This is a genomic window from Actinospica acidithermotolerans (assembly GCF_018139625.1).
GTDB classification, from domain to species: domain Bacteria; phylum Actinomycetota; class Actinomycetes; order Streptomycetales; family Catenulisporaceae; genus Actinospica; species Actinospica acidithermotolerans.
This window is the reverse complement of sequence record NZ_JAGSOH010000037.1, coordinates 1-57,668: the sequence shown is the minus strand read 5'-3', so window position 1 is coordinate 57,668 and position 57,668 is coordinate 1. Positions and strand designations below refer to the sequence as shown.

The window sequence follows — 57,668 nt, the reverse complement described above, 5'->3', positions numbered from 1 at the left end:
GAGCCCCAATCCTCCTCCGGCCTGCTAGCCGGCACCGGCACCGGCGCCACCGGCTGGCTCCGCTCCGTCGCCAAGGAGCGCCGCACCGACCTAGCGCTCCCCACCCCCGAGGCCCGCGACCTAGCCTGGTTCGTCCGCGAAGCCTGGCCGTCCCCGACCACCGGCGCCGACCTCACCGAAGGCGTGATCAAGGGCGACCAGGCCCTGACGGTGCTGGTCCGCAGCGATTCGCTGGTCATCTTCGGCGACGGCATGGAAGCCGACCGCATCCAGCTCGCCTGGGGCCAGACCGTCACCATCACCCCGGCGACCCGCACCCTCCGCCTGGTCGTCTAACGCCGCGGGGCGGCGGGTTGCGCTTGCGCTTGCGCTCCGGCGGCCAGTGGGTCTCGCTCCGGCGTTCCCGCGCGTCGTGCTGCCGTCCTGCTCGTCGTCCTGCCGTACCACGCCTCGTGCTGCCGTCCCGCGCGTCGTGCTGTCGTCCTGCGCGTCGTCCTGTCGTCCAGCGCCTCGTCCTGTCGTCCTGCGCGTCGTCCTGTTGTACCGCGCGTCGTCCTGTCGTCCCGCGCCTCGCGCTGCCGTCCCGGTGCGTCGTCCTGTCGTCCAGTGGGCCGCCTGCCAGCTTGAGGGTGCGCGTCGCCGTCGCCCGGCCGGTCATGGGTCCGCCCGCAGCCGAGCGTGCGCGTCGCCGTCGCCGTCGCCCAGCCCCGGCCGGCCGCTTCCGCTCGACGAGCGCGCGTGTCGTACCCGCCATCCGAGCTCGCCGCGGCCGCTTCTGCTCGACGAGGGCACCTGTCGTCCCCGCCACCCGCGCTCGCCCCACCGAGAGCCCATCGCACCCGGATCCGCGCTAGCTGACCGAGCGCGCGCCGCGCCCGAATCCGCGCACCCACGGATCTCCTCCGACGAGTCCCTGCTAGCCCTTAGCCCTCCACCGGGTCCAGGACGACCACCGGAATCTCCCGATCCGTCTTCGTCTGGTACTGGTTGTAATCCGGCCAGATCTCCGCCATCAAATCCCAGAGCCGAGCCCGCTCGTCCCCCTCGGCCACCCGAGCCCGCGCCGCGAACTCCTCGCCCTTGACCTGCACGTGCACCATAGGCTCCGCCACCAGGTTCGTAAACCAGGCCGGGTGCGCCGGCGCCCCGCCCTTGGACGCCACCACCACGTACGCATCCCCCGACCGCCCATAGATCAACGCGCTCCGCCGCCACACCCCCGACTTGCGCCCCAGCACGCTCAGCAGCAAGATCGGCGCCCCGTTCCGGAACTCGTGCCCCTCGGCGCCGTCCGAGGCCACGTACTGCTGAATGTGCGAGTTGACCCACTCCGTCGGGCTGTCGACGACCGCGCCCTCGTCATACGCCGTGCCACTCATCTCATACCTCCGCGCTAGCTACGGGTGCCCCGCCGTGATCCAACACGATCTACCGAGGTGAGATTCCCGCCACGGATGCGGTATGGTTCTTCCTGGTTACAGCGGCGCAAGCCGCGACCACAGTAGTTCCGGGCTGTAGCGCAGTTTGGTAGCGCACCTGACTGGGGGTCAGGGGGTCGCAGGTTCAAATCCTGTCAGCCCGACCAGAGAAAAAGGCCGCTGGGCCGGGAGAAATCCCAGGCCAGCGGCCTTTGCTTATGGCAATGCCTTTCTAAGGATGGGAGCCTCCCAGAGGGTCTTTGGGACCAGTTTGGGACCAGGGGCCCACAAGGTAGGTCTGGAGGGCGTGGCCCGCGCTGTGGATCTTGTCGTGACTCGCGTGAAGGTAGCGCTGGGTCGTCGCGAGATCTCCGTGCCCGGCGATCTCCCGAAGCACGTGCAGCGGCACTCCGGCATCGGCCATCCACGTCAAGCCCGTGTGCCGGAGATCGTGCCGCCGAAGGTATTCGTATCCGAGCTGGGTCACCACGTTGTCCCAGTCGGTGGCGTCACGCAGGACAGCGGTCGTGATGCGGCCACCGCGCGGGCCGGCGAAGACCCGCGCCATCTTGCCGCCGTTCGCCATCGCGAGTTCGACACGGCGCCGCACCATGGGACGGATCTCGGGCATGATCGGCACGTGCCTGGCTCGCTTGCTCTTCGGGCGCTTGTCCTGAAGTCCGCCAGGGCTCGGTGTCGTCTGCCGCGTGAGCGTCCAGATCCAGGTCTCCAGGTCGATGTCAGCCGCGCGCACGCCGGAGACCTCGCCGATGCGGCTGGCCGTACACGCCATGAACTCGACGACGTCGCCCCACCCGTCATACCCGCGACGGTCCTTGTAGCGCTTGTCCGCCGAGGCCGCGACGAGAGCGTTCGAGAGCTTCTTGAGCGCCGCGTAGTCGGCCAGGGCGAGAGCGCGGGGGTCTTCGAGCTCTGCCACGGCCTTCGCGTACGCGCTTTGCCACCCGGTGATGCGGAACGGGTTGGTGCTGATCAGGCCATCGCGGATTGCCTGGTCTCCCACGCGGCCCACGGCGGCGAGCGCGTTCTTCACCATCGACTTGCCAATCCCTTCCGCGATCCATGCGTGGACAGCGCGGTCGGTGATCCCGATGGACTGCTTGCGGACATCGATGTGACCGATCGACGGCACGACGAGCTTTCGCCATCCCAAGCCATACGGGTCAAGCGTTTTCGGCTCGAGCCCGCGAAACGCCAGGGTCCACACGGATTCTCCGTACTCCTTGAGCGTCATGTTCGCCTTGTCGGGATCGACTCCGACGGACGCCTGCTGGACGAGTCCGTCGAGCCAAGCCTTGGCCTCGTCCTCGGTGCTGAACGAGTCGGAGGCGGACCGACGGCGCTTCTCCGCCGGATCCCACCAGCGAGCGCGGGCGCGGTACGGGCTGGGGTAGGGGCCGCGATACTCGATGTCTGTTGAAACCTTGACGCCGAGCGGGATTTCAATCTTGTCGACCATCAGTGGCCCGCCTTCTTGGTCGCCGGGGCCGCGGTGACGACGCGCATCCGGCTGAGCCAGCCGAGAACGTCGCTCCTCCAGTACTTCGTGACTCGCTCGGAGATCGGCACGAAAGTCGGCCCCTCGGGCGGCTTCGCGTTCCGCCAGCGGCGAAGCGTCGAGGGGTCAACGCCGAGCAGGGCAGCGACCTCCTCGGTGCTCAGCAGGCCGTCGGCGTCACCAGCCCACGCGGCGTTCGCGACGTTGGTGGGATGGAGCGCGGACTCACTGTCCACGCCAGATGCGCCGACCGCGAACGGGCCGACGAACGCTCCAGTGTCGGGAGCGGGAGTACGACTGGGGGGTTGGGGCATCATGGGATCGCCTCCTTGCAGGGGGTGCGGCCCCGGCGGACTGTTTGGCGACTGAGCGCCGGGGCCGCTTTCTATGTCCACTGTTCGCTCCAGCTGAACGATCGCGTCCGACTGGGCTTACTGTTCATGCTGGATTACGGTTATCGTTCGCGCAAGCTAACGGGCATTGGCTGCTTATGCGGGAATGAACACCCGGAAGCCCTTTTACCTGCCGCTCAAGCGCCTGCCCGGTCGCTGGGCACTACTCCATTCGGCTGAGCACTGCGCGGACTTCGGCAGCGGTCAGTGCGTGGACGGCGAGTTGGTGGCACCACGCTTCACGCTCGGCAGCGCTGATGGGCGACTCGACGAACGCCGTGGCAACCGCGCGGGTGCAGCCGTTCCAGCCACGACGCCGCTGCAATGCGGAACGGATCGCGTCAGCCAACTCGCTGTCATTGGGTGAAGCGCCGGTCCTGAGGTCGGAGCAGAACAGCGCGTCGGCGATCAGCGCTTTCGCAACGTAGCTCTCGTTGAGGTCGGACATGGCAATCACCGACCGGTCGGAGGCGAGTTGCGGTCGGCCAACTGGCCGAAGACGGTGACTTGGCCGGCGGTCCGCGAGAGCCAGCCGAGCGCGACGAGTTGACGCGACTCGCTCCGCACGCCAGGCGGGGGAGCGGCGGCGGTGGTCATGATGACTGGTACTCCGGCGAACTTGCGCCGGGACATGGTGAGCTGAGGCATTGAAGCCCTCCTATACAGGGACGTCGTGGCCTGGCTCGGCGCTCGAACGCCGAGCCAGGTGGGTGAGACGTGAGGCTGGGTGGCAACCCAGCCCCACGGATTCGGGCGCGCTCCGCTAGCCCGCGGAGGGCTCGTCGCCAACTTCCAGTCCGAGGCGCTCGAACGCCTCGACGACTTGCGTGGATCCCAGCCCTAACGGCCCTTCAGGCGAGCCGCCGGTGATCAGCACGGGTCCGCAGATGATCTGCAACGGTGTGCCGACCGTGCTGGCGAGGATGTGGCTGACCACCACGTTCGCGTCCCGCATGCGGCGTCGGCCGTACCCGTCGACCCAGGCAACCAATTCGATGGTTTCCCGGGATCTTGGCGCCTTGCGGATAAGCCGCGTCGAGGAGGCTGCGGACGTGCCAGAGCCGTCCTCCCGGGTGATCGGGTTCTGCGATTCCGGCGAACGGCGGGGTGGTGATCGCACCGTCGCTTTCGATGAGGATCGCCGTTTGCCCGCTCACCAGGCCCACCTCTCATCCGACCCGAAGCCGATGATCGCCGCGAGGACCACGGCGATCAGGTGCGGGCTGGCGTCCATCAGCAGCATACTGAGGCGCCCCAGCGGGTCGAGGGGGGCGTCGGCGCCGTCGCTGAGGAGGCGGAAGAGCTCGTCCTCCGCGGGCGAGGGAGAGTCGCCGGGGGTGGCAAAATGGAACATTGGATTCCCTCCTATACAGGGTGTCCTGGCCCGACCGGTGCTCGAACACCGAGGCGGGCATCTGTTGAGGGGGTCGGGCGGCAACCCGGCCCCCTCTTGTGCTTCCATAAACATCGTACTTCCGAAGTTCGAAAGTTCAGAGACTCCAAAAGGGTGAAAGTTCTGGGAAACCGAACTCCGACGGGCTAGAAATGGACTGAGCACTCGCTACGTGCCACGTGCGACCCAGCCCGAGAAAGGTCACCATGACCCCCTCCGAAGACGTCGAACTCAGCGAGTCGACAGCGATGGCGTCCACACGTCCAAAGACGGCGCGGATCAGGCCGGATCAGTGGACCAGCCTGGATGACTTCGCTCGCAACCTTCACGACGCGCGGAGCACCAAAGTCGAGCGCATCACGTCCAACACGCTGATCCGCGTCGCTGTCGACGGCATGCTTCGGCACCGCGGCCGACTGCACGGCGACACCGAGGAGCAACTCCTGGCTTCGTGGCTGCTGTTTCTCGAAGAGCGGGAGATGACTCAAAACCGCTGAGCTCGATGTAAGGCAGCCCCGGTGGAGATCTTGGCCGATGGCCACCGGGGCCTGATCAGAGGAGCGAACCCCTGATGTACGACCAGACTATGGCTTTACACGCACGCACGGCCACATCCGCCCGCCGACACGAGCAGTCCTCCGATGCTGCGGAGCTGCCCACGTGGGTGGTCAACGGCCTGCTGATTCTGGCGAGCGTCGTATTGCTCGTGCTCGCCGGCGCTTCCGCGTGGCTTTCGTACCACGCTCAGGTCGACTACGTCCTGGCCCACAACGGCAACAAGGCGCCCGAAGCCAGGGTCTGGGCTCTGCTGCTGGATGCGGGCACGGCTGGCGTCTCGATGCTGCGCCTGTACGAGGCGCTGCGCCGACGGCGCGGAGCCTCAACGTGCCTCACGCTCGCCAGCTGCATCGGCGCGAGCGTGGCGATGAACGTGCTTCATACGCCGTCTCATAACCCTGGCGGCTACCTCGTCGCTGCCATTCCGCCGTTGATGTACGCCGTCTTTCTGGAGCACCTTCTGGCCAACCTGCGCAATCTGTTGACCAAGGAAGAGATGCGGCGCGGTACATGGCGCACCTTCGTGCTCTGGCTCAACTTCCCTTCGATGATGTGGCGCACATGGCGTGCGGTGCTGCGCCACGCAGCAGAACCGCCGCGCCCTGAGCGAGTGGAAGAGGAGCAGGAGGATACCAATGGCGCATTGTGCGCCGCTCCGGCCCAGGCGGCGGATGAGGAACCGGCGCAGACAGACGCGCCGCGCAAGAACCTTGGCAAGCGTGCAGACGGATTTCCGTGCCAGGGGCGCGGCCGTGGCCCTGGGCCGAAGCGCGTCGCGTTCGAATCCGCACTGGCGCAGCAGGTGGCTCTCGGCGATCTGCGCCTCTTCTCGGTAGATGAGCGAGAACGCAATGCCGCTGCATACGACGCCGCTGCGTCACTTCCTGCGCCGCTCTCCCGCGGCACGGCGCGACGTTATGTGGTGCAGGCGCTTCCGCGCCTCGGAGCCAATCGCGCAGCGAACAGGCGCGCGGATGCTGACGCTCTCCTCGCGCATCCGCCGGAGTGCCGGGCCGAAAGCTCTCTCATCGAATAGCGCGCTGCTGCGCTGACAGCGGGCGTCGGCGCAGCAGTAGTAGACGGTCCGACGCGGCACGGTTGAGCGCGCCGGCTCAGCGTCGGACGCTCAGTCACGCCACTGTGGCAGCTGCTGAAGCGCCCACTTGTTGCCGTCCGGGTCGGCGAAGAAGACGAACCGGCCCCAGTCGAGGTCCTGGATGTCGCTGACCGCCACGCCGCGCTTGGCAAGCTCCGCGTGTGCGGCCTCGATGTCGGTGACCACCATTTGCAGGCCGCGCACGCTCCCCGGCTCGCCCTCGACGATGCCTTTGCCGATCGCGATCGAGCACGCCGACCCGGGCGGAGTCAGTTGCACGAAACGGATCTCATCGCTGACCGTGTGGTCGTGGTCGGCGTTGAAGCCAACCTTGTCGGTGTAGAACGCCTTGGCAAGGTCCACGTCAGAAACCGGGACGGCCACCAGTTCAAGCTTCATGTCCACCATTGACTTGCCTCCTTGTGTCCTCGCTGTCTACCTCTTCACGCTAGGCGGCCATTAGGAAGATTACGTTCCTCATAGTGCCGCAGACGATGCGCGTGGCGACCGGACAGGCGCACCTCACGGCGTTGCCGGCTGGCGCAAGCAGTTGAGCTCGCGGTGGACATGGGTCACGTGCCGCGTTGCGCCGGGATTATCACGGTGGCCCCACCGCTTCTCCTCAAGCCGCGCGCTCGCCAGAGTCCGAGTGACTCGCCGGTGCACTGCGCGGTTACTGTGAGCCTTGTGCGGCGTGCTCGGCGAGTTGCTCGCGAACACGGCATAGCGGCAAGCCCGTGAGGCTCGCTATACCTCTCCGGGTTTCGCCGAGGGCTTCGAGGCCGTGTATGGCGGCGCACATTGCCGCGTCGAACGGCGCGGCGGCCTCGTCGGCGGCGGCCCGGATGCGGTCCGCTTCGCCCTGGGCGTGGAAGTACTCCGCCAAGGTGGCTGCGAGGCGTTTCTCCCGTTCGATGCGCTCCGCGTCGCGGCGGGCCACTGCTTCGGTCGCTTTGGTCAGCGCTAGTGCTTTCGCTGACGCTCCGGTTCGTCGAGCCATGTTCACCACCGTAAGCAGATGGCTGTAAATCTGCCACTGCTGCCGCCCTGAGCTTACGTTCGGGCGTCCCCCAATCGAGTGAAAGTTCCTGTTTCTTCGGAGCGATCACGCATTGAACAAATTTAAGAGCGGTATATTAGAGATGTTGCAGCGGAGTGGAAGCCGCAGCAACGACACCAACGCAACGGCAATGCATGAAGGAGCTTGAGATGAAGATGTGGGACAACAGCGCCAACCTCGACAGGGAGCAGAAGGTCGAGCTGGTTTCGAAGCTCAGCCAGGAGGACCGCACCCTGGTGGACCGCGTGGTCCTCGGTGTCACGGTCGCCCACAAGATCGCGGGTGACCCGTGGGCGGCGACGTTGCTGCGCCGGATCGCCGAGGACGTCGTGGTCCGTGACTACCTCTGCACGTTCGCGCACACCGGGGAGGGCGCGCGCCGCGTACTCGGCGTGGCTCTCGGTCTCTCGCGGATGGCGGGCAAGGCGGACCTCACCGGAGCCGCCCCGCTGGCGGTCGCCGGGTGGTGCGCCCTCTCGCTCGGCCGATGGGAGTCCGCGGACCTGCTCGGCATCTGGAGCCTCAAGGCGTGCGACACGTACTCGCTGGGTCACCTGATCCGTCAGCTCATTGCCGAGCGATGGTCGTCAGACCTTCTCGGCATCGAGTCCAACGTCACTCAGGCGCAGGTTCGCTGGTGCTCCGCCAAGGTGCTGCGGAGGCTCACCGAGCCGCGAGCGCACCTCCACGTGAACTAGCGGGCATGGCTTGACTGTGGGCCGGGGCGACTGCCCCGGCCCACAGCTTTTGCCCGGGACGCGACGCGAACGTCGCCATGCATGCCCACCGCGGTTGAGCGGAGTGGTCGGCGCATTCGCCCCTGTCGGCGACGTCGTCGTGGAGTTGCGCGCGTGAAGGCGCGGCGCGGGCCGACGAGGTGGCCGCTCAAGCGGGTGGAAGCCTCGCCGGCCCATCACCAACGCAGGCTACGAAGGTGCCTGCAACCTCAGAGTCTAAGCCGTAGGCTCGGGTCGTTCGGGCATGCCGGAACGACCCGTTTCGGTCACGTGAGGTGGAGGATGACGGTGATTCCTGCGGATGCCGACCCTGTCGATGCCCCCGAAGTCGCCCGGATCCTCGGGGTGAGCCTGAGCAAGCTCCGACTCCAGAAGATCGTTGACCGGCCCGGATTCCCGCCTCCGCTCAATCCGCATCGAGCACGAGACCGAGTGTGGAATCGGGCCGAGGTAGCGGCGTACGCGTCTGGACAGCCTCGCGCGCCCCGCCAGGAACCTTCCGACGACGACCTACTCGACGATTCTGAGGCCGCGGAGGTCGTTGGAGTTTCGGTGGAGACATTCGTCCAGCAGGTTCAGCAGTTGCCCGCGCGACCGCGGTCCATCGAGACCCACAGCTTACGGTATTGGCGTCGTGGTGATCTTGTACGTCGCCACGAGGCGGCGCCAGGTAGAGTCGGCAAGCCGGCTGGAGCGAAGGACCTGGCACCGAGACGACGACGGGGAACGCCACCGCGAATCGCCGCCGATGCGGAAGCGCGGATCGACGTCCTCGCTTCCTACCTGGACCAGCTTGCCGATGAGGGGCAGCCGCGGCCTCGGACCAGTGATCTCGCTGTTCGGTACAACGTCACCACGCAGACAATTCGAAGGTGGCTGGCTCGTATTGACCGCAGTTCGGCGAGCTGAGACCGTGAGTCGATCACCACATGTACGCGGCTAGAGTCTCAACTTGTCTTTGAACTTCGCGGGCCAGGTCAGCGCGTTGATCGTAGGGTGCCGGAGTCCCGAACGTTCGTCGGTGCGTCACCATGATGGTGTTTCGATCGCAGGCGCCGCTCGCGCCCAACCGTGGTGGTTGTTGTTCGGATGAAGGCGTCCGGTCGGGTCCGCGACCTCGTTAGAACGGCGGTTCGTCGGCCCAGGCGATCATGGTGTTGTCGGCTGTGCCGGGTTCGGTTCGTCGGAGCATCGTGGTGTCGTGTCCCCATGCGTCGAGGCTGTCGAGTGCCCTGGCACGGTGGTAACGGTTTGAGCTGGTTGCCAGGATCTCCTCGACGAGTTGGGCGTACGCGGTTTCGTGGCGTCGGCGCTCCTCGATGGTGTCGAGCAGCAGCAGCGTCGTGGTTACGGCGGCGTGCCGGACATCGGAGTCTTGGGAGTCGGCGAATGCCGTTGCGGCGTTCAGGAGCGTCGGGCGTAGTGCGCGCAGCGCTGTTTCCTCGGCGGTGGTTGCATAGCCGAAGCGCTGGGCGATTGCGGCGGACTGTTCGCCCACGTCATCGGCTAGTTCTCCGAGCCAGTCGAGCAGCGCAGCCCGCAGCGTTCGAGGGACGTCGTTCCGACCGTAAACACCGACGCCATCCGTTCGTGGGTCGAAGAGCAAAGCGGCGATATACAGTGCCACGGGCGTGGTGGAGGGGTAGATCGTGTTTTGGTGGTGTACGGCCGACTGGAGATCGTGGAGCGCGTTGGCTCGCGTCGCGGCGTCGTCGTGCAGGAGCAGTGTGAGCGTGCTGGCCAGGTCGAAGTCGAACGGGTTCGCGTGGCCCAGCGAAGCCCAGTCCGTGTGCGTGTAGAGCTGGGCGGCCGGCGGCAGCGGGCTCGGGGTACCGGGTGAACCGACTGTCTCCGGTGTCGTCATGCGCTTTAGGGTATGCCGCCGGGTACTGCCGGTGTGGTGGGAGGATGGCGCGGTGGTCACGGCGGGGCAGTGGATGAGGATTCGTGCCGGGCTGCGTTTCGGGCAACGGCTCCCTGGGCGGGTTGTTCATGTGCCGCGGCCCGGTGGCATCGGAGTGTTCGTCGAGGTCGCACTTCCAGTCGGAGGGTTCGTCGACGCGCTTCTGCTGCCTGCTGAAGCGGGGCGGTGGCCGGTGGACGGGACCGAGACGGATTTCGAGGTCTGGTGGGCCGATGAGCGGGTGCAGATCCGGCTGTTGCCAGTAGATCCTCAGTACGTGCGTGAAGACTTCGCCGCGTATCTGGCACGATGGCGACCGAGCTGGCCTCAAGAGCGCGGTCGACCGGTCCTTTCAAGGCCGTGATCCTGGCGGCCGCGCGTCACATCCCTGTAGAGCACGGATGCGGGTGGGTAGAAGAGGACCTCGACGAACATGATGCGGCCGTGGACGACGTCGAGCAAGATCATGCCGCCGTGACCGTTGCTGAGCAGCGACGTGTTGCGGTGACCGGGCCCGTATGCGCCGTCTGGCTTCGGTGCAGTGTAGAAGCTTTGGCAGAAGTCGTCTGACTCTTCCGCCAGAGGATTTTGAGCAGGCGCGCTGTCGTTGGAGAGGGCAGGCTGGAGCGTGCCACTTCAAATGACAAGACTCCGCGGTCCAGGCCGTCCTCGTACGCAAGAGGCCAGCTCATAGCCTGCCGACGGGAGCACGCTGCTCGCCCTCCTGAACAAAACAGCTCAAATGGCATGAACACACCTTTTGCAGTTAATCTGATCATGGGCGCCGCGACGGGCGCGGCGGTGCAGTTCGCCCAGCCGAGGTGGTGATCAGGCTCGTGATGACGGTCCACAAGATCACCGCAGGTGACGGTTATACGTACCTGACCAGGCAGGTCGCTGCGGGAGACACTAGCCCGGAGCGCGGCAGGTCTGCTGCGGAGTACTACACCCAGAGTGGCAATCCGCCGGGCCGGTGGATCGGGCACGGGTTGAGCGCCCTTGGCATCTCGGGCGCGGTGTCCGAGGAGCAGATGACGGCGCTGTTCGGCCTCGGGCTGCACCCAGATGCCGGGGCGATCATGTCCGCCTACCGGCGCGAGCACGTCGAGGCCGGGATGACCGAGAAGCAACTGGCGACCGTCAACGCGGAGGCGCGCAAGGCGGCGTCATTGGGCCGCCCGTACGCCGAATACAAGGACCTGGGGCCGTTCGATGACCGGGTATCGGCGCGCTTGGAGGCGATCCAGCGGGAGACGGGACGAGCCCCGACAGCGACGGAGGAGAAGAAGGTCAAGCGCGAGGAGGCGCGGCGGCAGCGGAGGGCGGTGGCCGGGTTCGACCTAGTCTTTACCCCGGTCGCGTCCGTCTCTCGACTGTGGGGCTTGGACCCGCGAGCTTGGGTACAGGAAGCAATCGAGCAGGCGCACCAGGCAGCCCGTGATGCAGCGCTGGCGGTGCTCGAGGAGCACGCGGCGCACACGCGCACCGGTTCGTCCGGCCAGGCTCAGATTGAGACTCACGGCTTGATCGCGGCGGTGTTCGAGCACGCGGACAACAGGCTAGGAGAGCCGAATCTCCACTCCCATCTCGCGGTTTCCAGCAAGGTCCTGGGTGTTGACGGGAAGTGGCGGGCGCTGGATGCGCGTGGCCTGTACCGCATGACGGTGGCCGCCTCCGAGCTCTACAACACGCGGATGGAGGCCGAGCTGCATGCGCGGCTCGGCCTTGAGTTCGAAGCGCGCCCTGATACTGCGGGCAAGCGCGAACCGGTGCGCGAGATCAAGGGCTTCCCTGCCCCGGTGCTGGCGCACTTCACTCGGCGGAGGGCGGAAATCGAAGCTGAATACCAACGGCTGGTCGCTGATTTTCGGACCGCCCACGGGCGCGATCCGTCGCTCGCCGCGGCCCACGAGTTGGCCCAGCGAGCGACGCTGGCGACGCGAAAGGGGAAGAAGCCGCCGCGGGCTTGGTCGACGCTGCGGACCGAGTGGGGCGCGGGGCTGGCCGAAGCGTTCGGACCGGATGCGCTCAACAGCGTGATGGCGGTCGTGCCGGGGCGGCGGGCCAGCAGTGATGCGCTTATCGCTAGCGCGCAGGTGGAGGTGTCGGATGTCGCGGCCAGGGTGGTGGCTGCAGTGCAGGAGCGTCACGCAACGTGGACCCGCTGGAGCGTGCTCGCTCAGGCTGAACGGGAGCTTCGAGCAGTACGGTTCGCGAGCGTCGAAGAGCAGGGTCGAGCAGTCGAACTGGTGGTGGAGGAGGCGCTGGCACGGTGGTCTCTGTCGACCGAGCCGCCAGAGCTTGTGGCCGAGCCGGCGGCCCTACGCCGGTCAGATGGTTCGTCGGTCTTCGCTCAGCATGGAGCTGAAAGGTATACGAGTCAGGCCATTCTCGATGCCGAGGCCAGACTGGTGGATGCGGCGCGATACGCGACGACGGTGGGCGTGAGCGGCGAGACCGCAGCCATCGCCCTGGCCGACCACGAGCTGCGAACCGGGCGCCCGCTCGACGCTGGACAGCACGCACTCGCGAAGGCCTTCGCGTGCGACGGCCGCCTCCTGATGGCCGGGATAGGACCGGCTGGCGCAGGCAAGACCACGGCGATGAAGGCGCTCGCGGACGTGATCGATGCTGGAGGGTCAGGCCGACTCGTGCCGCTGGCCACGTCAGCGTCAGCGGCTGGTGTGCTCGTAGACGAACTCGGCACCGGAGCCGAGAACCTGCACAAGTTTTTGTGGGAGTGGTCGAACGGCAAACACGCCGACGCCCTCAACGCGGGCCACGACGTGCCGGCGGAGTTGGGATTCTTCACGCTCAACGCCGGAGACGTCGTCCTCGTCGACGAGGCCGGCATGGCCGGCACGCTCAATCTAGACCGCCTCGTTCAGATCGCGGCCAAGCGCGGTGCCGTCGTGCGGCTGCTCGGCGACTACCGGCAGCTCGGCGCGGTGGAATCGGGCGGCGCTCTACGGCTGATTGCGAACGAGTCCGGTGCCGTCGAGCTGACGACCCTCTATCGGTTCGCCGACCCTGCCGAGGCGGAAGCGACCCTCAAGATCCGGGTCGGAGACACCACGGGACTCGACTTCTATCAGGATGCCGACCGGATCAGGCATGGCTCCAGGCAGGCCATGACCGAGCGGGCGTACGACGGCTGGAAGGCCGACGTGCTTGCAGGGCGAACCGCCCTGATGGCTGCGGCAACGAACGCTGACGTCGTGCGGCTCTGCGGCCGAGCGCGCGCTGATCGTGTCGTGGCAAAGCAGGTTGAGGAAGACGGGGTACAACTCCACGACGGAAACACGGCGGGTATCGGGGACTGGATCGTCACCCGCGACAACAACCGGCTCCTGCGCTCCGGTGCTCGGGACTTCGTTAAGAACGGCGACGCCTGGACCGTCGTCGAGCGCCACGAAAGCGGCGCACTGGTGGTGGAGCACCTGGAGCATCACGGTCGGGTTCTGCTCCCGTCGGAGTACGTCGCGGCGAACGTCGAACTGCTCTACGCGACGACTGCCCACCGCGCGCAGGGCACCACCGTTGATGCCTGCCACGCTCTCGTGACCGACGAAATGGGACGTGAGAACTTCTACGTTCTCGCCTCCCGCGGCAGGTCCGGCACCATCTTGTACGTCGCCACGCACGAACTCGCCAGCGTAGATACCGACGAGCACGTAGATGCGACACGCTTCGATGAGGGCGCGTACGTCGCGCGCGAGATACTCGAGCAAGTCGTGGCCCGCGAGACTGCCGAGCTGTCTGCGACCGAGCAGATCCGCACGGCGTACGCCGAAGCTGAATCGCTCGCCACTCTCGTTCCGCGCTACTCCCACGCTCTCGACGTTGCCATGGACGGTCACTATCGAAAGCTGGTCGAGGTCGTGTTGCCCGACCTGGGTGAAGAGATCGTCATCGACCCCGCGTGGCACGCTGTCGTTCGCGCTCTGCGCGAGGCGGAGGCCCGCGGTTGGGATGTACTATCGCTCCTGGCGAATACGACTCGGCGACGTGAACTTGGCAGTGCCGAGTCCGTGGCGCAGGTCATCTCGTGGCGCCTGCAGCGGGTCATCGAGAGTGAAGAGCCGGTAGCGGTGCCATCTGGGCTTGCTCCAGTGCGGACGCGGGCGGCCTCCGATCGAGATCTGGCACGCGAATGGCTGGGTGCGCTGCATCGGGCCCTGGGTACCGCGCGGGTGAACCGTGCTCGCCTCGAACCCGCGTGGCCGGCATTGGTGCTTGCGATGCGTCGCGCGGACGACCTTGGCTACGATCCGGCTTCACTGGTGAACGCTGCGATCGATCGCCGTGCGTTACGAGAGGCGTCGTCGCTTAGCGAGAGCCTCGCTCTTGATGTCCACCGCCATCTCGACTCTCACGCTCATGCGGTGCCATTCGAGCCGCGCCTCCCCGCATGGCTTCGCAGCGCTCCACCGACCGTCGACGCGGAATGGCAGTCGTACCTTGATGCTCGTGCAGGTCTGATCCGCCGCCGCATCGACGGTCTTGTCGAAGCCGCAGTCTCTCGTCGTTCGGCGTGGGCTGCCTGCCTTGGCGAAGAACCGGAGGACTTGGACGAGCGTGGGCAGTGGCTGCATCACGTCTCGACGATCGCTGCCTACCGCGATCAATACCGCGTGTCTGAGGATGACCCCGCTCACCCGCTTGGACCGTATCCAGAGCGCGGTCGAACCGGTCACCGCGCCTACTGGATCGCCGCCGAGTCCCTTCTTGCACTGCGCGGTTCGCAGACAGTGAACGACGGGAGCCGCGCACGGTTGGCAGCGGATCGGTACCGCACTCTTGAGCGCGCTGATCAGGAGCGCATTGCCGCCGAGCTCGTTGCGCAGCTTGATGATGACTGGTTCGGCGACGTCCGTGAGCCCGCCGCGGACGCCGATCAGCCGGTCTACGGTGAAGCGCTCGAAGCTGCTCTTGTCGCACACGGTCACCTCGACGCTTCCGGTGCCTGGCCAGCCGTCGACCAGCAGGCCGGTAGCCGGAACGGCCCCATGCGTGGACGGCAGCAGCAAGGCCGTCACCGTCGTACGCAGCAGCCCCGCGCAGGGATGCCGCGCACATCTACTCGCACCGAGGCGCCGCAGCGGCAAGTCGCTGAGCCGATCCAGCGTCCCCCGCAAGCGCCATCGACGCAGCCACGCGGTCCGCGGCCGCACCAGTGAAGTCTCATGCTGGTGATGGCAGAGCGTCCTCGATAGAGAGGCCGCGCAACGCTGCTCGTGCCAACGCGGCACCGCGTGACCGGGCCCGGGCGAACTCGCCGTCGGGTCGGGCACAGCTTGGCTCGATACCCCTGCAACCCGCGCAAAGACCCGGAGAGCTGACCGGCACTCCGCATTCGTCGCATTCCAGTTGGGGCCGAATTGCGCTGCGTTCCACAGGCATTTTTGAGCGCAGTCGCGTCTCGAGGAAACGGAGCGGGTGGTGAACGCCATTACGCGGCAGACCTGCCGTCAACGAGCTGATGATATGCAAATCGGAAGCTCCGCGCCGTCGCCATTCGGCCACCAGCGGAGCCAATTGCAGCGCTTCAGACCATCCCAGAGACAGCTTCGGCTCTGATCGGGCGATGCGCGTCAGCACGTCCACGCTTGCCTGGGTGTCTACGGAGCCGCGTTCCGCCCGGCCGCCCTCGGTGTCGGCGGCCGGTGGAGCGGGGAGTTTGGGTTCTTCGTCCCGTTCCTTCACGGGGTGATCGCCGTCTGGATCGGACTCCGCTGCGCCGGAGCCCGGGAACCCGGCCTTCGGCACCACCTGGGACGACGAGCTGCCTGGCGTGTCGAAAACGTCGACTTCGGTGTAGAGGTGGCCCTCCGGCGAGCGCATGGTCGCCCGCCTGAGGTAGCCGAATCGCTCCAGTTCGCGGAGCGCGGATGCCACGCGCTCGCGCCCCTCCGGCGTGCGTTCGGTGAGCGTCCGGATGTCGGCGCGCTGGCCGTCGGGGAGGGAGAGCAGGTGGCCGAGAACCCCGCGAGCGCAGTAGCTCAAGCGGCTGTCGCGAAGAACCTCGTTGCCCAAGGTCGTGAAATAGCGCGTGCGCGCGGTACGATGGATGCGCATTCGGGAGCCTTATTCTCCTAGTGCCACGCCCCGGCGGTGTTCCAGCACCGGCCGGGGTCTTTTGCTATTTAGCTGTGTGGCTGATCATACGCCAGCAGTGTGCGATAAGTGGGTGAATCGCCGTACCGGCGCGATTTTCGCGGATACTGCCGCGAGTTGAAACGCACCAGTGCAGGTGAGTGGAAATCGGCGCGAGCGCCCCGGCCCGGCGGATACGCCCACGCGCATGCCTTCACGCTCGTCCTAGTTAAGCGGCTATTTGATTGTGCTTCGTGGACCGCCCTCGACCTGACCAGCCAGGTCCGCAGACCGCGGAACGATTGCCAGCTGTGGCAACAGTTCCCTGATCGCGGGGCTGTGGGCCTCGGGCAGAATGAGGGGTACGAGTTCGTGGAGTAGGTCTGCCGCGATGCTGACGGCCAGCGTGCGGGTGAGCGCGGCGGCTGCGCTGCCGTATTCCAGGCATAGCTTGAGCTCGCCGGTGTAGCCGGCTGTGAAGGCAGCCTCGGCGAGCACGATCGCGCGGGCTTTGACTTTGGCTGTGCCCAGCACGTCGACCGCCTGCGTCGCGTAGTCGGTGGCTCTCGGATCACCCAGCAAAGCTGCGGTGTGTGCGGTGGTGGCGAGCAGCATGGCTGGGTCGAATGAGCGGGTCCAGGGCATGCTGCCGTCTCCGGGCGTCGGGCTTGCCAGGCCGTGGCCGAGTTCCAGCGCTTGCTGCATCGCCGTTTCGGCTGCGTCGTAGTCGTGGACGTGTGCGGCGTGGCGGGCGACGCGGGTGGTGGCCCAGGCTGTTGCGCGAGGGTCGTCGGGTGTGAGCTCGCTGGCGGTGTGCGCAAGCCGCCACGCGGTCTCCGGATCGTTGCGTCGTGCCGCCGCGTAGGACTGGTAGATGAGGCAGGCGGCGAACAGTCCGTCGTCCTTAGTGCCTTCGGCTGCGCTGATTGCCTCGTCCCATAGGCGGTGTGCGGCGTGTTCGTCGCCGCGGTCGAAGGCGAGCCACCCGGCCAGAAGCGCGCCGCGGCCAATCGATGTGGTCAGCTTGTGTCGCACGGCTGCGTGCTGGGCGGCGGTGAGTTGGCCGGCGACGGTCGCAAGGCGCCGGTTGAGGGTCGGCTCCATAAGCCGGGCCGGGCTGTGGTGTTCCAGGTCGAAGAGTCGGTCGATGGCTGTCCCGACCAGGTCGGCGGTGCGCATGTCGACGGTGGCGGGGTGGTTCAGCGCGTGCCGCAGTTGGCGCATGGAGCTGTCGATCAGCGTATCCAGCGAGTCGGCGACAGCGGGCAACGCGGTTGACGGATCGCGGGCTGTCACGCCCGACGCGCGCCCATCGGTGGCGGGGACATTTCCCGCCGTGTTGAGCGTCGAGTTGAAGCCGAGTTCGTGGGCGGGGAGGCCGGTGACGACCTGCAGGGCCTTGAAGTATTCAGGGATGCAGGACGCGTGCTCGCCGCTCTCCCACTTCTGGACCAGGCGCTTGGTGCAGTGGTTCGGCTCTCCGACCGCCGTTCCGGCTGCGCGAACGGCGTCTGCGAAAGCGGACTGACTGAGTTTCATCGAGTGTCGGGCGCGGCGAAGTGACTGATTTGGGACACGTTGGCGCAGAGCCGAAGTCACGGCGATCTCTCTCTAACGGCGTCGTCCGGCTCACCAGCGAGCCGGGTTACGTGGATTTTGTGGCGGGCGTCGGCCGGGTGGGGCTCGTTCATCGGCGTACTCGTCGGTGAGGTTGGGCGCAGCGTGGCTCTGCCTCGTGCGTCGTGTGCGCGAGGTGTCTTCGCGTGTGCCTAACCGGAGCCGGTCGTGATTGTCAGGCCGTGGTGCCGCGGTGGTCGGCCCAGATAATTGCGGCGTCCACGATGGGTTGCCGGGCCTTCCTGTCCGCATGGCGCTCGGCGAGCTGACCCCACAGTCGCGAGATGGCGGCTGCGAACGCGGTGATGGCCGCGGGGTTCGCGTCCTGCCATACGGTGTGCTTCGCTGCCCAGGCCTCGGCCTGATCCGGGCTGTGGCCGGCGGCGATCAGGCGTGGGAGGAGGAGGGCGAGGTCGATGAACGCGGCCCCTCGGGTAGCCCAGGCCCAGTCGACCAGCCATGCGCGTTCGTTGGTGATGAGCACGTTGCCGCCGTGGTAGTCGGTGTGGAGGAGGCTTGACCCTTCGAGTAGCGCGACGCCTTCGGTGTTGTCGAGGTAGGCGCCCCAGCGCCGCCCGGCGGTCATCATCGGCACGCTCGGGCACGGCGTCTCGGCGAGCTGCTTCATGACGGTGGCGAGCTTCGGCAGGTCGGGTGAGCCGGGCGTGTAGTCGGCGTGCCGGGCGTCCTCGACGGCGTCGAACGCGATCAGATCCCATCCGGCGATCGACCAACTGCCGAGCAGGCGCGGGCCGATTTCCTCGATGTACGGGTTCACGCGCGCCTCGCGCTGCTGGTCTCGGACCGAGTCGTGGTCCTCGGGCAGGCCCTTGAGGAACACGCGTCCGGCCGAGTCGGTCTCCAACACTGCGGCGATGTCACAGTTCGTGCCCGCCTCGACGGTACGGGCTGTGCGGATCACGCCGAAGCGTGATTTCATGTCCATCCGCACCGGCTCGGGCAGATCGTCGTAGTCGATACGCAAAAGTGGCCTCGATCGATCGGGACCAGGTGCCCCTGCCTATCCTCCGTGGTGAGGCAGGGGCACTCGGTCAGTTCACTGTAGTGGGCGCTAGTTCGCGTTCTTGGGGTCCGGTGGCGGGTCGTCGTGGCAGCCGTCCTTGCACTGCGAGCAGTTGGCGGCACCCTCCCAGAGCGGGGCGTCCACGACGTACCCGGCGGCGACGATGGCGGCGGTGGTCTTGCACGGAGCGGTCCGCTCGGCGGCCTCGTTCTCGTCGTCGGTGGGGATGTGGTGGATGAACCGGCCCGCGACGCGGTTGCAGAAGGCCGCGTAGTCCAGGGTGTGCAGGACGAACGTGTGCCAGCCGATGTCCACGGCCTTGGACGGAGCGAGCGAGACGGGATGCACGGCGCAGGTGCCGAGGAACGCCAACGCCTGGTCCATGACCCGCTCAGCGGTCGGCCGGTCCATGCCGCGCTCGAACGAAATGCATGCGGACAGGCGGTCGAACAGGACGGGATCGACCAGGCTCCGCCCGGTCCTCGCCTTGACGGTCTCGATGTCAACGATGGTCATGATCTCCTCAGATCGGCAGGGAATGCACTGGGCATTCGTTCGAGTATTGACAACCCGTGTGGCCTGGCTGGCCGCGCGGAAATCTGTCGGTTTCGGTCACCGTGGCGAGTGCTGGACTCGACATTCAGGCGGGACTGTCTTCGCGTTCGATACACGCCCGCGGGCTCGCGGTCGGGTATCCGAGCGTCGCCAAGAGGGCGTCGCAGTTCGCGCTCAGGTACTCGGCCAACGCCGCCGGCTTCAGGTCGATGCCGCGCAGGCCTTCGGATGTGAAGGGAACGCGCACGAGTTCGTAGCCGCCTCGACCCGGCGCGTCGAGTTGCTCGCCGGTCGGTTCGACGAAGCCGACAGGTGCCACGCGTGCCAGGCAGATGTGCTGGATGGCGATGCCTTCCTCGACCGGGTCCTGGATGACGAGCACCTGGGTGACGTCGTCGATCTGCGCGCCGATCTCTTCGAGGACCTCGCGGCGCAGTGCGTCCTCGACCGACGCGTCCTCCGGCTCGATCCCGCCGCCGATTGTGACCTTGTACGGCATCTGCCCCGGCCGGGTCCGCTTGATCAGCAGCAGGTCCGTGCCGTCGATCAGGATGGCGCGGGCGGAACGCCGGGTGACATGCGTGCCCATCTGAACGACTCCATTCCTTGATTTCATGTGTCCGGGTGTCGGTTAGCTGTCAGCCCTGAGGTCGCGTGCGTGCGGTTGCAGCTACGGGAGGTTTGGCCCCGGGTCGCGCTTGGCGGTCTTTCAGCGCGGCCCGGGAGTCTGGGTGCTGCTAGAAGTGGGTGGGTTCGTGCAGCATCGGGTACATCCGTGTGCAGCCGTCGTCGAGCGTGATCGGGTCGCCGGTGTTCTGGAAGCCGAGGTGTCGGTAGACCTCGCAGAGTTCTTTGGTGGCGGCTTCGAGGTAGGTCGGTTCGCCGATCGGGTCGATGCGGGCGAGTTGGTCTCGCACCAGGAGGCTGGCGTAGCCCTGGCCCTGGTGCTCGGGTGCCACCGCCAGGATCCACAGATGCCAGTGCGCGCGGTCGCCGAGCAGTTCGCGCCGCCGGGTGTCGAGTGCGGTGTAGAACGCGGCGAACCGGGGTGCCGCCGCGCCCGCGGCCTTCTTCAGGCGGGCGTCGAGTTCGGGTTCGGGTTCCGGCAGCCCGGAGTGGTAGGCCCAGACCGCTACGGCCTCGTGGCCGGCGAGGGTGCGGATCGGGCCGCCGGACTCGCGTGCATCCTGCAGGTCGAGCTCGAACGTCCGGGCGAGCACCGTCTTGCGCTGGTCGTCCTCGGGGACCAGGTAGCGCGAGGGCGGGAGGTCGGCGAACGCGTGCGCAATCATCGCGGCCAGCGCCTGCTCGTCCTGGTGGGTCGCGGTGACCGCTATCGAGTCGCGGTGCATCTCAGGCCGCCTCCCCGGCGGTCACCGCGTCGTGCGCGCCCGTGTCGGAGAGCGCAGGGGAGGCCGCGGCCGGTTTCAGGGCCTGATACCGCTCGGGGGCGAGCTTTCTGGTCGCCAGTGCCCAGCTGAGGCCGAGCAGTGCCACGATCGAGAATCCGATCAGGATCCTGCCCGCGGTCGGGTCGTCCGGGGCGATGCCGAGCAGCAGCGAGAAGTGCGTGGCGGCCAACACTGTCATCCCCGCCAGCAGTACCGCGGCGAGCGCGGGCAGGAGAACCAAGGCTGCAGTCGAGCCGGCCTGTCGGTGGCCTAGGAAGTAGCGGACCTCGGCGGCGCTGGTGGTCGTCATCAGTGCGAGGATCGCCAGGCCGCCTGTGGTGCCGCCGATGTAGAACAGCTGGGTTTGCGGGTTCCAGCCGAACGCCGCCGTCGCCGCGATCGTGGCGAGCCCGAACCCGGACTGCAGCAGGCTCGCCGACCGTGCCACCCCACTGCGTCCGACCTTGGCGAACACGCCGGGCAGCATGCCGTGGCGGGCGCCGGTGTAGACGTAGCGGACCCAGCCGTTGTGGTAGCCGAGCAGCGCGGCCAGCAGGGAGGTCAGCAGCAGGCTGTTGCCGATCAGCGCCTCGCTGCTGGTGCCCATCGCGAAGAACGCCCCGGGACCTTGTGCGGTCGAGACCGCGACGGTCTGGGCGCCGTAGTGCGCATCCAGGGCCCAGGACGCGACGGTGTAGACCAGCGCCGAGATCGCCAGGCTGGCGATGGTCGCGCTCGTGATGGTGCGCCGCGGGTTGCGCACCTCGCGCCGGTAGACCGCGGTGGTCTCGAAGCCGATGAACCCGAGCACGCAGATCGCGAACGCCGGACCGAGCGAGGCCCACGTCATCCCGGAGCCGCTGAACGCGTGCAGGATCGGTCCCGGCGCCGGGTGCTGCAGGCCGGTCGCGGAGATTACCAGGCTGATCGCGATCTCCGCGATCGACAGCACTCCGAGGAGTCTGCCGATGTCGCGGGTCTTGAACTGGCCGAGGACCGTGACCAGCAGCCACACCGCGAGCGCCCACACCCACCACGAGTGGTCGATGCCCCAATGGGCCTGGGCGTAGCCCTGCATCTCGACGCCGAACAGCCCGTAGAGCGCGACCCCGAGCAGCAGGTAGGCGGCCAGGGCGAGCCAGGCGACCGGCACTCCGATCAGCCGGCCGAGCCCGAGGGCGACGATCGCGTACATCGCCCCGCCGTACGGGGTGTGCCGGGTCATGCGCACGTACCCCGGGATGAACACCGCCAGCACCGCCCCGACGATCAGGAACGCCAGCGGCAGGCTCGTCAATCCCGTCGCCCGGTACGCGGTGGGCACTACCCCGGAGACCACCAGCAGCACCCCCACGGAAGCGAGGGCGAAGTACAACACCTCGCCCGCCCCGATCTCCTGCCCGCGCGCGGCGGCCGAAGCCGCCGGTCTCACTGTTTTTCTCATCGTCCTTGCATCCCCTTGTTCGACGAAGTGCGTGTGGGTGGTTCTGTTCAGGCCGGGCTGCAGACCGCGGCGTCCGCGGCCTCCTCGACCAGATCGAGCAGCCGCGCGAACGCGCGGCGATGCGGCACAGCGGCCAAACCCGCCCGCTTAGGCAGGGTGTTGACCGTGAACCAGTCCTCGGCGCGCGCACGGGAGAGCCCGCAGGCGCGCACCATCTCCATCAGCACCGCGGCCGCAGCAGACCGCGGAAGACTCCCCTTTGAGGCGAGCGGCCCGATGACCGACCCGCGTAGCAACGCAACCTGCATCGGGTCGGTCGGTAGGTAAGTGGCGCGCTCGCTCAGCATCCACTTGCCTCGACGCGGCTTGATCACCTCGGCCTTCGCCAGCTCCCCGCGCACCAGATCGGCCGCCACCGGCGACAGCTGCTGAAACCAGTGGTCCAGCCGCGCCGGTGCGCCCGACCGCTCGATCTCGGAGAGCACGCCCGCCGCGGCAGCCGAAAGCTCCGGCAGACGCGCACGAGAAGGCGGCAGCGTGTCGGCCCTGCGCAGCATCTCCGGATCCACCGACCCCTCGGGCATGCGAGAGATCAACCAAGTGACCCGCTCAGCCTCGAGGTAGTCCGCCTCCGCGTACGCGCGCAGGCGGCGGCCTTCCTCGTCGGCATCGACGCGCCAGGCAAGGAGTAACTCGGCAACGATGCACGCGGCAAGAACCGCACCGATCACCCGCTCCGGCAGAACCGGCCGGCCAGAGACCGCATCATGGAGCAGAAGGCAGCACCAGCCCGGCAACGTAAGCCGCTCAAACCGAGTCTCGAACGCACGCGCCTGATCAGTGGCTTCGAGCTCGGCGCTCGCCTCCGCCGCCAGCTGCATCCACGCACATTCCAGCACTTCCGCCAGCCGTACAGGGCGGTCCATCGTCTCGAGGAACACCTGCTCCGGAGACGGGATCGGGCCGTCGGCGGGTTGTGCCGCAGCCATTGCACTCAGCACCTGCTCCTCCTGCACCGGCGGAACCTCGATGCCGTGCTGGGACGAGACGGCCTTCACCACGGACGAGAGGTCGGGGTAGGCGTAGAGCTGGCAGCGGTCCAGCAGAGCCTTCACCAGATCCCGCAGCTCCTTCGTGCTCCGCGGCCCTGCGACGGTTACCAGCATCAACGCCCCTCCGTTTCCGCGAGCGGGCGAGGGATTTGCACGTCACCGGCCGGACGGGGCACCGAGGAGTCACGACCTGAGCAGCCGGGCTCAAGGCGAACGCCCGCCTGTCCGCGAGCCGCGCTGATTCGCCACACTCCGGAGCCTTCGCGTACGGCCACCTCGATGACCAAAAGCCCGTTGGATGCTGGAAGGTTCTGCATTGCCCACCGTGCGGTCTGCTCGGCGAGCTCGGCCGTATCACAGTGTTCATAGCTGTATGTCGGGTGGATCATCCCGGTGGGAACGCTCCACATGTAGCGCACGGTATACGGGGAGACTTGCGGCTGGACCCACGTCGACCGAGGAGCCGACGCGCGCGTTCGGCCGACGTGGACGTCAGTTTTTGGCGTCGTGCCAGTCGATGTGCGGTCCACCGAGGTCTCCTAATATCGCGCCACACTGTTTCCGCAATCGATCACACACCCGGCGAGAATGGGGAACAATGAGTTCGAGCGATGCAAGGGCGATGCAGTGTGGGGTCGTTTGCTGTGGATAACCTGCTTGGAAATCAGATGCGCGAGGTCAGACGTGCCTCTGGCCTGCGCTTCGTCGACTTTGTCCAGACCATCGGCTATAGCGCCTCCTACGTCCGAAACGTTGAGGGCGGGAGCCGCGCGGTGACCGCAGAGCTGGCGGATGCATATGATCGAGTACTGGCAACAGGCGGCAGATTCCGTGACGCTCTTGCCAGCAAGGAATCAGAGCCTTGGGATCAGGCCGGGAATATTGCAGCGATTGTCCAGCTGCTGGATCGGAACGACGTGGAGCTGGATCGCCGCAGCATCGTCGCGGCGGCCGGCGTCGCGCTCGGCGGAGCGGCCGTGCGATGGGTATCCGCTCTTCGCGCTGTGAGGAGCGCTGAGTCGGGCAGTACCTCACGCCAGGTTGGGAAGGCAGTGATCGATAACGTCGACCAACGGCTCGGCCTCCTCCGCCACCTCGACGACGAACTCGGCAGTGGAGAGCACGCCGTGATCGCCCGCAATGAACTCGCATTCGTCGTCCAGTTGCTGAAGACCGGCTCATATTCGCAACGGTCAGGCGAACGTCTCTACTCGTTGGCGAGTGAGGCCAGCAGACAGGCGGCGTGGAGCAGCTTCGACCAGGGCAAGCACGGCGCCGCGCTGGCGTACTTCGACGGCGCGCTGCGCGCCTCGGCCAACGCGCGCGACGGCGTCGCAGGCGCATACGCCCTGTCGTTCTTCGCCGTGCACTGTTACTCGACCGGCCAGGCTCGAGCGGCGGTCGACATGATCGACACAGCGCAAAGTGCGCTGTCGGGCAGCGCGACGCCGCGAATGTCCGCGATGCTGGCCGCTCGATCGGCACGCGCCCAGTCCAAAGCAGGCGAGAGGACGGCGTGCATCCGCGATCTTGCTGCGGCGCGCGTGCACCTCGACCGTGGACCGCACCAAGACGACCCTGCGGTCTTGTACTGGGTGACTGAGGCTGAGATCGAGATGATTGCCGGATCGTGCGCGTTGGAGCTCGGGGATTCGGGTGAAGCGTTGCGCCGGTTCGAAGCCGCGTTGGCTGCCGACTACCGTGGCGATGATCAGTACCCGCGTAGCGCAGCGATCTATCTGGCGCGAGCGGCCGAAGCACACCTCGCCCAGCACGATCTGGAGGCAGCGGTCTTTCGGGCCCGGCAGGCGGTGCGTTGCCTTGAGTCGGTGGACTCGGCCCGTTCGAGCTCTACACTGGCGGGTCTACGTACGAAGCTGGCTTCGCACACGGCATCGCCCGTGGTCGGCACGTTTCTGGAGGAGTACGCGTGAGCTCACTCCGCGCCGAGGCCGAGTAGCGATCTAAGTCGCAGCGCGATTTCCTGCTCGTCCACGGCGTGGACCACTCCCATGCCCAATGCCTCAGCGGGAGGCAGGTTCTCTTCGGTGTCGTCGGCGAACAGGCATTCGGCCGTAGATAAACCAAGCCGGTCGGCGGTGAGCTGGAAGATTCGCGGGTCCGGCTTGCGGAGGCCGACCTCGTCCGACAGCACGACGACGTCGAAGTGGGCCTCAAGATCGTAGGCGGCGTATGGGTCGTGGGGGTGGCGACCGAGGCTGTTGCTCAATACCGCGGTCCGGACTCCAGCTGCCCGGGCGTCCTTGACCGCCCGCAGCACAGAGCGAGCAGGGGTCAGGTCCTCAAGGAGCCGCCCCATCAGGTTGTCCGCGGGTACTCCGATCAGTGCGCCGAACTCGTCGTTCCACTGCTCCTGTGAGATCTCGCCGAGTTCCAGGCGTCGGTAGAGGTCCTTACCGCGCGGATCAGCCCAGCCGCGCAGGACCGTGAACTGCTTCAGGCCCTCGACGAGTTCGAAATAGTCGTAGACCTGGACCAGGTTGCTGGTAAGCACGCCGGCGAAATCCATGATCAACCCGGAGTAGCGACGTGTCGGCATAGATCTACCTTAGCCGCGGTGCGTCCCGCACGGCCGTTGCGCGGTGCTCGTCGTCTAGCTCGGGGAACTTACCGCGCAGCGCCGTCCCGTCGTCGAGCCCGATCGTGCTGGTGTTCTCCTCAACGCGCCCGGACCTTGGCTCATGCGTTCGATACTTTCGGCCAACTGGCCGATCAGAATGTTCTTCTTCGAGACGCAGATCGCTGGCGCGCATCGCCTTGCTCGGGCCCCAGCCCGAGTCCTCGTTGCCGAAGCCGGAGTGAGGTGATCAAGCACCCGGATTCCGTCTGGCGGACAAGTTGGTAGAGACGGGCGTCCCCGGTAACCATGCGCGGCAGCGTGAATTCGAGCTCAACGAGGAAGTTCGGCCACCAGCCCTCGTCTTCGGCGACGGCCGCGGGATCGCTGCTGACCGTGCGCACCACGGCGTTCCAAGGCGAGGACGGCAGCCTGTACTACACGGTCAATCGCAGCAAGTCGTACCCGGGCATGGACGACGTCGCCAAGAGCCTCGGACACACGCGCAGATTCGGTACCAAGCGCACAGGGCCGGAGCAGACCGACGCTGAACAGATCATGCTCACCGCGCTAGACAAGGGCTTCGTACCGAACGCCGCACGTATTACCACCTCCCGCAAGCCCTGCGAGGAGTTCCGCAACAACGGCAAACCCGCCTTGTACGGCAGTCGGACTTCGCGGGCCGACGCGAGGTCAGTGCCGTTGACCTGCAGGGATTCCCGGATCGTTCGGGTGCGGGAACGAGTGCGGGCCGCTCCGTGATCATCGTGGTGTGACTCAGTCTGATCAAGGAACGGCCCGCTCGGCCACTTTAGCGGGAGGGTTCGAGGCGCGCTTCGCGGAGCTGACCGGACTGCTCGCGCCTGTCCTTGCCCGGTGTGACCTGCGATCGAACGCGAAAGCCCCTCTCAAATCTCAAGCTCGGGCGGAAGCACCGAAGGGGTGAGGGCCAACTTCGCCCAGAGCATGAGGCCGCGCTGCCGGCCACGGCGGGAAGATCGCATACTTGGGCTCGCCTACCAGCCCCGCGTGAAGCCAGTCAGAGAACTCATCCTGTGTATGAGTCCACTGAAGGTTCTGGCCGTCATAGGTGCTCACCAGCCAAACCGAGCCGTCCTGCCTGAGACAGAGGTAATCCCCGTCCGGCGTGGTCGCCCACAGGAGCAGGCCACCTGTGACCGGCAGCAGTTCAGGAATCAGCTCCTCACCCAGGCTTGGCAGCATCGCCGGACCGAAATATACGCCTGCCCGCTCGAGAGTCCGGGGCCCGAGAAGGCGGATCTGACCGGAGACTACCGCATCGCCGTACGCGGTCAGCACCTCCAGGAGATCCGATGGGAAGGTCACTCCCCAACTCGCCGCAACACGCTCGAGCGGTCCCGTGTCGAGATCCCTCAGTGGCGGCCCAAGCTGCGGGAGGAAATCACCGAGGCGCTTCATTTCTAAACGTACTCCCTAGTACGGCAGTCGGGCTTCGCGGCTGACGTGACGTCAGTACTGTTGATCTGCAGGGATTCTCGGCTCAGCCGGGGGCGGCGGAACGAGTGCGGGCCGCTCCGTGATCATCATGGTGTGACGCACTCTGATCAAGAAGCGGCCTGCTCGGCCACTATAGCGGGAGGGTTCGAGGCGCGCTTTGCGGAGCTCGCCGGACTGCTCGCGCCCGTCTTCTCTAGGCGTGACCTGCGCTCGAACGCGATGGCCTATCTCCGTGCACTGTTGATGCCGGGCGTGTCCGGGAACTGTTGGGCACTGGCGCAGGCGGTCGGGCACGAGCGTCCCTACCGGTTTCAGCATCTGCTTTCGGGTGCGGTGTGGGACGAGGACGCGGTGCGCGATGCGGTGCGCGGCTTCGTCGCCCGTCACCTGGGAGAGGGCGGTGTGCTGATCTTCGATGAGACCGGCGACCTGAAAAAGGGGCAGGCCACCGCAGGGACCGGCCGGCAGTACACCGGCACCGCCGGCCGGATCGAGAACGCGATCGTCGCGGTCTACGCCGGCTACGCCACAGCCCACGGGCACGCCCTGGTCGACCGGGAGCTGTACGTGCAGGCCGAGTGGTTCGCCGACCCCGAGCGCATGCGCGCCGCCGGGTTCCCGGACGAGCACGCGTTCGCGACGAAGGGCCAGCTCGCCCGGGACCAGGCCAGGCGCGCGCTAGACGGCGGGCTGGCTCCGGCGTGGGGCGCAGGAGACGAGGTCTACGGACGCAGCAGCGAGCTGCGCGAGGAGTTCGAGCAGCGCGGCGTCGGCTACGTCTTCGCGGTCGGCGCCGACTTCCGCATCACCACCTCCGGGCACCAGAAGATGCGCGCCGACCAGGCGATCGGCCTGGTCGAGCCGCCTGGCTGGAACCGCCGCTCGTGCGGAAACGGGTCCAAGGGTCGGCGCCTGTACGACTGGGCGTGGATCGCCACCGCATCGAAGCGCCACCACCTGCTGATCCGCCGGAAGATCAGCAACCCCAGCGAACTGGCCTACTACATCGCCTACGTGCCGGAACACTACGTCTGTTCCCTGACCGACCTGATCAAGGTCGCCGGTGCTCGTTGGGCGATCGAGGACGACTTTCAGGACGCCAAGCAGTCCGTCGGCCTCGATGAGACCCAGGTGCGCTGTTACCGGGCCTGGAAACGGCACACCGCCCTCGCCCTGGCCGCCTACGCGCTGCTGGCCGTCGCATCGATCCTGGCCAAAGCCGCCCACCCGGCACCCGTCCTGCCCGACGACCCCGACCGCAGAGCAGCACCCGCCGACTGCGGCATGACCGCGCTGACCGTCCCCGAAATCCAGCGACTGCTGACCATGACCAGCGTCCAGCGAACATCGGCGAACCAGAACATTGCATTCCATCTACGCTGGTCAGACTGGCGCCGACGCCACCAGGCCCGTGCCCGCTGGCACCACTACCGCGCACGCCTCGCACTCACAGCATGACGAAACGTATCAGCCCACGAAGTCCGACTGCCGTACTAGAACTGCGCCGCCCGTATCGCCAAATACGTCGGGATACGATTGGTGGGCAGATTCGCGCGATAACGACAGTAGGCTCTCGGGATGAACCTGTGGGAGCGGGATATCTTCCCCCGCCACGACGAACTCGACCAGCTCACCGCCCCGACCCGCCTGCGCATCGCCGTGGAGGCGATCGACTGGACCCTGCGGACCTCGACCACCCCGATTCGGTACCAGGCCGCTGCCGACTGGATCGAGGAGGTCATGACCGAGGCCCGCGCAGCCGTCGCCGAGCAGGCCGGCCACGTAGACCTCTCCGAGGACCTGGCCGAGCAGTTCGACGAGGTCGATGAGGACGCCGACGAGACCGGCGTCTCCCAGCTTCTGATGGGCGTTGCCAACGTCTACGAGTTCGACAGCTTCACCAGCAAGGCACTCGAAGGAACCCTCTTTGCCTGCTACGTCTTCTCCCAGCAGCGCGAAGTCCCGGAACCGGAGACCATCGAGGAAGAGGAAGCCGTCGCCCGCTGCCGCGAAGTGATCGCCCATCAGCAACGTCTGATCGAGACCGCTGCTGGGTGGTAGCAGGAGAGGGGGCCTGGGCGCCTGGTCCCTGGTCAAGCGAGACATCGGCAACCTTGACGGCGCCGTCGCAGGCACCAGCCTCACGCTTGAGGAGCGATCCTAGAAAACGCCGAAGAAGCGATCTGCCCAGATGGGCCGTCCACGCAAGTACGGGAGGCTTGGGCCGTCGTAGTCGCACTTTAACAACTCCTCGGGCACGACGGTGCAGCCGAACTTGATCAACGCCTTCTCGACTTTGGCCAGGTCGGCCGGGTCCAGCGCGCCTTCTGTGAAGGCGTCTTGCGTTCCGAAGTACGCTCCGGGGTTCTCGGCGCAGATCACGGCCAGTGACCCGAATTTGCTGACGCACACCACAATCCGGGCCGTACCGCGGGTGGCCTCGGCCGGCACGAGGATACGCCCGTACTCGCTGGAGTCCTGAGCGTCCCGCTCCGTCGCGCAGGATGTCGCGAAGTCGGCTTCGAGCCGGGCCGTGACACGCGCGAGCTGGTCAGCAGCCGCCCGTCGATCATAAGACCTCGGCCACTCCAACCACTCCGGATCATCAAGCTCACGCAATAACGCCAGCAGATCAGCTTCGTTCTCCACCACACGCTCATCCTGGCCGACGGCGATGGCCCGACGCCACACCGCGCCCTGCTGCACTGCAGTGCGTGCCAACACCGATGCTGGCGTGCCATGCGTCACCTTCTACTTCCGATTAGAGAGGGGGCGTCACGCCTGGGGCCGAGCTCTGCCGCTCCGCAGCGCGAGACTGGAGGTGAGCGTGCTGGCTTGCTCGGTTCCTGCCGGGCGCACGCAGCGCGTTGCCGCCCTGGGCTCGAGCGGGCACGCCGAGCCGTCGTTGAGCCCTTTCTGCGACGCGTCGCGCCGCCTCTTGTACTGCAAGCGCATCCAACTCGCGGGTGGCTGATCGCCCAGTAACCTTCGGGGGCTGCGCAGTGGCAGGCGCGGCGAGGGTAGTTGCCGTCGCTACGCGTGGCCGAGTTGAGTCTCCGCGGAGCAAGGCCGCGTGCCGTTCCGCCGCGCGTGCGAGGTCTTCGAGAGCCGCGGGGGCGTTGCCCGGGCTGCCGTAAATCGACACCTTGCGGGCGAGGGCGTCGGCGAAGTCGGAGATGGCGTCGGCGCTTCGGGCGGCGACCGCGCGGATGCCGGGGTCATCGGCTTGCCGGCTCAGCGTGTTGACAGTTCCCCACAGCGCGGCGATGCGCTGCCATTCGTGGGTGACGGCATGGGTGCGGATGTTGTTGCGGGCGTTGATGAATGCTTCGCGTAGGCCGAGTTCGTGATTGGCGGCGGCAGGGGTCGGCGGTGCGGCTTGCTGCTGGATGCGGTCGGCGGCGGCCGTTGCCAGGTTCGCGATGGCGCGCGTGGCTCGGCCGGCGAGTGTTGCGAGCCAGCTGTGGGTTCGGGAATCGGCGGCGAGCTCGGCCCAATATGTTCCGGCGGAAGCCTTGAGCGTATCCCACAGATTGTGGACGGCGCTGTGGATAGCGCGGATCCCTGCCCATTCTGCGCTGTCGGTGGCGATACGGTTCGCGTCGGCTTCGTCGGCGTATGCGGCGTCCACAGCTGCGAGGTAGTCGTCGAGGTCCTCAGCTGGATCCTCGGGCATCTGACCGAGTTCGTCGTCCGAGCCGTGCCCTGGAGCGTCACGGTCACGATCGATGCGGCTGGCACGGGTGTTCGCAGGCTGGGACGCCCCGGCCATCGCGGCCGGGTCCTTTGCCAGAGCTGCGCTCAGATCATCGAGGGCGCTTCTGAGCGTGGCACGGTCGGCGACATCGTCGACGTCAGGATGGACTTCTTGAGCCCGCTTCACTCGGGCGAGCGTGTCGGCGAAAATCTCGCTGACGTCGACCGGTCCGTGCGCTTCGGCACTCTCCACGCGCGCCGGGTCTTCGGACGCCGCGTGCGTGGGCCGGCCGGTTCCCGGCGAAGTTGTGCGGTCCTCGTGCTCTTCGATCGATGTGGCTGCGGGAGAAGCGGTACGTGCATTTTCGGCAGTCGGGCTCATTGAGGTCTCCTCCATCGTGGTGCTGGTCTTCCTAAGTGCGGTGTGATCGTGGTCAGGGATGAAACGGGGGCGGCCGATGCCGGCGGCGAGGCCCGACGTGATGGTCCGAGCGCTTTCGTCCGGTGGGAGTCCAGCCCTCCTGGCTGCGCGAAAGAGCGTCGCGTATGCGGCGTCGCGATCGATGACGCCGCCGCCGACAAGCCGTCCGATGCGGAAAGACTCCCTGTTGAGGGTGTCGTTGCGGGTGCCTTCGCGCGCTGAGGCGACGGAGCTGGCAGCCCCGCGGAGTGCGGCTGTGCCGTAGGCCATGCGGCGCCGATCAGATACAGGTCCGAACCTGGGCTTCGGAGCGTCGGGAAGCTCGGGCGTGGCGTTCTTCCGTCGTTGCTCGAGCTCGTCTTTGATCCACGGAGGGAGCTGCGCGATAGTGGCTTCCCGCTCGACACGGTAGGTGCTGCGTTCGAATGTCGAGCCGGGGCCGACGATGTAGCCGCCGTGCCCGCGAGTGTCGATCAGAGGGCCGAGGCTGCCGACGGTGCTACTGAACTTGGCACCGTCAGGCTGACGGTAGTAGAGATGGCGACCGCCGCGGGCACTGGCCACGGTGTACGTCGCCGGAATTCCGCGGCCGCGTGCGAGGTCTATCAGCGAGCGCTGACCATGCATGGTGCTGCCCGGCTTTTTGTCGGCGTCGAGGTCGATCACGAGCAGGTTGGATGGACCGCAGGCGATGCCGATGTTGGCCCGCGGGCTGTTGGCCCACCAGGCGGTGATCTGCTCGATATCGGTGGTGGCCCGCCCTTCCCAATCTTCCAATAGCGGCAGCTTCGTGCCGGGACGCAATGGAAAGACCGCGAGGCCTTGCATAGCCAAATCGATGGCGTACTCGTACATCGTCGGCCGCTGGTTGGCGTCGGGGCGCCGGGCTGGCTCCGGCGTCGGGCGCGGCTGGCGCCGACCAGATTCGATTGGCGCGGGCGGCCTATCGGCTTTCGGGACAGCAGATGCGCGGCGACGTGCCGAAGAACTGGAGGCATGTGGGCCAACGGCCGATCTCGGCTTGAGGACAGATCCATTGGGCTTGGCGACCGTGTCGCGTGGGGCGCTTGGGGTGGAGGTGCCATCGGCACTGCCGATGCTCGTCTCGGGTGAGTCGCTCGCATTAGAGACAGGATTGCTCTGCGGTTCGACGTGGTTGTGTAGCGTGTCGGGTTCGGCGGACGTCGGTTCCACGGAGTTCCGGTTGTCCGGTATCACGTGCAGTTCGGGTGATTGGAATGGTTCGGCGCTCAAGGCTGGCCTAACCGGAGCGTTGTCCGGACCCTTCGGCGGTTCCGGCTTCTGCGCATCTGCGTCGTCTGTGCGGGCAGTGGGGTTCTCCGATGCGGTGCCCTCACCCGTCTGAGATTCCGGCGCAGCATCGAGTTCGGTGATGTGTCGACTATCGGTGCTCTGCTCGGGATTCGGGACGGCGGTTTTTGCAGGTTTCGCCCCGGCAGGAGTCGGCACGACGAGGCGTTGCGGCTCTCCATCCTGTTCGGCCCTGGCTCGGTCGACAACCGCCGCCATCGCGGTGTGCATGCGCGTAAGCATTTCCCGTCGCCTGTCGGCGAGGTTGGCGGACAGGCCGACGTTCGCGGCAGCGCGGGCCTTTCGCTCGCGCCTCGCTGCCTCGTCCTTCGTGGCTTGCTCCCGGATTGCAGCGTCGAGGGATGCGCGTTGTAAGCGGGCTGCTTCGAGAGCTTCGGCCTCGGGGAACGGCGTGCCCAGCGCGGCCCGGTTCTCGGCGATTCGCCTCTGTAGGTCCGCGATGTTCTCGCATGTGGCTGCGGCCGTTTGGCCTGCGTCGCTTACGGCCCCAGCAATGGCGTCGAGGATTCGCCAGTGCTGTCCCTTGGCCGTCCAGCCGGCCTTGAGCGGGACGGTGATTCGGTGTCCGTCCGTCGTGATTCGAGCTGCGAGTTCGTTGTTGCCGTTTGAGCGGTCGCGGGTGAAGTCGATCTCAAGCGACCGCCAGCGCATGGACCCGTCGCAGAAGCCTCTGGTCATGGTGGACTCGGCCAGCGTAGCGAGTGACGTGGCCTCATCGTCCCTCGGGATCGTGTTGCCGTGCCGGTCAGTCCAAGATGAAGTCTCGGCCGTGGAGGCAGAGACCTTGGCGACTGCATCGAGGGCGTCCGCGGTCTGCGCCGCATGAGTGGCCTGCATTGTGAAGGTCTGGATGTCGTTGCGGAGCCGACGTTGGGCGCGCTGGTGGCTGGCGGCTAGGCTGGCGAGCCGCTTGACCTCAGCGCTGACCAGCGAGACCTCGGCGAGCAGTGGGTTTCCGGTGGAGATCGCCTTGATCTGGCCGTAGTCGAGGGCGACATCGCCGATGTCCTCGACAGACCGGCTTGTGGCTTGGCCGGAGAGGATAGGGCGCAGGGCCTTCTCCTTGCGTTCGAGGGCCTGCCACATGTAGGCATCGAACGAGCCCTCGGTGACGTAGCGGTAGACCTCCACGGCGGGGTTCAGGTTCTTCGGCCGCACGATGCGGCCGTCGCGCTGCTCGACCTGGTCGGGTCGCCACGGCGCGTCAACGTGGTGGAGCGCGATGGCGCGACGCTGGATGTTGACCCCGACGCCGAGTTTGTCGGTGGAGCCGAGCAGGACGGCGACCTCGCCCTTGTTGCACTGGTCGAACAGCACCAGGCGGCGGGCGTCGGTGGTCGCTTCGTGGATGAAGCGGATCTTCTCGGCCGGCACTCCGGCGCGTATGAGTCCCTGGCGTATCAGCCCATAGACCTGGCCGCCCTTGTCCTTGTTCGGCGTTCCGAGGTCGCAGAAGACGAGCTGAAGTCGGCCGCGGATGCCCGGGTCGAGCCCATCAGGCAGATCGAGGTTTTTGGTCTGCTCGTAGATGCGCGCGACGTTGTCGACGATCTCCCCGACTTTGCCGGGGCCATCGGTTTCGAGGCCGACGAGGGATTCGTGGAGGGCGACTTTGCGTCCGTCCGAGCAGATGGCCAGCATGTTGTCTTCTTGCGGCGAGACGCCGCCGGAGTGGATGGCATCCGCCCGCTCGGCGAGCGATTGCACGAAATCGAGCACGGTCTCGGAGGCTTCGACGGCGACGGTGTGCCGCTGAACGTCGGGCCGCTGGACCGCGAACGCCTCGGGCGGTCGCATCTCGGATACCTCGCCGAGGGTGTGCATCAACTCGGGGATGTTCACGATCGCGGCCGGGCGGCGGTTGAGCCGGAAGCTGCCGTCGGGGCTGAGTTCCACGGCTGTCTTGAAGCTCGCGAAGTTCGCCGCCCATGCGTCGGCGGAGGCGATGCCGAGTTCCTCCAGGCGCTGCGGCTGGAGATAGTGCTGGATGACGAATGCTTCGAGGAGTGTGTTGGAGACCGGGGTTCCCGTGAAGCCGGTGATGACCGCGTGCTCGGGGTGTTGCTGCCGCAGCCAGCCGATCTTCATGTCGAGGTCTTGCGCGCGCTTCGACCCCTGGATCGCGAAGCCGTCGGTGTGGACTGGCACGCCGAGGTTCTTGAAGTAGTGCAGCTCGTCGACGAGCAGGTAGTCCACGCCCAGGTGCTCGAAGAACACGCCGTCGTCAGTTGCGTGGTTCATCAGTGTCTTGGCTTCGGATTCGAGCCGGTCGACCATCTTCGCGATCTGCTTGATTTTGCGGTCGCTACCGTCTGCCGCTTTCGCAGCGGTCAGGGCGGTGCGGTAGTTGTCGGCGAGGTTCGCGACGTAGGCGGCCTGGGCCGTGGCGTGCACTGGCAGTGAGGTGAAGGATGGGTGGGACATGACCACCGCGTCCCAGTCCTCCATCGCGCAGCGCGCTGCGAACAGCTTGCGGGCGCGGGCGTCGCGGAGGTCTTCCTTGCCGGCCATGAGGATGCGTGCGTTGGGCAGCAGCCGCTTGCCGTCGCGTGCGATCTGCTCCAGCGTCGAGGGAACGACGATGATCAGTGGCTTCTGGGCGAGCCCCAGCTGCTTGAGCTTGGTCGCGGCCATGAACATCGTCGCGGTCTTGCCGGTGCCAACCGGGAACGGGCAAAGTGCGTCCGACCCTGTGATCATTCGGGCGACCATGTCGCGCTGGTGGGCGTACGGTTCGAAGTCGGGGTCGACGCCGGGGAACGTGAGGTGGGCGCCGTCGAACTTGCGGGGCACGACGGCGTTGAAGGTCTTGTTGTACGCGGCGGCGAGCCGGTCGGCGCGGTCGGGGTCTTCCCAGACCCACGTGGAGAATCGTGCGGCGATCGCGTCAAGGCGATCGTTCGCCGCAATAGTCTCGTCCTGGTTGCGGACCCGCACTTCGTCGATCACGTCGTAGATAACCGGGGCCTTGCCGTTCAGACCCGCCTCCAGCAGGCGGTACGCGTTCAGGCGCTCCGTGCCCCATTCGCTGGTTGCGGCTGCGGACTCCTCCGCGCGCCGGTAGGTGGAAACACTCCAGGTGGAGGTACGAGGCTCGCTCCAGACGGTCACGGGGAACTCAAGAAGTTCCTCGGCGAACTTCTGGACGTCGGCCGCTGAGATCCAAGGGGCGCCGAGGTTCGCGTGGATCTGCTCGGGTTCGAGATCGGCGGGCTGCGCGACCTCCAGGGCGAGGACGTTGCGCCGGTAGAGCTCGGGGTTGCCAGCTGTTGCGGACTTCGCCTCGTCCAGCTTCTTTCGGACGTTGCCGGTCAGGTACTCGTCTTCGGGAACCCACGTGTCGCTCGCCGGGTCGCGGAAAGCGATCTCAGAGAGCATGGTCTCGGTTTCCGCGACGTCGGCATCAAGCAGCTCGGCAATCCTCTCGGGGTCAATCCGGCCGAGCTCATCGCGGCACAGCGCGATGGCTTCGGTCGGGCTCTCAGCGTGCGTCGCGCGTTCGCGGGGGCGGTTGACGCGACGGGTGAGCAGCGCGGCCTTGGACGCGGTCCGCGTGTCATCGTCGAAGTCCTCCAGCGCGAGCACAGTGACGTAGTCCGGATCGCGGCGGAACCCGCCCATCGTCGGCCGCCGGCGCGAAGCCTGCACGACGCCGTCCTCGTCGGGCTTGCCTTCGACGACGGTGTACCGGTTGAGGTAGCCGTGTTCCGCGACGTACGCGTCGTAGTGCCGGTTTGTCTCTGCGCGCAGTGGCTTGAGGTCTGCGTCGGTACGGGAGTGGTCGGCTTCGGCGTTGAGCAGGTCGACTACGGCATCGCGGAGGGCGACGAGCTTCGGCAGTTCCTTGCCCGCGCGGGGGACAGGAACGAGCTTGGCGTCGACGACCTCGTGCACGGCGCCGTCGACGAGATGGAACGAGCCTTCCTTCTTTCCGTCCCCGCGCAGTTCGAAGGGAGCGGTCTCTGCACTGACCGCAGAAACTCCGGATATCACCCGCCACGAACGGCCGCGTTCGGCCGCCTGATCCACGATCTGCCGGCCGGCTTCCGCGAGTGCGAGCTCGAAGGGCGGGTCGTCGGGCCGGGCATCGACACGCAGGGTGCGCCCGTATCGTGGGGCGCGGTCCTCGGCCAGCTCACCGAGCACCATGTGCGGGTTCGCGAGGAAATACTCGTTGATGGGCTGGTTGCCGACGGTGACGCCGGTCTTGATCCAGTTGGGCATGTCGGTCTCGTCGCGCGCTTCGTCCGGTCGGCGCTTTCGTAGCACGAGGATGTCCGTCAGCGCTTCGGTTCCACCGGACGCGAGTGCATTGTTCGGCATGCGGATGGCGCCGAGCAGGTCCGCGTCCCAAGCGATCGTGCTCCGTGCGTACTGCGCGTTCTCGCCGAAGGCGTCGAGGGTGTAACGCGAGGTGATGAGCAGGGCGATGCCGCCGGGCTTGAGCGCCTGGACCGAACGCCAGATGAAGTAGTTGTGCAGGTTCGCTCGGGCTTGCAGAGGTGCTGTGGGGTCGTACACGTGGACGTCGCCGAAAGGGACGTTCCCGATGACGGCGTCGACGCTGCCGCTCGGAAGGCTCGTCTCCTCGAAGCGCTGGTTGCGGATCGTCGCGTTCGGATTGAGGAGGGCTGCGATGGCCGCGGTGGTCGGATCTCGCTCGACTCCGGTCCAGCGCACGTCTACGTCGTCCGGGGCTGAGGACATGAATGCGCCGGCACCGCAGCCTGGCTCCAGGACGCTCCCGCCGGTGAACCCGAGGTCGGTCAGCAGCTGCCAGCAGGCTCTGGTGACTTCGGGAGGGGTGTAGAAGGCGTTGTAGGTCGCCTGGATGCCTTCGTTGTAGTGCTCGGGCGGCAGCAGGAAGTTGATGCGTTCGCCGATCTTCGCCCATGTCCCGGAGCGGGATGAGTCCAGGGCAGCGGCGAGCGGTCCCCAGCCGGACCAGCCGCGCAGCGTCGCCAGGTCGTCAGGCGTCGGTGTGGTGTTCGGGGCCCGACGCAGCCGCTCGAGGGTCTCGAGGGCGGCGAGGTTGGCGTGGGCGCGGCTGATCGCACCGCTTTTGGTGGTGGCTTCGGTGGGAAATTCGGCCATGCTGGCCTCCAGGTGGCGCGGCCCGGCCCGAAGGCCGAGGTTGTGCGGGCGGTGCGGGCTGGTCAGCGGCTGTAGACGGCGAGGTCGGCTTCGAAGGCGCGGTCGGTCTGCTGGTGCGAGCGGTACGGGCCGTCGTCGCGGCTGGCTGACGCGCTGGGCATGGTCAGCAGCAGGTCGAGCCACGTGGCGACCTCCTCCGGCGTGAGCAGCACGCCAAAGCCGCGGCGCCAGATCGTCGGGCCGTTCGACAGGTCCTGGGGGAAGGCGGCGAGCGTCCAGCCGTCCTCTTCGTTCCAGCGCAGTTCGACGCGCGAGGCGTCGGCGAAGGTCGGGTGCCAAGCGTCCTCGAAGTCTGCGTCAGGCGGGAGCACGGTAATAGCGGCTGCGCGGAGTCCGCCGAGGCTGGGCACGGTGGCGCCGGGGTGGATGTCCTTGAGCTGCAGGGCGAGCCGTACGAGTTCGATGTAGGGCTGGTGGTCTGACTTCGTGTTCGATGGCGTGTTCATGGGTGCGATGTCTCCGTTGGGGTTGATCGGTCGGGCAGTCAGTCGGTGGCGGACCGCTGCGGGTAGAAGGTGTGGTCTGAGGCGAGGTCGAGGTCGTCTGCGCGGAACCACGTGCCGGTCTCATCGGCGGGAGGGGCGGCCGGGTCGTGCTCGTTGGGCGATCCGTAGGCCCACCAAGAGCCGTCGTAGTAGGTGAAGGCGACGATGGTCTCGTGCTGGGGATGGGCGAGGCCGGCGGTGGTCAGGGCCTGCATCTGTGCTCCGGTCAGTGTGTTGACGTTCGGCATGGTGATCTCTCCTTCGGTTTCGGTGTTGTCGGGGGTGGAGGCTTTCGGGCGCAGTGGTGTGGGGATGCCGACCATCGGGTCGGACTCCGCCCATGCGCGCACGGTCTCGGATGTGATGTCGGTGTTGGAGCCGTCGTGGCCCGCTCGGCAGCCGCCGGCCCACCAGCCAGAGACGTGGCTGAGGAACGTGACGAGCGCCTGGTGCCAGTACGTGGCTGACTGGCCGGAGCCCTCGGTGCCGTACGCCTCGCTTCGCCATGCGCGCAGCGCCCAGAGCTCCTCGATCAGCTCGGGGTGGCGCGGCCAGCAGTTCGGCAGCCGGTCTTCAATGCTGAGGCGGTAGCGGTTGGCGAGCCACGTCGTCCATTCGCGGAGCTGCTGCCAAGCGAGGACGTATTCGGGCTCGTTCATCGCGTGCCACTCGATGAACGGCGTGGCATTCGCTTCGGTCGGGACCGGCTGATCGGACGGAATGGCGTCGGCCGTGACGCGCGGCTGCCTGGTCAGGCGGCTTGGGCTGGTGCCGGGTCGACCGCGCACGCGTCGGCCGGCACTGAATCCGACGGTCGGCGGCGCGGCGTGTCGGTCGTCGAAGCCGGTCATGAGACCGCCTCCAGGCCCTCGGAGCACGAGTCCTGCCGCGCGAGGCCGTCGAGGACCGCGCGGGCTTGCTTCTCCGCCTCGGCGTAGAGCTGCGCGTCGGAGCCCTCGTAGTGCCGCGTCATCCAGATCTTGACTGCCGGCGTCGTGGCGTGGATGACGAGGGCCTCGCGCTCTTCAGAGCTCAGCGTGCGGATCTCCTCGGCGGTCATGGTCTTGTGCCGTTGGATGGAGGTGCCGGTCGAGACTGCGCCGTCGTCCGAGTACTGGTACGTGGTCATATGCCGGTCGTACTCGCCGACCAGGTCCGACAGGTCGCGCAGTTCGGCTCCAGTGAGTCCGCCGAGGATCACCTTCACCGTGGCGGCGCCCCAGAGCATCGCGGCCTGCTCGTTGCCCCAGCGGGCTTCGGCTTGGGCGCGGGACTGGAAGATCGGTACAACGAAGATCCCGGATCCGCCCGCGAAGCTCATCAGCGCCGGAAGACTCGGCAGCGGGACGACGTTCGCGATCTCGTCGAGGAAAAGACCGAGCGGAGGGTCGAGCCGGCCGCCGGGCATCGTGTCCGCCAGGCGCTTCGCGGTCTCGATCAGCTCGTCTGCGAACGCAGCGATCAGTGGGGCCAGCGCGGTGGCCTGCTTCTCGGCGACGAGCAGGTAGATCGTGCCGCGCTCCCGAAGGAAGGACTCCATGTCGAAGCCGGCGCCGTCGTCCGGGCAGAACGTCACCTGGGCTGTGGGGGAGAGCAGCGGGGCGAGCGCGGTCTGCACGGTCGTCCACAGACCGGACTTGGTCTCGGGAGGCGTGCGGTAGAGGCCGTCGAGGAGCTGCGCGGTGCCCGGCGCGGCGCCTTCCCGGTCGCGGAGGAGCTTGACGGGGGTGTCGTCGCGGTCGTTGAGCGACCACGCGAGGACGTCGCGCATCGAGCGATTCGCGAGTGCGGCGGCGTGCAGCCAGAGGGTGAGCAGGTTGGTGGCGTTCGCGCCGAAGTAGGCGGCGTTCGACGAGTCCTGCTTCTCGCTGCGTCCGACTGTGACCATGACCTCGGCGCGCTGCCGGGCCTTGTCCAGGTTGCTGCACCCGTCCGTCGGCGACCAGTGCACCATCGAGGGCCAGGACGTCATCCCCGTCGGGGCCATGACCGCGACTGGGCCGCGGTCGGCGCGCAGCGTTGCGGTGGTCAGGAGCACATCGAGACGTATCGACGTTACGAAGGCGGCGCCTGGCCACCGATGTACCCATGGAATGACGATCTGGCTGCTCTTACCTTGCCGAGGCGGCGCATAGACGGCGACGGAGAGCTCAGCGGAGACTGCCAGTCGCACCCCGTCCGGGACCGACGGGCCGAGCGGCACGCCGACGTCGCGAAGGTTGAATGCTCCCTTCGACAGACTCGGCCGCACCACCGTTCCGCGAGCGAGCACGGCGCGCTCGGCAAGGTGAGCGGCGAGGTCCTTCCGAGTAGCAAAGCCGTCGTCGCGCCGCTTGAACCGTAACCAGACGCGGGACGCCGTGAAGGCAACGCCCGCGATCACCAGCAGGAGCAGCAGTCCGGCGGTGTAGAACATGACCGGTCCCGGCAGCGACGGGGCCACGGTACCGGGCCACGCCGCCCGCGGATCGGAGAGGTGCCGAGCCACTCGGAGCGCGATCGCCGTGCTCTGGGAGATCGAGACCTGGGGCAGCGTGCCGTACGCGAGGAGGCCGGCGGCCTCGCCCCAGAACCAGGCGCCGATCCCAGCAACTGTTAACAGGCCTAGACCGACCGCGAGGACCATGTCCTTGCCGTCGTGCACCAAGTGCCTGGCAAGCGAAGGGCCGTCAGAGCGTGAAGCCATGCTGTATCAGCTCCCTGTGGACTAGATCATCCGCTGGTTCGTGTAGAACCAGGCGCGCTCGGATTCGGTGAGCTCGAGCCGGACTGCGGCGGAGTGGTGGCGGCCGGCCTTCCAGAGGGCGTGGCCGATGTGAGCGCCGCCCCACGAGGCGATCTGCGCGCACTCCGGGTCGGTCAGGCCGATCGCATCGCGGGTCATCGCGAGCGGCGCGGTGTCCTGGGCCAGGCAGATGCGCACGTCGCAGCTGGCGATCAGGTTCGCGGCGATCGCGGCCTCGGGGCTGCCAGCCGCGCCGACGGTCTCGAAGTCGGCGAGCCGGTGCGTGGCGAGGATCTGGATCGTGCCGGTCGCGCGCGACAAGCGCAGGTCGCCGTCGAGCTTGCGGACCAGCGCCGGAATACGCATCGCCCGCCACAGCTCGTCGCGGACCACGAGCCTGACCGGACCTGCCGGGTCGTCGATCGCAGCCTGGCCCCAGGAGGAGACACAGGCGAGGATCATCGCGATCGTCGTGTCGCCGCGGCCGTCGAAGCGGCTGATGTCCACGCTCTGAATCGGCGCGGTGAAATCCAGGCCCACGCTGGTCGGTCCGTCGAACACGCCCGAGAGAGAACCGGTGACCATCGCGCGCAGGGCGTCGGCAACCGGCCGAACGACCTCGCGCAGTTCGTCGACGTCCCGCAGCCGAAGCTCTCGAACCATCTCCTCGGTCGGATCGCGCAGGAATGACCACACCTGCGGAAGGGTCGGATCCGTCAGTGTTCTGCCTCCCGAGGCCCGGCCAGTGGTCTGGTCGATGGCCTGGGAGATCGCCGCTTCCTCGGTGGGCGTGAGCGGTCGACCGAGCTTGGTCGAGAGCAGCGCGTCGAGCAGCATCAGCCGACGGCGGTGGATCTCGGCGAGCCGTTCGTCCAGCTCGACCGGGTCGGATGGCAAATCCTCGCCGAGCGGGCCGGCATCGAGCGGGTTGAGCCGGGCCGGGAGTCCCGGGCCGAGTTCGACCGGTGTGACGCCGAGCGCGGCGGACAGCTCTTTGTACTCGTTCTTCAGGTCACCGAGGATCAGAGTCTTGACCCCGTAGGACATCAACCGGAGCGAGAGAGCCTTGATGTGGGCCGACTTCCCCGCTCCGGGGATGCCGGTTACCAGAATGTTCGGATTGGTGATCAATCCGCGGTGCAGCCACGCGATCGGATGGCAGGAGAACGCCGCGCCGGTCAGCAGATTCGTGCCGATGTACGCGCCGAGCGGTGGGACGGACTCGCCGTAGAGGAACGGGTAGAGGCCAGCGAGTTGCGCGGTCGCCGCCCTGTAGACGCGGGGTGCGGGGGCGACGGCGGCACGTCCGGCGTACGGGCGATTGGTCCCGCGCCGAGGAGCTGCCGCAGCCGGCCGCTCGGTGCGTTCGCGCGGGGTGGCGGGCACCGGTGCGTCCGGAGCGAGTGGACGAAGCTGCGCGACATCGACGGACGGGAGACTGGTGGCCAGCGCGAGCTGGCGGCGACGAGACATGGGAGTGCGCATCGAGAATCACCGCCGGACCGGAAGGCCGAGCCCGACAGGAAGGGTCATCGCGAATCCGGTGTCCTGGGCGCCGTACATCCGACGCAGCTCGATGCCGACGAGCGCGGCGCCGGCTTCGGCTTGAGCGCACGCGTCCGCGAGCTCGGTGGGGTCGACGACGGTGACCGTGAGGTAGCCGGTGAAGCGGGCGAGACCCGATCCGGTGGCGTGCGCGAGGTCCTGGGCGTCTGCGCGATACAGCTCGACCTGCTCGGTCGCCGAAGCCGCCTGCCCCGTCCGCGAGCGAAGCCGCAGGCTTACTTCGCGCTTGGTCTTCTCGACCATCACAGCCTTCTGTGCGGCGCGCGGCCCGAGCGGCTCGATCACGAAGGAGAACGAGCGTCGGTGGACGGTGTCCGCGAGCAGCGCGGCCAGCGACGTTGCGAACACCGGCGAGATCGGCCAGGCGTGTACCGCGTACGTGACTGAGACCGCGCCGTCGTGCTGGTACGACGACCACGATGCGCGCGCTGCAGCAGGTCCCGCCAGCGAGGTGTCGAGACCCGCCGGAATCGCCGGGACGCCGCCGCTGAATGTCTGCTCGACGGCCTCTGCGCGACGGTGGTCCAGCATCTCGGCGACGTGCGGGTCGAACCCGACACGGATGATCTCGGCGAGCTCGCGCGTATCCACCCAGCCGGTCACGCTGATACCCGCGCTTGCAAGCAACGGACGCAGTGCCCGCACTTGCTGCTCCAGGACGCGACACGCTCCGGACTCGCCGCCGCCGGCCGCGCGTATCGTGGTGGCGGTTCGCCGCGCGTCGAGGCTGATCGCAACCCAGGTCTGACGTCGGCACGTTGCCGGGGCCGCGGTGGTCAGTAGCGCCTCGTTCGCCATGACCGAAGCGAGCGGAGCCGCCGGGTCGAGATGCTCGGTATGCCAAGAGCGCAGCGCGCCGACGGTCTGCGGCATCGTTCGGGAGACGAACTGTACGCGTGCGATCGGCTGGTCTTCGATACACAGTGAAGCGAGGACTTCGCCCCATGCGGCGACCATCGACTCCGCGCGGTCCGGGTCGACCAGGCCCAGTCCGATCGACTCGACGGTGGCGACCGCGGTATACGTGCGGTTGTGCGGGTGATGCAGTACGGCGAACTCGAGGTCGGTGCCGTCCTGCGCAGTCAGGATTCGAAGCGGAGCGAGCACGCCCGGAAGATCGAGTCGCGGCGGCTCGGTACCGCGGCCCGGTGCGAACGCGCCGGACAGGAACGTCGTCTTGTGGCGGAGCCTGAGCAGGTTGTAGGAGACCACTGTGATCATCCATTCGTCGAGGGTGCGCCCGGCCACGCGCGTGTAGGCGCACGCGGCGAGGAGTGCGGCGATGGGTCCGACCAGCGCGAGGCGAGCGATGTGGCCGCTCGCGACAGGTTCGAGACCGAGGAAGGTGGCGGCGCCGACGAGTGCGGCGCGACGTCCGGAGAGCCCGAGTAGGAAATGCACGCGCTCGCTCTGCCACCCGGAGTACGTTCGAGCATTGGATTTTGTGGCCATCGAGATCACGCCCCTGTTCGAGTCGTAGCGCTGGCTTTCGACGTGGCCTGAGTTGCCGAGGCGCCGCCCCGGGGTTCAGGGCCGTTGGCCTGCCCCGAAGGCTGCGGGGACTGGCCCGAGCCTGACTTGGGCACGCGGACCGAGCCGTAGGACGGGTAGCCACCGGGGTATGCCGTCGGGTTGGAACCGTCCAGCCCGGCGTGACCGGCCTGCTGCTCCATCCGGGAAGCCACCGCGTTGATCGACTTGTGCAGCGTCTGGAGCGCGGCCATCGCGATTCCAGCGGGACCGGCTGCGGCTCCAGCTGCTGTCGCAGCCCCGGCAGCCGCGCCACCGCCCCCGCCCGCAGCGGCACTTGCGCCACCGCCACCTGCTGCCTTCGCCCCGGCCGCGCTGCTACTGCCCGCACCACCAGCGATACCGCCGCTAGCCGCACCGCCATCGGCGCCGCCTCCGCCGCCGCGTGCGGCGTTGGCGGACATCGCTTGGCGCTCGGAGAACTTGCCGAATCCACCCGGGTCGATCCCCGGGCCTCCGCCCGCGGACCGGTTTGCGACCGCACCGACAAGTGCGCCGACGCCCATCGCGCCGCCCATCGCAGTTCCGGCGAAGGTGAAGAACCGTGCCACGGCGGGCCACGCGAATACGGCCATGAACAGGACACAGAACCCGGAGACCAGGCTGGTGATGCCATCGGAATGGCCTTCCATGTCGAGTCCGATCACGAACACGAGCGCGACCACGGGCTTGAGTAGCGCAAGCTGCACGCCGGCCTTGACGAGCTTTCGCCACCACTCCTGTGTGACCGAGCCGACTTGACCGGCCGCGCTGATCGGCGCAGTGGCCACCAGGACGCAGAACACCGCGTTGCGCAGCACGAGCTCGAACCAGAGCGTCAGTACGATGGCGATGCCGAGCAGTCCGAAGATCAGCAGCATCACCGACGGAATCTCTGGGCCGTTTCCGGAGCTCAGCGTGAACAGCACGATCAGCCGCTTGCTGAAGCCGTCCATGCTGGTCCCGCTCGCAGCCACGATCCAGTGCGCGAGCGAGTCGGATGCCCTCATGATCTGCTGCGCCACCGCGAGCGTGAACATCGCAGCGAGTCCCGCCTTGACCAGCCCGGTCAAAGCCTGAGCCAGAGGCGCTCCGGAGCGGGTCCAGACAACCGCGCCGGCCTGGATGATCAGCAGGATCAAGGCGACGATCATGCCGAGTGTCAGGCTGATGGCGTAAACGCCGCGGATCGAGCCGATGTCGGGGTCGGGCATTGAGGCGAAAACGCCGCCGAACCATTGAAGGACTGTGGTGAACGCGTCGACGAAGGATCGGCAGATCGAGTCCCATGCTGAGCCGGCAACATCCGCGACTGCGCCGCCGGCCTTCGAGGCCACCCAGTGCAGCGCGTCGCTCGGCAGGTTCTGCACGTCGGACAGGCACTGGCCCAGATCTCCGGAAGAGCATCCGCTGTTCGAGCCGGCGCTGCTCGAACCGGTCGCGGTGAAGCCGACGGCCTCGGCGATCACGGCGCACCGCCCGTCGTCGCGACCAGGCCCAGCCAGCCTCGGTCCACCGCGGTCTGAGTATCCGGCGTCGCCTCAAGGCTGGAGTAGTTCCCTGCCCCGCCGATCGCCGCGAGTTTCCAGTCTCCGCCGGCCCACTCCACGTGTACCGGGAAGACGCCGGTCGTCTGCGCGATACCGCCGTGGGCGTTGACGAAGGTGCTCGAGGTCAGAAGCAGAACCAGCGCCTCGGCGGACGTTGCGTCGCGAAGCTGGTACATCTCGGCGGTTGTTTCGAAGGAGACCGTCGAGGCCAACGGCCCGCTCGTCGGCAACTGCAGGTCGCTGCGCAACGTGACCGTGCTCTGCGCGAGTGCGGCCGGGAGCGCGCTCGCCGCCGGTGCTGCGGCCACGCGCACCACGGACGCGGCGTAGTCGGGGTCGAGTGTCGACGCGACGGCGTCGAGGTATTCGACCGCCGCGCTGACCGCGCCCACCGCGGTGTGCGGGTAGCCGATCTGGATGCCGTCGGCGAGCCGAGCGCCCTGGACGAGGGTGATCGCCCCGGACGGAACAGGTACCGGCAAGTTCGACGGGGTGGGGGAGTTGCGAGCCGGATTCGCGCTGCTCCGGCCGTGCGAGCTCGCAATCAGCGGTACGACGATCAGCGCGGCGACCAAGATCGAACTCGCGGCGAGAGCTGCCGGGAGAAATCGCTTGGTGCCGATAGGGTTACGCATCGTGACTCCTCGGGGTGGCGAAACGCCAAGGTGTAAGGGGCGGGGCTAGACCATGTGGTACGACGAGGTGACCAATGTGCCGCCGACCCCGATGACGATCGTTCCGATGACGGCGCAGATCAGCGTGACCTTCCCGCGCTCGGCCATCTCGGCGCGGCGCGAGGTGTTCCCCAGGGCGATCATGCCGCCCGCGATCACGATGGCGCCGAGGCAGCACGCCAGCGAGCCGTACTTAAGCCAGCTGAGCAACGTGCTGATGGCGGAGGCCCCGTCGGGCGCGGCCGGAGCCGGGTCGGGGATCACCCCGAGATGGATGAGCATCTTCGCGGCCACGTGCTGGAGAGCGATCGAGATCATTGCTTTCACCTGCTCCTTTGGCTGGTTTGGCGATGTTCGGTAAGCCCGAGGTGCTAGCTGTGGCGCTTCGCTACTTCTCGGAACCGGGCCAACTGTTCATCTATGCAAACAGGATGAAACCACCATAAGATCACCCAAGGCGGACCTGTCAACCGGAGCGAACGAGGTAAACTGAAATGGCCCAGAAGTGTTCACGGCAGCCAACGGCGTTCCTGCAGTTGGCACACGGAGAAGGGACGCACGATGAGCAAGCAGTCCGCGGGCGCAGGCGAGGAGCCGCCGATTCCTGCTGGGCCTGCGGCATCGGCTCCGTCCGACGAGCAGCAGACGCTCCCGCCCGACAATGTCGAGCCGAGCGTCATCGCGCAGCGGCTCCAGTTCCTGTTCGACAACAAGCGCAAGCCGGACGGCAAGAAGTACTCGTACCGGGAAGTGCTCAGGGAGATCGATGCCGCCGGTGGACCGTCGATGTCGGTCGGCTACCTTTCCCAGCTGGTCACGGGCGTACGAACGAACCCGATGATGGACGCGATCCAAGCGCTGGCGAAGTTCTTCGACGTGCCGTTGTCATACTTCGACGCGCACGAGAACACCGAGGAGACCAACGCGCAGCTCAAGCTCGTGGCAGCGCTCCAGCACGCCGGAGTTCAGGACGTTGCGATGCGCACCGTCGGCCTGCCGCCCGAGAGCGTCAAGCTCGTGCTGGGGATGATCGACATGGTGCGCGAACGCGAAGGACTGCCCCCAGCCGAGGACCCGGGCACGACCGAGTAGCCCAACCCCGCAGGTTCACCCGGCTGTACGAACGTGGGTGCTTTCGTGGGTCGGGTGAACCGCGATGAACCGCGAGCAGTCGCGTAAGGAGTGCACGGCGCTCGCCGAGGGTCTATGGCTGCCCGACCCTTTTGAATTGGCCGAATTCTGCTCGTGGTTCGGTCGCCAGCAGGGCCGCGACGTCGTCCTGCTCTCGCACGCGATGGCCGTCGGCGGCCTCTGCGGCACGTGGATGAGGACGGCTCAGGCCGACTACGTCTTCTACGAAGCGAGCACTTCGAAGCTGCACCAGACGCACATCGTCCTCCACGAGCTCGCCCACATCCTGCGCCGTCATGTACCAGGCAGTGAACTCAGCAAGGATCTCGTACGCACCATCGCGCCCGGGATAAGGGCCAGCGACGTCTTCCGCGTACTTGGGCGCGACTCCTACAACGACGACGACGAGTTCGAAGCCGAACTCATCGCCACGTTGATCCTGCGCCGAATCGGCCGTCAGAAAACGCGTGAAGCGCCGAAAGCCACGAACCCGACCGCTGAAGAGATCATCGCTCGCATCACCAACTCTCTGTCGCGAGGTGACCAGTGAACGACACCCTCTACCCACTGGCCGCGTTGTTCGCCTGGGTTGTCGTGCTCAGCCGGACTAGGCAGGTTCCGGCGATGCGCAATCACCCGGCACGCCTAGCCACTTGGTCGCTCTACCTGTTCTTCGCCCTGATCTTCACAGTGGGCTGGGAAGCGGTCTGGAACAGGCTCGATTCCTGGACCGGGCTGCCCGAGTCGAACACACTCATCGCGATGTGCCTGGTCGTCTGTTACAGCGCGAGCGCCCTCGCTTTGCTGCAGGTGTGGTCCTACCCGCTTGATTGGGCACGCCGGCGAGTCAGAAACACGATCGTTGCCGCGGCTCTCGTCCTCACTGCGATGATCGTGCTCTTCCTGCGAAGCGCTGCGGCACACCACCAACAGCAGGCGTTCAAGGCGTGGTACGGCGGATCAGTCGAGTACGAGGTATACCTCCTGATCTACCTGCTCACCTACACCGCGGCCGAGATCGAGCTCATCCGTCTGTGCCGCCGCTACGCGAGGCTGACGACCCGCAGCTGGCTCCGCACCGGACTGGTCACGACAGCCATCGGCGCCGCAATCGGTCTGCTCTACGCACTGATGCGCGTGGCCGACATCATCGCCGCCCGCGCAGGCGTCGACATCTCCAGCCTCGAGAACGTGGCCGAAGTAGGGGCCGGACTCGGCGCCCTGCTCGTGATGGCCGGACTCACGGCGCACACGTGGGGCCCGCGCATCTCCGTCCCTGCTCGCCGAGTTCGACGCCTCATCGCCTATGCGCGGCTGCGGCCGCTCTGGGCACGCTTTTACGAGCTCGATCCCTCGATCGCGTTCGACGATCCCCGCAGTTCGAGTTCCACGGGAGCCCTCGGCAGGGTGCGCGCAGCGACACGCGTGTTGAAGGACCCGGAGTATCACGCCGGCCGCCGCGTCGTTGAGATCCGAGATGGGATCCTCACTCTTCGCCCGTACCAAGACCCCGGCTTCGCCCAGCGCGCCCGCGTCTTCTACAACCGCCACGGCCTGGTCGGCGACGACCTCGACGCCGCGGTCACCGCCGCAGGAATCCACGCCGCGCTCGATGCGCGCGAGGCTGCACCACCCCTCGACCAAGCCGATTCGTCCGCCGCGGGAAACGTCCCAGCCGACCTCGACGCCGAGCTGGCGTGGCTGTTGAAGGTGACCGAGCACTTCAGTAAACGGTCCACCGCGTCGAACGAGCTCACCGATCCCGACCCTGACCCGACCCCGACCGGAGGTACCTCGTGAACCCCGCCCACCCCTTCACCGAACCGATCGAGATGGTCCCGCATCTGTCCGGCTGTCCTTACGAGGCATACGCGGCATTGCGCGAGGACGGCGGCGCCCACCAGGCGGTCAAGCCCAGCGGCGGAGAGGTCTGGGTGATCAGCCGGTACGCCGACGTCAAAGCCCTGCTGTCCGACCCGCGCCTGTCGATCGAGACGCGCAACTCCCGCAACGGCTACGTCGGCTTCGGCCTACCCCCGGCGCTGGACGCACACCTGATGAACGTCGACGACGAAGCCCACGCGCGACTGCGTCGCCTGGTCTCCTCCGCGTTCACGCCACGCCGCGTCGAAGCCCAGCGCGAGCGGATCAAGGCTGCGGTCGACCAGCTGATCAACGCGATGGCGCCGAACGGCCGGGCCGACCTGGTGGCCGAGTACGCGGCGCCGATCCCGGTGGTCGTCATCTGCGACCTGCTCGGCATCCCCGAGGAGGACGGCGCCGCGTTCCAGAGCTTCACCCGGTCGCTAATGGATCCGAACGACCCGAACCGGCCCTCCACCCGCGATCTGGTGGCCGGCATGACCGCCTGCCTGATCGGGCTGATCGAGCGCAAGCGCACCGAACCGGCCGACGACCTGCTCACCGCGATGATCACCGCCCGGGACGGCGACGACCGGCTGAGCGAGAACGAGCTGACCTCGCTCGCTTTCCTGATCCTGTGGGCCGGGTTCGAGACCACCGTGCACCTGATCGCCAACGGCATCGCCGCTCTGCTGGCCGAGCCGCACCTCGCCGAGATCGTGCGCGAGCAACCCGACCCGCACACCCCGACCATGGCAGCCCTCGTCGAGGAGCTGCTGCGCCGCGACGGGCCGATGCTCACCGCCATCCGCCGCTTCCCCACCGAGGACCTCAAAATCGGCGAACGCACCGTGCCCGCCGGCGACACCGTCCTGTTCGCGCTCGCCTCCGCCAACCGCGACCCGCAGCAGATCCCCAACCCCGACGAGATCGACCTTGAGCGGGTGGGCAACGGCCACGTCGGCTTCGGCCACGGACCCCACTACTGCCTCGGCGCCCCCCTCGCCCGCATGGAAGTCCGCGTCGCGCTGTGGAGCGCGATCCACCGCCTCCCGGACCTCGCATTGGCGGTCTCGGCCGACGAGCTCCCGTGGAAGATCGACCACCGCCAGCACGCCCTGACCGCCCTGCCTGTCGCCTTCACCGCCCAGTCCACTCGATGAGGAGAAGCAGATGCCCGTCAAGACCGCCGTAGCCGCCGCCATATCCGCCCCGCTGCTCGCCGTCGCCACCCTCGCCGCCATCGCAGGCGCTGTCGGCGCCGATTCCGACTCGACCACCAGCTCCATATGCAGCACCGGCGCAACAGGCCCGGCCGATACGAAGAACCTGACCACCGCGCAGCTAGCCAACGCGAAGATCATCGCCGACGTCGGGGTCAGTATGGGCGTGCCGATGCCCGGCGAGACCATCGCCATCGCCACCGCACTGCAGGAATCCGGCCTGCAGAACCTCGACTACGGCGACCGCGACTCCCTCGGCCTTTTCCAACAGCGCCCGTCCCAAGGCTGGGGGACCGCAGCCGAGATCATGAACCCGACCTACGCGGCCCAGCAGTTCTACAAGCAACTGCTGCAGGTCCCCGGCTGGCGCTCGATGTCCACCACGGCGGCCGCCCAGGCGGTCCAACACAGCGCATTCCCCGACGCATACGAGAAGTGGTCCGCGGAGGCATCGGCCCTGGCAACCGAGTTCACCGGCAACGCCGCCACGTGCACACCCACGGACTCCGGCGACAACACCGTCGCCGCCGCGGCCGTCAACGCCGCCGGCTACAGCATCCCTGCCGGCACTCCCGCGCCAATCGCCGCGGTCATCACGTTCGCGCTCGCCCAGCTCGGCAAGCCGTACGTCTATGGCGCCACCGGCCCGAACGCCTACGACTGCTCCGGCCTGATCCAGGCCGCATACGCGCGGATCGGAGTGGAGCTCCCGCGCACGACCTTCGAGCAGGTCAAGGTCGGCAGCCCGATCTACAACGTGAGCCAGCTCCAGCCGGGAGACCTGCTGTTCATCCCCGGCTCCGACGGAACCGCTTCGGCACCCGGTCATGTCGGCATGTATCTCGGAGACAACCTTCTGATACAGGCGCCCGAGACGGGGCAGCGCGTAAAAATCAGCCCGATAAATCAATGGCTGAATTCTATTGTTGCGATGCGCCATGTCACATGAGCTGCGGCGATTGCGATGGGCGCGCGACACCTGCGATGCCATCATTCCCTGACAGTCGTTGCCGCCGATTCGCTGTGCTGGTAATCTCACCCGGGCAGTACGGGACGGTACGCAACGGGGGTGTTGCGGACCGCTTGTGACAGGACTGGCATGGGGAGGGTGGTCGCTGGTGGCCGCGGATGATCTGCCGGGTCCGGTCGTGACGTTCTTGAACGTCATCGGCGTGCCCTGGCCGTACCTGAACGAAGACCAGGTGCGCGAGTTCGCTTCGATGGTGCGGGAGTTCGGGCAGGCGGTCGAGCAGACCCACCAGGATGCAACGGCAGCAATAAAGAACATTGGTGAGGCGTACCAAGGGGCTTCGACGCGACAACTGAACTCGGGCTGGTCCCACCTATCGGCGCAGCACGTGGATGAAATCGTGGAGGGGTGTCGGATCCTGGCGGAGGCACTGGATCTGGGGGCGGACTACGTGGTCGCGCAGAAGCTTGAGGCGGTTGGCGAACTGATTGGTATGGCTGCGGCGTTCGTGGCGGATCAGGCTGCCGCGGCGGCGACGTTCGGGCTCGCGGAGGCCGGGGCGCCGCTGATCATCGAAGGTGCGAAGATGCTGCTGGAGACGCTGAAGCAGCAGATCATCCAGTACATCGTCGGCGAGATCGTGGAGGCGGCGGCCAAGCCGCTGTTCGCGAAGGTCGAAAAGGCGCTGGCCGGGCTGGACTGGTCGAACGCTCCCGGTGGAGAGTCCGGGATGGGCGAGGGGTTCTCGATTGACCCGGGTGCCGTGGCGCAGCATACAGCGGTGTTGCGTGGACATGCGGAGACGATGCGGGGGCACGCCGAGCGGCTGCACTCGGGGCTGGGAGGGTTGAGCTTCTAATATGGCGGCCGGGGGCGAGGAGAAGGCCGTATTCGTCGGCCTGAAGAACGACGCGCAGGAGTACCTGCCGCAGGCAGCGCATAAGGCGGCGCAGTTCGCCGAGGACACGTCCCGAACGGTGGACCAGGGCGTTACCGCGCATCTGGACGGTGACGCGCAGCTCGGCCGGGACATGACGAAGATCGGCGAGCATCCGCCAGAGGCGACTTCGGTCCATTCGCCGGCCCAGAGCGGGGATCCGTTCAAGGGCCAGGGGGTGACGTCGCAGGCGGAGTCCGAGGCGAAGAACTTGGCGGCCGAGACGGATCAGGAGGCTCAGGAGGGCGCGCACCTGGACGGGGAGGGCGGCGCGACCGACGACCCGATCGACCTGGTGACCGGAGAGATGTTCCTGCCGCAACAGGACATCGTGCTGCCCGGGGTCCTGCCGCTGTCTCTGGAGCGTCGGCATGGTTCGGCGTACGGCTACGGGCGCTGTTTCGGGGCTACGTGGGCCTCCACGCTCGATCAGCGTGTCGAGATCGATGACGACGGGATCCACCTGGCACTCGAGGACGGGCGGGTACTGCACTACCCGGTCCCGACGGTGCACGGCCAGCAGGTCATGCCGTCGCACGGGCCGCGCTGGCCGCTGAAGTGGGACCGCAAGGACGACATGATCACTGTGGAACTCGGTGATCGCGGCTGGATACTGCAGTTTCCGCCTGGCTCGACGCCGCAGATCTGCCGCCCGCTCGCCGCGATCGCCGATCGCGGGGGCAACCGGATCACGTTCGTGCACGATGCGGACGGGATCCCGACTGATGTCTACCACTCGGGCGGCTACCACGTGCGGCTCGATGCGATCGAGACCCGCGGCGGGGTGCGCATCAGTGCCCTGAAGCTGGCCGATCCGTCGGGCGGGGCCGAAACGCTGGTTCGCGCCTTCCGCTATGACCACGCCGGACGGCTGACCGGTGTGGTCAACGGCTCAGGCCTCCCGCTCGCATTCGACTATGACGAGCACGACCGGATCACCCGCTGGGTGGACCGGAACGGGTTCGAGTACCGCTACACCTACCGAAGCGACGGTCGCGTCGTGCGCGGCTCGGGCAGCGGCGGGTACCTCGATGTCGCGCTCGACTACGACCTCGTCGCCCGGACAACCACGGTCACCGACGCGCTCGGGCACGCCACCGTCCACCACTGGAACCAGCGTCAGCAGACCGTCAAGGCCGTCGACGCGCTCGGACACGAGCAGCTGATAGAGAAGGACGCGTTCGGCCGCGTCACGCAGACCACCGACCAACTCGGGCAGATCACCCGGATCGAGCGCGACGGGTTCGGCGACCCGGTGCGCATCACCCGTCCGGACGGGACCGGGCTCGCCATCGCCTACACCGCGCACCGGCAGCCGGCCGAGGTGGTTGGATCCGATGGCGCGCTCTGGCGCTATGAGTACGCAGCGTCCGGCGCCCTGGTCGCGGTCACCGACCCGACCGGCGCCGTCGCCCGGTACTCCCGCGACGAGCAAGGGCGGCTGACCTCGGTCACCGACCCGCTCGGCGCAGTGAGCACCATCGCATGCAACGCCGCAGGGCTTCCGCTCCGCGCCCAGGATCCGCTCGGCGCGGCGATCGAGATCCAGCGGGATGCGTTTGGTCGGATTGCCGCAGTGACGGACCCGACCGGGGCTACCACGACGCTGTCCTGGACGGTGGATGGGCAGCTGGCTGAGAGACGCTACCCGGACGGGTCTTCCGAACGGTGGGAGTACGACCCCGAAGGCAGTCTTCTCGCGCACACTGGTCCGCACGGCGCGGTAACCCGCTACGAATACGGGCCCTTCGAACAGGTCGTCGCCCGCATCGAGCCGGACGGTGCACGCTACCAGTTCGCTTATGACGGCCAGCTTCGTCTGACCGAGGTGACCGGGCCGACCGGCCGAACCTGGCGCTATGAGTACGACGCGGCCGGGAACCTGATCTCCGAGACCGACTTCAACGGCGCCACCCAGACCTACGAGCTCGACGCTGCGGGTCGTCTCGTGCGGCAGACCAACCCTGTAGGACAGCAGATCACCTACACTCGCGACGCGCTCGGACGGGTCATCGAGCGGCAGGTCGGCGCCGCGCGATACCGCTTCACCTACGACGCCGCCGGGGCCATCACTCGCGCCGAGGGACCGGGTGCGCTGCTGGAATTCACGCGTGACGTGCTCGGCCGGATCCTGACCGAGAGCATCGACGGGCGGGTGACCGCGAACACGTACGACGCCAACGGACAACGCGTCACCCGCACCACCCCGAGCGGAATCCTGGCGAGCTGGACCTACGACGCCGCCGGCAAGCCCGCGGCGCTCGAGTCGTCTGCCGGACGACTTGGCTTCGACTACGACGCGGCCGGACGCGAGACCACGCGCTCTCTCGGCCCGGCCGCGAGCCTGACGCAGAGCTTCGACGCCCTCGGCCAGCTCACCGGCCAAGCGATTTGGGCCTACGAGCAACCCGGCCCCCAGGGCGGGGCTGCGAGCTGGCGGGCGGTGCAGACCCGCACGTACAGCTACCGCGCCGACAGACTGCCGACCGAGATCGACGACGCGTTGCGCGGAAACCGATCCCTCGCCCTCGATCCGCGCGGCCGGGTCACCGCCGTGACCGGCGCGAACTGGTCCGAGACCTACGCCTACGACGAACTCGGCAACCTCGCCACTGCGACTGCCGAGCCCGCCGCCACGCCCGCGGCGGACAGCGAGACCGACAGCGCCCGGCGCGCGATCGACGGCACGCTGATACGCCAGGTCGGACCTACCAGCTACGACTACGACGCGGCCGGTCGGCTGATCCGCAAACGTCGCCGCACCCTGTCCGGCGTCGTCAAGGAATGGGTCTACGCCTGGGATGCCGAAAACCGGCTCCGGCAACTGACCACGCCCGACGGCACGACCTGGCGCTACTCCTACGACCCGCTCGGCCGCCGCACCGCGAAGCACGCCACCGCCGCGGACGGCACGCCCGGCGAGACGGTGACCTTCAGCTGGGACGGCGACCGCCTGGCCGAAGCCATAACCACCAACCCCAACGGCACCATCCGTGCCCTGACCTGGGACTACCAGCCCGGCACCTACACGCCCGTCGCCCAGGTCCGCCGCACCTGGGCCGATGACGCTCCCCAGGACGAGATCGACGCCGAGTTCCACGCGATCGTCACCGACCTCGTCGGCACACCGACAGAACTCGTCGACCCCGAAGGCCGCGTCGCCTGGCACACCACCAGCAGCATCTGGGGCCGAACGATCACGGCACCCGACAGTACGGCTGAGTGCCCGCTGCGCTTCCCCGGCCAGTACCAGGACGCCGAGAGCGGGCTGCACTACAACTACCACCGCTACTACGACCCCGAGACCGGCGCCTACCTCAGCCCAGACCCCCTCGGCCTGCAACCATCCCCGAACCCGCAGACCTACGTCGACAACCCGCTCGGCTACCTCGACCCCCTCGGCCTCGCAGGCTGCCGCTATCAGACCGGCAACGGCGCCACCCCGGACGGGGACCCCTGGGATGACCTCGCCACCTACCGCGCCAAGCAGGGCATGCCCGCCCAGGGTTCTCCACTCGACCAGCACACCGCGTCCCGGCTCGACGTCGACGGGCAGTCCTTCTACGGCCGCAACGGCCACGGCATGCCCACCGACATCAAGGTCAACGCACAAACGAAGACCCACGCCGAGGGACAGTCGTTCCAACGCGCCAAGAACTTCTTCGGCGGCAACGCACCCGCGAAGGAGGCAACCCTCTACGTCGACCGCGACTTCTGCAAGTCCTGCGGCCCGAACGGCGGCGTCGGCTCGCTCATGCGCGGCCTGGGCATCGACCGGCTGACGGTACACTCCCCATCGGGAACGTTCATCATCGACGCCACCAAACGACCCTCGATACCGGTGCCCGTCCCCACACCCTAGGAGCTGCCGTGAACCTGACCGTCAACACCTGGGACGGCCCCATCGTCCACAGCGACGAAAACAGCGCCCCCACCGCAGCCGACATCCAGACCGCGATCGCCCGCCTGGACGGAGCTGCGACCAGCGAGGTGACGCTGACCCGAGAAGACCCCTTCGCCTACTTCACCGTCGGCGGCGGCCCCGAGCTCTACCTCGTCACCGGTGAAACCGCCGACGAGGAAATCCTCCAGCTCACCGACCCCGGTGCCGGCGACGAGACCGTGCCCCTCGTGTGCGGCGGCCAACTCGCCGACTTCGCACGCCACGACCTCGTCGACCGCGAAGCAGCCACCCGCGTGCTCACCCGATTCCTGGAAAGCGGCGACCACGACACCTCGCTACCGTGGGATGTCCAATAATCTGAGTAGCTCGGATGTTCGGCGCCCCTGTTCAAGGATGACTGGACCACTGAGACGCTCCTTGAGGTTGCGGACGAGTAGCTGCCAGTCATTAGGCGGACCACCTTGTCGGAGTCCTTCGTCATCGCCGTCGTGACGAGTGCCTCTTCACGCTTCTCAAACAGATCGCTCGGTTTCGGCAGGTCGCCCATCGACAGCTCAGCCGCGCCGCGTTGACCCAGCGAAACCTCCGCGGTCCAAGACTCTAAGCCGGTCGCGGACCGTTCTTTCATTAATTGATGCGCGCGCTCAATGGTTGGTGCGTTCCCAGTGGGCAGGACCATCACTGTGGCCTCGCCCGCGTCAGGAATGAGCATCAGCACCGTCTGGGCACGCACACCCCGGCGTAGGGCTGCCTCTCCCGCGCCGTGCAGCGCTCTCGCCTTTGGTGCAGTTAGTCCAGGTCAGTTGCCACTGGCAGATCCTATCGTGTCAACGGCCACGAAGTGACCTTTCATCGCGCTGCGATCGAAATCGGCGATCTTCGCTTGAAGCCCAGGCAGCGTCGTCATGGGGACACGGTATGGCATCGCCCGATCGACTATGCTGTATCAGCATCCGTTGATGCGGAATCGTGTCCGCTGCGGCCTGGTGGGCACGGAAGGCCCGGCGTGACGACGCACTCGAGGCCGCCGCGGCCACCCGCAGCGGGAACCTGACCGGTGCGATCTTCCACAGCGACAACGGTGCCCAAGGCGGATTCAATCGGTCGTCGCAACACCTCGATTCTGGAGGTGTGCGGTGGGTCGTGAGGCGAAGGACGTGCCGGAGGGGCGAGCTGGTGGTCGGCGGCAGTGGGCGGCGGATCGGGCGTTGCGGGC

Annotated in this window: 46 protein-coding genes, 1 tRNA gene and 1 pseudogene; 18 read left to right on the top strand and 30 right to left on the bottom strand. The window is 67.3% G+C overall.

The annotated features are described in order from the left end of the window. A pseudogene (locus tag KDK95_RS14810) lies at window positions 1-336 on the top strand (hypothetical protein); the annotation flags it as partial. Window positions 337-923: 587 nt separating this feature from the next. On the opposite strand, the gene KDK95_RS14805 reads toward KDK95_RS14810, so the two are convergent. After that, window positions 924-1,379: a nitroreductase family deazaflavin-dependent oxidoreductase gene (locus KDK95_RS14805; protein WP_212518730.1), complete on the bottom strand. Its 456-nt coding sequence runs from the start codon at window positions 1,377-1,379 to the stop codon at window positions 924-926. 129 nt (window positions 1,380-1,508) lie between these two features. On the opposite strand from KDK95_RS14805, the gene KDK95_RS14800 reads away from it, so the two are divergent. Next, window positions 1,509-1,585: transfer RNA gene (locus KDK95_RS14800), tRNA-Pro, on the top strand. Between the two features lie 65 nt (window positions 1,586-1,650). Here KDK95_RS14800 and KDK95_RS14795 read toward each other — a convergent pair. The 6 genes from KDK95_RS14795 to KDK95_RS14770 all read right to left on the bottom strand — a co-directional run bounded on the left by KDK95_RS14795 (window position 1,651) and on the right by KDK95_RS14770 (window position 4,683). After that, a complete protein-coding gene (locus tag KDK95_RS14795) occupies window positions 1,651-2,898 on the bottom strand; it encodes a site-specific integrase (RefSeq protein WP_212518729.1) in 1,248 nt (415 codons plus the stop codon). Next, window positions 2,898-3,254: a helix-turn-helix transcriptional regulator gene (locus KDK95_RS14790; protein ID WP_249161275.1), complete on the bottom strand. Its 357-nt coding sequence runs from the start codon at window positions 3,252-3,254 to the stop codon at window positions 2,898-2,900. The genes KDK95_RS14795 and KDK95_RS14790 overlap by 1 nt, the downstream gene beginning before the upstream one ends. A 238-nt stretch (window positions 3,255-3,492) precedes the next feature. Continuing rightward, window positions 3,493-3,777 carry a hypothetical protein gene (locus KDK95_RS14785; protein WP_212518728.1) on the bottom strand — a complete coding sequence of 95 codons (285 nt, stop codon included), beginning with the start codon at window positions 3,775-3,777 and terminating at the stop codon, window positions 3,493-3,495. Window positions 3,778-3,782: 5 nt separating this feature from the next. Continuing rightward, the gene (locus KDK95_RS14780) at window positions 3,783-3,977 is read right to left on the bottom strand and encodes a hypothetical protein (protein ID WP_212518727.1); all 195 of its coding nucleotides are present in this window, start codon (window positions 3,975-3,977) and stop codon (window positions 3,783-3,785) included. Between the two features lie 115 nt (window positions 3,978-4,092). Continuing rightward, complete coding sequence (locus tag KDK95_RS14775) at window positions 4,093-4,449, bottom strand: hypothetical protein (protein WP_212518726.1); 357 nt, start codon at window positions 4,447-4,449, stop codon at window positions 4,093-4,095. A gap of 33 nt (window positions 4,450-4,482) precedes the next feature. Further along, complete coding sequence (locus KDK95_RS14770; RefSeq protein ID WP_212518725.1) at window positions 4,483-4,683, bottom strand: hypothetical protein; 201 nt, start codon at window positions 4,681-4,683, stop codon at window positions 4,483-4,485. A 245-nt stretch (window positions 4,684-4,928) separates the two neighbouring features. Between KDK95_RS14770 and KDK95_RS14765 the strand changes: the two genes are divergently transcribed. Continuing rightward, window positions 4,929-5,219 (top strand): hypothetical protein, encoded by a 291-nt coding sequence (locus KDK95_RS14765; protein WP_212518724.1) that lies wholly within the window; start codon window positions 4,929-4,931, stop codon window positions 5,217-5,219. Between the two features lie 74 nt (window positions 5,220-5,293). Next, window positions 5,294-6,316, top strand: a complete 1,023-nt coding sequence (locus KDK95_RS14760; protein WP_212518723.1) for a DUF2637 domain-containing protein — start codon at window positions 5,294-5,296, stop codon at window positions 6,314-6,316. A gap of 90 nt (window positions 6,317-6,406) precedes the next feature. Here the strand turns inward: KDK95_RS14760 and KDK95_RS14755 are convergent, their stop codons facing one another. Together KDK95_RS14755 and KDK95_RS14750 are read right to left on the bottom strand one after the other, a co-directional pair. Beyond that, window positions 6,407-6,781 carry a glyoxalase superfamily protein gene (locus KDK95_RS14755; RefSeq protein ID WP_212518731.1) on the bottom strand — a complete coding sequence of 125 codons (375 nt, stop codon included), beginning with the start codon at window positions 6,779-6,781 and terminating at the stop codon, window positions 6,407-6,409. A 268-nt stretch (window positions 6,782-7,049) separates the two neighbouring features. After that, window positions 7,050-7,376, bottom strand: a complete 327-nt coding sequence (locus KDK95_RS14750) for a hypothetical protein (RefSeq protein ID WP_212518722.1) — start codon at window positions 7,374-7,376, stop codon at window positions 7,050-7,052. A gap of 209 nt (window positions 7,377-7,585) precedes the next feature. Here KDK95_RS14750 and KDK95_RS14745 point away from each other — a divergent pair, with 209 nt between their 5' ends. Then, window positions 7,586-8,134 carry a hypothetical protein gene (locus KDK95_RS14745; RefSeq protein WP_212518721.1) on the top strand — a complete coding sequence of 183 codons (549 nt, stop codon included), beginning with the start codon at window positions 7,586-7,588 and terminating at the stop codon, window positions 8,132-8,134. A 1,159-nt stretch (window positions 8,135-9,293) separates the two neighbouring features. Here the strand turns inward: KDK95_RS14745 and KDK95_RS14740 are convergent. Next, window positions 9,294-10,037, bottom strand: a complete 744-nt coding sequence (locus KDK95_RS14740; RefSeq protein WP_212518720.1) for a hypothetical protein — start codon at window positions 10,035-10,037, stop codon at window positions 9,294-9,296. A gap of 878 nt (window positions 10,038-10,915) precedes the next feature. Between KDK95_RS14740 and mobF the strand changes: the two genes are divergently transcribed. Next, window positions 10,916-15,256 carry a MobF family relaxase gene (gene mobF, locus KDK95_RS14735; RefSeq protein ID WP_212518719.1) on the top strand — a complete coding sequence of 1,447 codons (4,341 nt, stop codon included), beginning with the start codon at window positions 10,916-10,918 and terminating at the stop codon, window positions 15,254-15,256. A gap of 4 nt (window positions 15,257-15,260) precedes the next feature. On the opposite strand, the gene KDK95_RS14730 is transcribed toward mobF, so the two are convergent. The 8 genes from KDK95_RS14730 to KDK95_RS14695 form a co-directional block, all read right to left on the bottom strand. Next, entirely contained in the window at window positions 15,261-16,154 is an 894-nt protein-coding gene (locus tag KDK95_RS14730; protein WP_212518718.1) for a helix-turn-helix domain-containing protein, read from the bottom strand. Window positions 16,155-16,409: 255 nt separating this feature from the next. After that, window positions 16,410-17,771 carry an NsdA family TPR-like regulatory protein gene (locus KDK95_RS14725; protein ID WP_504798329.1) on the bottom strand — a complete coding sequence of 454 codons (1,362 nt, stop codon included), beginning with the start codon at window positions 17,769-17,771 and terminating at the stop codon, window positions 16,410-16,412. 193 nt (window positions 17,772-17,964) lie between these two features. Beyond that, window positions 17,965-18,774: a phosphotransferase gene (locus tag KDK95_RS14720; protein WP_212518716.1), complete on the bottom strand. Its 810-nt coding sequence runs from the start codon at window positions 18,772-18,774 to the stop codon at window positions 17,965-17,967. 87 nt (window positions 18,775-18,861) lie between these two features. After that, window positions 18,862-19,329: a glycine-rich domain-containing protein gene (locus KDK95_RS14715; RefSeq protein WP_212518715.1), complete on the bottom strand. Its 468-nt coding sequence runs from the start codon at window positions 19,327-19,329 to the stop codon at window positions 18,862-18,864. Between the two features lie 124 nt (window positions 19,330-19,453). Beyond that, a complete protein-coding gene (locus tag KDK95_RS14710; RefSeq protein ID WP_212518714.1) occupies window positions 19,454-19,957 on the bottom strand; it encodes an NUDIX domain-containing protein in 504 nt (167 codons plus the stop codon). Window positions 19,958-20,105: 148 nt separating this feature from the next. Continuing rightward, a complete protein-coding gene (locus tag KDK95_RS14705; RefSeq protein WP_212518713.1) occupies window positions 20,106-20,720 on the bottom strand; it encodes a GNAT family N-acetyltransferase in 615 nt (204 codons plus the stop codon). 1 nt (window position 20,721) lies between these two features. Continuing rightward, a complete protein-coding gene (locus tag KDK95_RS14700; protein WP_212518712.1) occupies window positions 20,722-22,203 on the bottom strand; it encodes an APC family permease in 1,482 nt (493 codons plus the stop codon). A gap of 47 nt (window positions 22,204-22,250) precedes the next feature. After that, entirely contained in the window at window positions 22,251-23,369 is a 1,119-nt protein-coding gene (locus KDK95_RS14695; RefSeq protein WP_212518711.1) for a GOLPH3/VPS74 family protein, read from the bottom strand. 530 nt (window positions 23,370-23,899) lie between these two features. Between KDK95_RS14695 and KDK95_RS14690 the strand changes: the two genes are divergently transcribed. Beyond that, window positions 23,900-25,189: a helix-turn-helix domain-containing protein gene (locus KDK95_RS14690; RefSeq protein WP_212518710.1), complete on the top strand. Its 1,290-nt coding sequence runs from the start codon at window positions 23,900-23,902 to the stop codon at window positions 25,187-25,189. 2 nt (window positions 25,190-25,191) lie between these two features. On the opposite strand, the gene KDK95_RS14685 is transcribed toward KDK95_RS14690, so the two are convergent. Next, complete coding sequence (locus tag KDK95_RS14685; RefSeq protein WP_212518709.1) at window positions 25,192-25,815, bottom strand: HAD family hydrolase; 624 nt, start codon at window positions 25,813-25,815, stop codon at window positions 25,192-25,194. Window positions 25,816-26,154: 339 nt separating this feature from the next. On the opposite strand from KDK95_RS14685, the gene KDK95_RS14680 reads away from it, so the two are divergent. Next, on the top strand, window positions 26,155-26,595 hold the full coding sequence (locus KDK95_RS14680; RefSeq protein WP_212518708.1) for a hypothetical protein: 441 nt from the start codon (window positions 26,155-26,157) through the stop codon (window positions 26,593-26,595). A gap of 153 nt (window positions 26,596-26,748) precedes the next feature. On the opposite strand, the gene KDK95_RS14675 is transcribed toward KDK95_RS14680, so the two are convergent. Continuing rightward, window positions 26,749-27,273: an SMI1/KNR4 family protein gene (locus KDK95_RS14675; RefSeq protein WP_212518707.1), complete on the bottom strand. Its 525-nt coding sequence runs from the start codon at window positions 27,271-27,273 to the stop codon at window positions 26,749-26,751. A 132-nt stretch (window positions 27,274-27,405) separates the two neighbouring features. Here KDK95_RS14675 and KDK95_RS14670 point away from each other — a divergent pair, with 132 nt between their 5' ends. Both KDK95_RS14670 and KDK95_RS14665 read left to right on the top strand, forming a co-directional pair. Further along, entirely contained in the window at window positions 27,406-28,770 is a 1,365-nt protein-coding gene (locus KDK95_RS14670; protein WP_212518706.1) for an IS701 family transposase, read from the top strand. A gap of 120 nt (window positions 28,771-28,890) precedes the next feature. Further along, a complete protein-coding gene (locus KDK95_RS14665) occupies window positions 28,891-29,373 on the top strand; it encodes a hypothetical protein (protein ID WP_212518705.1) in 483 nt (160 codons plus the stop codon). Window positions 29,374-29,472: 99 nt separating this feature from the next. Here the strand turns inward: KDK95_RS14665 and KDK95_RS14660 are convergent, their stop codons facing one another. From KDK95_RS14660 to KDK95_RS14615, 10 genes are all read right to left on the bottom strand, one after another. Next, the gene (locus tag KDK95_RS14660; RefSeq protein WP_212518704.1) at window positions 29,473-30,060 is read right to left on the bottom strand and encodes a hypothetical protein; all 588 of its coding nucleotides are present in this window, start codon (window positions 30,058-30,060) and stop codon (window positions 29,473-29,475) included. A 13-nt stretch (window positions 30,061-30,073) separates the two neighbouring features. Continuing rightward, window positions 30,074-37,855, bottom strand: coding sequence for a bifunctional DNA primase/polymerase (locus tag KDK95_RS14655; protein ID WP_212518703.1), 7,782 nt, complete (start codon window positions 37,853-37,855; stop codon window positions 30,074-30,076). 62 nt (window positions 37,856-37,917) lie between these two features. Beyond that, window positions 37,918-38,361: a hypothetical protein gene (locus KDK95_RS14650; RefSeq protein WP_212518702.1), complete on the bottom strand. Its 444-nt coding sequence runs from the start codon at window positions 38,359-38,361 to the stop codon at window positions 37,918-37,920. A gap of 38 nt (window positions 38,362-38,399) precedes the next feature. Then, window positions 38,400-39,251, bottom strand: a complete 852-nt coding sequence (locus KDK95_RS14645) for a hypothetical protein (protein WP_212518701.1) — start codon at window positions 39,249-39,251, stop codon at window positions 38,400-38,402. Next, a complete protein-coding gene (locus KDK95_RS14640) occupies window positions 39,248-41,086 on the bottom strand; it encodes a type IV secretory system conjugative DNA transfer family protein (protein ID WP_212518700.1) in 1,839 nt (612 codons plus the stop codon). The genes KDK95_RS14645 and KDK95_RS14640 overlap by 4 nt, the downstream gene beginning before the upstream one ends. A gap of 21 nt (window positions 41,087-41,107) precedes the next feature. After that, window positions 41,108-42,598, bottom strand: coding sequence for a VirB4 family type IV secretion system protein (locus tag KDK95_RS14635; protein ID WP_212518699.1), 1,491 nt, complete (start codon window positions 42,596-42,598; stop codon window positions 41,108-41,110). Window positions 42,599-42,616: 18 nt separating this feature from the next. Next, on the bottom strand, window positions 42,617-44,143 hold the full coding sequence (locus tag KDK95_RS37705) for an SCO6880 family protein (protein WP_372463326.1): 1,527 nt from the start codon (window positions 44,141-44,143) through the stop codon (window positions 42,617-42,619). A 5-nt stretch (window positions 44,144-44,148) separates the two neighbouring features. Continuing rightward, window positions 44,149-45,669: a hypothetical protein gene (locus tag KDK95_RS14625; RefSeq protein WP_212518697.1), complete on the bottom strand. Its 1,521-nt coding sequence runs from the start codon at window positions 45,667-45,669 to the stop codon at window positions 44,149-44,151. Next, complete coding sequence (locus tag KDK95_RS14620) at window positions 45,666-46,385, bottom strand: DUF8175 domain-containg protein (RefSeq protein WP_212518696.1); 720 nt, start codon at window positions 46,383-46,385, stop codon at window positions 45,666-45,668. Before KDK95_RS14620 ends, KDK95_RS14625 begins: the two co-directional genes overlap by 4 nt. Before the next feature lie 45 nt (window positions 46,386-46,430). Then, complete coding sequence (locus tag KDK95_RS14615; protein WP_212518695.1) at window positions 46,431-46,742, bottom strand: hypothetical protein; 312 nt, start codon at window positions 46,740-46,742, stop codon at window positions 46,431-46,433. A gap of 243 nt (window positions 46,743-46,985) precedes the next feature. On the opposite strand from KDK95_RS14615, the gene KDK95_RS14610 reads away from it, so the two are divergent. The 8 genes from KDK95_RS14610 (at window position 46,986) to KDK95_RS14575 (ending at window position 56,808) form a co-directional block, all read left to right on the top strand. Next, complete coding sequence (locus tag KDK95_RS14610) at window positions 46,986-47,516, top strand: helix-turn-helix domain-containing protein (protein WP_212518694.1); 531 nt, start codon at window positions 46,986-46,988, stop codon at window positions 47,514-47,516. A 64-nt stretch (window positions 47,517-47,580) separates the two neighbouring features. After that, the gene (locus tag KDK95_RS14605) at window positions 47,581-48,105 is read left to right on the top strand and encodes a hypothetical protein (protein WP_212518693.1); all 525 of its coding nucleotides are present in this window, start codon (window positions 47,581-47,583) and stop codon (window positions 48,103-48,105) included. After that, complete coding sequence (locus tag KDK95_RS14600) at window positions 48,102-49,355, top strand: MAB_1171c family putative transporter (protein ID WP_212518692.1); 1,254 nt, start codon at window positions 48,102-48,104, stop codon at window positions 49,353-49,355. Before KDK95_RS14605 ends, KDK95_RS14600 begins: the two co-directional genes overlap by 4 nt. After that, window positions 49,352-50,581, top strand: coding sequence for a cytochrome P450 family protein (locus KDK95_RS37415; protein ID WP_212518691.1), 1,230 nt, complete (start codon window positions 49,352-49,354; stop codon window positions 50,579-50,581). The genes KDK95_RS14600 and KDK95_RS37415 overlap by 4 nt, the downstream gene beginning before the upstream one ends. A 10-nt stretch (window positions 50,582-50,591) precedes the next feature. Next, entirely contained in the window at window positions 50,592-51,590 is a 999-nt protein-coding gene (locus tag KDK95_RS14590; RefSeq protein WP_212518690.1) for a C40 family peptidase, read from the top strand. Between the two features lie 169 nt (window positions 51,591-51,759). Continuing rightward, on the top strand, window positions 51,760-52,470 hold the full coding sequence (locus tag KDK95_RS14585) for a WXG100-like domain-containing protein (RefSeq protein ID WP_212518689.1): 711 nt from the start codon (window positions 51,760-51,762) through the stop codon (window positions 52,468-52,470). 1 nt (window position 52,471) lies between these two features. Beyond that, window positions 52,472-56,410 carry a deaminase gene (locus KDK95_RS14580; protein WP_212518688.1) on the top strand — a complete coding sequence of 1,313 codons (3,939 nt, stop codon included), beginning with the start codon at window positions 52,472-52,474 and terminating at the stop codon, window positions 56,408-56,410. An 8-nt stretch (window positions 56,411-56,418) separates the two neighbouring features. Continuing rightward, window positions 56,419-56,808, top strand: coding sequence for an Imm1 family immunity protein (locus KDK95_RS14575; protein ID WP_212518687.1), 390 nt, complete (start codon window positions 56,419-56,421; stop codon window positions 56,806-56,808). Window positions 56,809-57,668: the final 860 nt, after the last annotated feature.

Bases quoted from the DNA above. Each gene is read 5' to 3' on its own strand.
- KDK95_RS14635 (WP_212518699.1), bottom strand. From the start codon at position 42,598: ATGTCTCGTCGCCGCCAGCTCGCGCTGGCCACCAGTCTCCCGTCCGTC.
- KDK95_RS14590 (WP_212518690.1), top strand. From the start codon at position 50,592: ATGCCCGTCAAGACCGCCGTAGCCGCCGCCATATCCGCCCCGCTGCTC.
- KDK95_RS14700 (WP_212518712.1), bottom strand. From the start codon at position 22,203: ATGAGAAAAACAGTGAGACCGGCGGCTTCGGCCGCCGCGCGCGGGCAG.
- KDK95_RS14730 (WP_212518718.1), bottom strand. From the start codon at position 16,154: ATGCGCATCCATCGTACCGCGCGCACGCGCTATTTCACGACCTTGGGC.
- KDK95_RS14760 (WP_212518723.1), top strand. From the start codon at position 5,294: ATGTACGACCAGACTATGGCTTTACACGCACGCACGGCCACATCCGCC.
- KDK95_RS14780 (WP_212518727.1), bottom strand. From the start codon at position 3,977: ATGCCTCAGCTCACCATGTCCCGGCGCAAGTTCGCCGGAGTACCAGTC.
- KDK95_RS14675 (WP_212518707.1), bottom strand. From the start codon at position 27,273: ATGAAGCGCCTCGGTGATTTCCTCCCGCAGCTTGGGCCGCCACTGAGG.
- KDK95_RS14650 (WP_212518702.1), bottom strand. From the start codon at position 38,361: ATGAACACGCCATCGAACACGAAGTCAGACCACCAGCCCTACATCGAA.
- KDK95_RS14685 (WP_212518709.1), bottom strand. From the start codon at position 25,815: ATGCCGACACGTCGCTACTCCGGGTTGATCATGGATTTCGCCGGCGTG.
- KDK95_RS14645 (WP_212518701.1), bottom strand. From the start codon at position 39,251: ATGACCGGCTTCGACGACCGACACGCCGCGCCGCCGACCGTCGGATTC.
- KDK95_RS14750 (WP_212518722.1), bottom strand. From the start codon at position 7,376: ATGGCTCGACGAACCGGAGCGTCAGCGAAAGCACTAGCGCTGACCAAA.
- KDK95_RS14695 (WP_212518711.1), bottom strand. From the start codon at position 23,369: ATGCTGGTAACCGTCGCAGGGCCGCGGAGCACGAAGGAGCTGCGGGAT.
- KDK95_RS14765 (WP_212518724.1), top strand. From the start codon at position 4,929: ATGACCCCCTCCGAAGACGTCGAACTCAGCGAGTCGACAGCGATGGCG.
- KDK95_RS37705 (WP_372463326.1), bottom strand. From the start codon at position 44,143: ATGGCCACAAAATCCAATGCTCGAACGTACTCCGGGTGGCAGAGCGAG.
- KDK95_RS14665 (WP_212518705.1), top strand. From the start codon at position 28,891: ATGAACCTGTGGGAGCGGGATATCTTCCCCCGCCACGACGAACTCGAC.
- KDK95_RS14605 (WP_212518693.1), top strand. From the start codon at position 47,581: ATGAACCGCGAGCAGTCGCGTAAGGAGTGCACGGCGCTCGCCGAGGGT.
- KDK95_RS14580 (WP_212518688.1), top strand. From the start codon at position 52,472: ATGGCGGCCGGGGGCGAGGAGAAGGCCGTATTCGTCGGCCTGAAGAAC.
- KDK95_RS14770 (WP_212518725.1), bottom strand. From the start codon at position 4,683: ATGTTCCATTTTGCCACCCCCGGCGACTCTCCCTCGCCCGCGGAGGAC.
- KDK95_RS14655 (WP_212518703.1), bottom strand. From the start codon at position 37,855: ATGGCCGAATTTCCCACCGAAGCCACCACCAAAAGCGGTGCGATCAGC.
- KDK95_RS14610 (WP_212518694.1), top strand. From the start codon at position 46,986: ATGAGCAAGCAGTCCGCGGGCGCAGGCGAGGAGCCGCCGATTCCTGCT.
- mobF (WP_212518719.1), top strand. From the start codon at position 10,916: ATGACGGTCCACAAGATCACCGCAGGTGACGGTTATACGTACCTGACC.
- KDK95_RS14740 (WP_212518720.1), bottom strand. From the start codon at position 10,037: ATGACGACACCGGAGACAGTCGGTTCACCCGGTACCCCGAGCCCGCTG.
- KDK95_RS14710 (WP_212518714.1), bottom strand. From the start codon at position 19,957: ATGGGCACGCATGTCACCCGGCGTTCCGCCCGCGCCATCCTGATCGAC.
- KDK95_RS14790 (WP_249161275.1), bottom strand. From the start codon at position 3,254: ATGATGCCCCAACCCCCCAGTCGTACTCCCGCTCCCGACACTGGAGCG.
- KDK95_RS14715 (WP_212518715.1), bottom strand. From the start codon at position 19,329: ATGACCATCGTTGACATCGAGACCGTCAAGGCGAGGACCGGGCGGAGC.
- KDK95_RS14805 (WP_212518730.1), bottom strand. From the start codon at position 1,379: ATGAGTGGCACGGCGTATGACGAGGGCGCGGTCGTCGACAGCCCGACG.
- KDK95_RS14640 (WP_212518700.1), bottom strand. From the start codon at position 41,086: ATGGCTTCACGCTCTGACGGCCCTTCGCTTGCCAGGCACTTGGTGCAC.
- KDK95_RS14615 (WP_212518695.1), bottom strand. From the start codon at position 46,742: ATGATCTCGATCGCTCTCCAGCACGTGGCCGCGAAGATGCTCATCCAT.
- KDK95_RS14705 (WP_212518713.1), bottom strand. From the start codon at position 20,720: ATGCACCGCGACTCGATAGCGGTCACCGCGACCCACCAGGACGAGCAG.
- KDK95_RS14620 (WP_212518696.1), bottom strand. From the start codon at position 46,385: ATGCGTAACCCTATCGGCACCAAGCGATTTCTCCCGGCAGCTCTCGCC.
- KDK95_RS14785 (WP_212518728.1), bottom strand. From the start codon at position 3,777: ATGTCCGACCTCAACGAGAGCTACGTTGCGAAAGCGCTGATCGCCGAC.
- KDK95_RS14745 (WP_212518721.1), top strand. From the start codon at position 7,586: ATGAAGATGTGGGACAACAGCGCCAACCTCGACAGGGAGCAGAAGGTC.
- KDK95_RS14795 (WP_212518729.1), bottom strand. From the start codon at position 2,898: ATGGTCGACAAGATTGAAATCCCGCTCGGCGTCAAGGTTTCAACAGAC.